At 71.1% G+C, this 56,440-nt stretch carries 54 protein-coding genes, 2 tRNA genes and 1 pseudogene (2 of these 57 running past the window's edge); 10 read left to right on the top strand and 47 right to left on the bottom strand.

The window, feature by feature from the left end:
* The 3 genes from QIY60_RS24525 to pyrR form a co-directional block, all read right to left on the bottom strand.
* Positions 1-1,052 carry the 5' portion of a dihydroorotase gene (locus tag QIY60_RS24525; RefSeq protein WP_283144352.1) on the bottom strand. 235 nt of this gene lie to the left of the window's left edge, so 1,052 of the gene's 1,287 nt are visible here — the first part of the coding sequence; its start codon is at positions 1,050-1,052; its stop codon lies off the left edge, out of view.
* A 2-nt stretch (positions 1,053-1,054) separates the two neighbouring features.
* Positions 1,055-2,041, bottom strand: a complete 987-nt coding sequence (locus QIY60_RS24520; protein ID WP_283144351.1) for an aspartate carbamoyltransferase catalytic subunit — start codon at positions 2,039-2,041, stop codon at positions 1,055-1,057.
* A 94-nt stretch (positions 2,042-2,135) separates the two neighbouring features.
* A complete protein-coding gene (gene pyrR, locus QIY60_RS24515) occupies positions 2,136-2,711 on the bottom strand; it encodes a bifunctional pyr operon transcriptional regulator/uracil phosphoribosyltransferase PyrR (RefSeq protein WP_067155754.1) in 576 nt (191 codons plus the stop codon).
* 228 nt (positions 2,712-2,939) lie between these two features.
* Here pyrR and bldD point away from each other — a divergent pair, with 228 nt between their 5' ends.
* Positions 2,940-3,440, top strand: coding sequence for a transcriptional regulator BldD (gene bldD, locus QIY60_RS24510; protein WP_067155757.1), 501 nt, complete (start codon positions 2,940-2,942; stop codon positions 3,438-3,440).
* 183 nt (positions 3,441-3,623) lie between these two features.
* Here the strand turns inward: bldD and nusB are convergent, their stop codons facing one another.
* The 14 genes from nusB to QIY60_RS24440 form a co-directional block, all read right to left on the bottom strand.
* Positions 3,624-4,055: a transcription antitermination factor NusB gene (gene nusB, locus QIY60_RS24505; protein WP_283144350.1), complete on the bottom strand. Its 432-nt coding sequence runs from the start codon at positions 4,053-4,055 to the stop codon at positions 3,624-3,626.
* Between the two features lie 2 nt (positions 4,056-4,057).
* Entirely contained in the window at positions 4,058-4,624 is a 567-nt protein-coding gene (efp, locus tag QIY60_RS24500; protein ID WP_067155763.1) for an elongation factor P, read from the bottom strand.
* A gap of 58 nt (positions 4,625-4,682) precedes the next feature.
* Positions 4,683-5,789, bottom strand: a complete 1,107-nt coding sequence (locus tag QIY60_RS24495; protein WP_283144349.1) for an aminopeptidase P family protein — start codon at positions 5,787-5,789, stop codon at positions 4,683-4,685.
* Between the two features lie 250 nt (positions 5,790-6,039).
* Positions 6,040-6,942, bottom strand: coding sequence for a Pro-rich N-terminal domain-containing protein (locus QIY60_RS24490; RefSeq protein ID WP_283144348.1), 903 nt, complete (start codon positions 6,940-6,942; stop codon positions 6,040-6,042).
* A 128-nt stretch (positions 6,943-7,070) separates the two neighbouring features.
* Positions 7,071-7,511, bottom strand: a complete 441-nt coding sequence (gene aroQ / locus QIY60_RS24485) for a type II 3-dehydroquinate dehydratase (protein WP_283144347.1) — start codon at positions 7,509-7,511, stop codon at positions 7,071-7,073.
* On the bottom strand, positions 7,508-8,602 hold the full coding sequence (gene aroB / locus QIY60_RS24480; RefSeq protein WP_283144346.1) for a 3-dehydroquinate synthase: 1,095 nt from the start codon (positions 8,600-8,602) through the stop codon (positions 7,508-7,510). Before aroB ends, aroQ begins: the two co-directional genes overlap by 4 nt.
* Positions 8,599-9,117 carry a shikimate kinase gene (locus tag QIY60_RS24475; RefSeq protein ID WP_283144345.1) on the bottom strand — a complete coding sequence of 173 codons (519 nt, stop codon included), beginning with the start codon at positions 9,115-9,117 and terminating at the stop codon, positions 8,599-8,601. The genes aroB and QIY60_RS24475 overlap by 4 nt, the downstream gene beginning before the upstream one ends.
* On the bottom strand, positions 9,114-10,298 hold the full coding sequence (gene aroC / locus QIY60_RS24470; RefSeq protein WP_283144344.1) for a chorismate synthase: 1,185 nt from the start codon (positions 10,296-10,298) through the stop codon (positions 9,114-9,116). Before aroC ends, QIY60_RS24475 begins: the two co-directional genes overlap by 4 nt.
* Before the next feature lie 237 nt (positions 10,299-10,535).
* Positions 10,536-11,372 (bottom strand): shikimate dehydrogenase, encoded by an 837-nt coding sequence (locus QIY60_RS24465; protein ID WP_283146056.1) that lies wholly within the window; start codon positions 11,370-11,372, stop codon positions 10,536-10,538.
* 5 nt (positions 11,373-11,377) lie between these two features.
* Complete coding sequence (mltG, locus tag QIY60_RS24460; protein ID WP_283144343.1) at positions 11,378-13,090, bottom strand: endolytic transglycosylase MltG; 1,713 nt, start codon at positions 13,088-13,090, stop codon at positions 11,378-11,380.
* A gap of 101 nt (positions 13,091-13,191) precedes the next feature.
* The gene (gene ruvX, locus QIY60_RS24455; protein WP_283144342.1) at positions 13,192-13,656 is read right to left on the bottom strand and encodes a Holliday junction resolvase RuvX; all 465 of its coding nucleotides are present in this window, start codon (positions 13,654-13,656) and stop codon (positions 13,192-13,194) included.
* Positions 13,656-16,325: an alanine--tRNA ligase gene (gene alaS, locus QIY60_RS24450; RefSeq protein ID WP_283144341.1), complete on the bottom strand. Its 2,670-nt coding sequence runs from the start codon at positions 16,323-16,325 to the stop codon at positions 13,656-13,658. Before alaS ends, ruvX begins: the two co-directional genes overlap by 1 nt.
* Positions 16,325-16,666, bottom strand: coding sequence for a DUF6167 family protein (locus tag QIY60_RS24445; RefSeq protein WP_283144340.1), 342 nt, complete (start codon positions 16,664-16,666; stop codon positions 16,325-16,327). The genes alaS and QIY60_RS24445 overlap by 1 nt, the downstream gene beginning before the upstream one ends.
* Before the next feature lie 7 nt (positions 16,667-16,673).
* Positions 16,674-17,096, bottom strand: a complete 423-nt coding sequence (locus QIY60_RS24440) for a DUF948 domain-containing protein (RefSeq protein ID WP_079125788.1) — start codon at positions 17,094-17,096, stop codon at positions 16,674-16,676.
* A gap of 161 nt (positions 17,097-17,257) precedes the next feature.
* On the opposite strand from QIY60_RS24440, the pseudogene QIY60_RS24435 reads away from it, so the two are divergent.
* Positions 17,258-19,407, top strand: a pseudogene (locus tag QIY60_RS24435) (regulator); the annotation flags it as partial.
* A gap of 24 nt (positions 19,408-19,431) precedes the next feature.
* Here QIY60_RS24435 and rpsD read toward each other — a convergent pair.
* On the bottom strand, positions 19,432-20,046 hold the full coding sequence (gene rpsD / locus QIY60_RS24430; RefSeq protein ID WP_101392271.1) for a 30S ribosomal protein S4: 615 nt from the start codon (positions 20,044-20,046) through the stop codon (positions 19,432-19,434).
* 243 nt (positions 20,047-20,289) lie between these two features.
* On the opposite strand from rpsD, the gene QIY60_RS24425 reads away from it, so the two are divergent.
* A complete protein-coding gene (locus tag QIY60_RS24425; RefSeq protein WP_283144338.1) occupies positions 20,290-20,988 on the top strand; it encodes a DUF2470 domain-containing protein in 699 nt (232 codons plus the stop codon).
* Positions 20,989-21,035: 47 nt separating this feature from the next.
* Here QIY60_RS24425 and QIY60_RS24420 read toward each other — a convergent pair whose 3' ends face one another.
* The 4 genes from QIY60_RS24420 to QIY60_RS24405 all read right to left on the bottom strand — a co-directional run bounded on the left by QIY60_RS24420 (position 21,036) and on the right by QIY60_RS24405 (position 25,266).
* Positions 21,036-22,388 carry a replication-associated recombination protein A gene (locus QIY60_RS24420; protein ID WP_283144337.1) on the bottom strand — a complete coding sequence of 451 codons (1,353 nt, stop codon included), beginning with the start codon at positions 22,386-22,388 and terminating at the stop codon, positions 21,036-21,038.
* Positions 22,389-22,453: 65 nt separating this feature from the next.
* Positions 22,454-23,086, bottom strand: a complete 633-nt coding sequence (locus tag QIY60_RS24415) for a vitamin K epoxide reductase family protein (protein WP_283144336.1) — start codon at positions 23,084-23,086, stop codon at positions 22,454-22,456.
* Between the two features lie 192 nt (positions 23,087-23,278).
* Positions 23,279-24,541, bottom strand: a complete 1,263-nt coding sequence (gene hisS / locus QIY60_RS24410; RefSeq protein WP_283144335.1) for a histidine--tRNA ligase — start codon at positions 24,539-24,541, stop codon at positions 23,279-23,281.
* A 14-nt stretch (positions 24,542-24,555) separates the two neighbouring features.
* The gene (locus QIY60_RS24405; RefSeq protein ID WP_283144334.1) at positions 24,556-25,266 is read right to left on the bottom strand and encodes an MBL fold metallo-hydrolase; all 711 of its coding nucleotides are present in this window, start codon (positions 25,264-25,266) and stop codon (positions 24,556-24,558) included.
* A gap of 149 nt (positions 25,267-25,415) precedes the next feature.
* Here QIY60_RS24405 and QIY60_RS24400 point away from each other — a divergent pair, with 149 nt between their 5' ends.
* Complete coding sequence (locus QIY60_RS24400; protein WP_283144333.1) at positions 25,416-26,204, top strand: peptidylprolyl isomerase; 789 nt, start codon at positions 25,416-25,418, stop codon at positions 26,202-26,204.
* 175 nt (positions 26,205-26,379) lie between these two features.
* On the top strand, positions 26,380-27,609 hold the full coding sequence (locus QIY60_RS24395; protein ID WP_283144332.1) for a DUF349 domain-containing protein: 1,230 nt from the start codon (positions 26,380-26,382) through the stop codon (positions 27,607-27,609).
* A gap of 79 nt (positions 27,610-27,688) precedes the next feature.
* Here the strand turns inward: QIY60_RS24395 and QIY60_RS24390 are convergent, their stop codons facing one another.
* The 15 genes from QIY60_RS24390 to pgsA form a co-directional block, all read right to left on the bottom strand.
* Positions 27,689-30,169 (bottom strand): bifunctional (p)ppGpp synthetase/guanosine-3',5'-bis(diphosphate) 3'-pyrophosphohydrolase, encoded by a 2,481-nt coding sequence (locus tag QIY60_RS24390; protein WP_283144331.1) that lies wholly within the window; start codon positions 30,167-30,169, stop codon positions 27,689-27,691.
* A gap of 195 nt (positions 30,170-30,364) precedes the next feature.
* Positions 30,365-30,907, bottom strand: coding sequence for an adenine phosphoribosyltransferase (locus QIY60_RS24385; RefSeq protein WP_283144330.1), 543 nt, complete (start codon positions 30,905-30,907; stop codon positions 30,365-30,367).
* Positions 30,904-32,013 carry a protein translocase subunit SecF gene (gene secF, locus QIY60_RS24380; RefSeq protein WP_283144329.1) on the bottom strand — a complete coding sequence of 370 codons (1,110 nt, stop codon included), beginning with the start codon at positions 32,011-32,013 and terminating at the stop codon, positions 30,904-30,906. Before secF ends, QIY60_RS24385 begins: the two co-directional genes overlap by 4 nt.
* A 1-nt stretch (position 32,014) precedes the next feature.
* Entirely contained in the window at positions 32,015-33,772 is a 1,758-nt protein-coding gene (secD, locus tag QIY60_RS24375) for a protein translocase subunit SecD (RefSeq protein WP_283144328.1), read from the bottom strand.
* 144 nt (positions 33,773-33,916) lie between these two features.
* A complete protein-coding gene (yajC, locus tag QIY60_RS24370) occupies positions 33,917-34,378 on the bottom strand; it encodes a preprotein translocase subunit YajC (RefSeq protein WP_283144327.1) in 462 nt (153 codons plus the stop codon).
* A 169-nt stretch (positions 34,379-34,547) separates the two neighbouring features.
* Positions 34,548-35,627, bottom strand: a complete 1,080-nt coding sequence (ruvB, locus tag QIY60_RS24365) for a Holliday junction branch migration DNA helicase RuvB (protein ID WP_283146055.1) — start codon at positions 35,625-35,627, stop codon at positions 34,548-34,550.
* A 25-nt stretch (positions 35,628-35,652) separates the two neighbouring features.
* Positions 35,653-36,258, bottom strand: a complete 606-nt coding sequence (gene ruvA, locus QIY60_RS24360) for a Holliday junction branch migration protein RuvA (protein WP_283144326.1) — start codon at positions 36,256-36,258, stop codon at positions 35,653-35,655.
* Positions 36,255-36,800, bottom strand: a complete 546-nt coding sequence (ruvC, locus tag QIY60_RS24355; protein WP_283144325.1) for a crossover junction endodeoxyribonuclease RuvC — start codon at positions 36,798-36,800, stop codon at positions 36,255-36,257. The genes ruvA and ruvC overlap by 4 nt, the downstream gene beginning before the upstream one ends.
* 119 nt (positions 36,801-36,919) lie before the next feature.
* Positions 36,920-37,672, bottom strand: a complete 753-nt coding sequence (locus tag QIY60_RS24350) for a YebC/PmpR family DNA-binding transcriptional regulator (RefSeq protein ID WP_101387404.1) — start codon at positions 37,670-37,672, stop codon at positions 36,920-36,922.
* 62 nt (positions 37,673-37,734) lie between these two features.
* Positions 37,735-38,322 carry a pyridoxal 5'-phosphate synthase glutaminase subunit PdxT gene (gene pdxT, locus QIY60_RS24345; RefSeq protein ID WP_283144324.1) on the bottom strand — a complete coding sequence of 196 codons (588 nt, stop codon included), beginning with the start codon at positions 38,320-38,322 and terminating at the stop codon, positions 37,735-37,737.
* A gap of 19 nt (positions 38,323-38,341) precedes the next feature.
* On the bottom strand, positions 38,342-39,256 hold the full coding sequence (gene pdxS / locus QIY60_RS24340) for a pyridoxal 5'-phosphate synthase lyase subunit PdxS (protein ID WP_283144323.1): 915 nt from the start codon (positions 39,254-39,256) through the stop codon (positions 38,342-38,344).
* Positions 39,257-39,394: 138 nt separating this feature from the next.
* Positions 39,395-39,946, bottom strand: coding sequence for a hypothetical protein (locus tag QIY60_RS24335; protein ID WP_283144322.1), 552 nt, complete (start codon positions 39,944-39,946; stop codon positions 39,395-39,397).
* A gap of 338 nt (positions 39,947-40,284) precedes the next feature.
* Positions 40,285-41,445 (bottom strand): glycosyltransferase family 4 protein, encoded by a 1,161-nt coding sequence (locus QIY60_RS24330; protein WP_283144321.1) that lies wholly within the window; start codon positions 41,443-41,445, stop codon positions 40,285-40,287.
* Positions 41,442-42,338: a phosphatidylinositol mannoside acyltransferase gene (locus QIY60_RS24325; protein WP_283144320.1), complete on the bottom strand. Its 897-nt coding sequence runs from the start codon at positions 42,336-42,338 to the stop codon at positions 41,442-41,444. The genes QIY60_RS24330 and QIY60_RS24325 overlap by 4 nt, the downstream gene beginning before the upstream one ends.
* Positions 42,335-42,994: a phosphatidylinositol phosphate synthase gene (gene pgsA, locus QIY60_RS24320; protein ID WP_283144319.1), complete on the bottom strand. Its 660-nt coding sequence runs from the start codon at positions 42,992-42,994 to the stop codon at positions 42,335-42,337. Before pgsA ends, QIY60_RS24325 begins: the two co-directional genes overlap by 4 nt.
* A gap of 283 nt (positions 42,995-43,277) precedes the next feature.
* On the opposite strand from pgsA, the gene QIY60_RS24315 reads away from it, so the two are divergent.
* Both QIY60_RS24315 and QIY60_RS24310 read left to right on the top strand, forming a co-directional pair.
* The gene (locus QIY60_RS24315; protein WP_283144318.1) at positions 43,278-45,476 is read left to right on the top strand and encodes an elongation factor G-like protein EF-G2; all 2,199 of its coding nucleotides are present in this window, start codon (positions 43,278-43,280) and stop codon (positions 45,474-45,476) included.
* A 184-nt stretch (positions 45,477-45,660) separates the two neighbouring features.
* Positions 45,661-47,316 carry a hypothetical protein gene (locus QIY60_RS24310; protein WP_283144317.1) on the top strand — a complete coding sequence of 552 codons (1,656 nt, stop codon included), beginning with the start codon at positions 45,661-45,663 and terminating at the stop codon, positions 47,314-47,316.
* Positions 47,317-47,319: 3 nt separating this feature from the next.
* Here the strand turns inward: QIY60_RS24310 and QIY60_RS24305 are convergent, their stop codons facing one another.
* From QIY60_RS24305 to QIY60_RS24290, 4 genes are all read right to left on the bottom strand, one after another.
* Positions 47,320-47,883, bottom strand: a complete 564-nt coding sequence (locus QIY60_RS24305; protein WP_283144316.1) for an HIT domain-containing protein — start codon at positions 47,881-47,883, stop codon at positions 47,320-47,322.
* A gap of 144 nt (positions 47,884-48,027) precedes the next feature.
* Positions 48,028-50,004: a threonine--tRNA ligase gene (thrS, locus tag QIY60_RS24300; protein WP_283144315.1), complete on the bottom strand. Its 1,977-nt coding sequence runs from the start codon at positions 50,002-50,004 to the stop codon at positions 48,028-48,030.
* 129 nt (positions 50,005-50,133) lie between these two features.
* Complete coding sequence (locus QIY60_RS24295) at positions 50,134-51,330, bottom strand: hypothetical protein (RefSeq protein WP_283144314.1); 1,197 nt, start codon at positions 51,328-51,330, stop codon at positions 50,134-50,136.
* Positions 51,330-51,896, bottom strand: coding sequence for a DUF4365 domain-containing protein (locus QIY60_RS24290; RefSeq protein ID WP_283144313.1), 567 nt, complete (start codon positions 51,894-51,896; stop codon positions 51,330-51,332). Before QIY60_RS24290 ends, QIY60_RS24295 begins: the two co-directional genes overlap by 1 nt.
* 140 nt (positions 51,897-52,036) lie before the next feature.
* Between QIY60_RS24290 and QIY60_RS24285 the strand changes: the two genes are divergently transcribed.
* On the top strand, positions 52,037-52,762 hold the full coding sequence (locus QIY60_RS24285; protein ID WP_283144312.1) for a 3'-5' exonuclease: 726 nt from the start codon (positions 52,037-52,039) through the stop codon (positions 52,760-52,762).
* Between the two features lie 78 nt (positions 52,763-52,840).
* Here the strand turns inward: QIY60_RS24285 and QIY60_RS24280 are convergent.
* From QIY60_RS24280 to QIY60_RS24265, 4 genes are all read right to left on the bottom strand, one after another.
* Positions 52,841-52,912: transfer RNA gene (locus QIY60_RS24280), tRNA-Val, on the bottom strand.
* A 39-nt stretch (positions 52,913-52,951) separates the two neighbouring features.
* The gene (locus QIY60_RS24275; RefSeq protein ID WP_283144311.1) at positions 52,952-53,413 is read right to left on the bottom strand and encodes an SRPBCC family protein; all 462 of its coding nucleotides are present in this window, start codon (positions 53,411-53,413) and stop codon (positions 52,952-52,954) included.
* Positions 53,414-53,519: 106 nt separating this feature from the next.
* A tRNA-Val gene (locus tag QIY60_RS24270) sits at positions 53,520-53,591 on the bottom strand.
* A 64-nt stretch (positions 53,592-53,655) separates the two neighbouring features.
* Positions 53,656-54,066 (bottom strand): TIGR02611 family protein, encoded by a 411-nt coding sequence (locus QIY60_RS24265; RefSeq protein ID WP_283144310.1) that lies wholly within the window; start codon positions 54,064-54,066, stop codon positions 53,656-53,658.
* Positions 54,067-54,256: 190 nt separating this feature from the next.
* On the opposite strand from QIY60_RS24265, the gene QIY60_RS24260 reads away from it, so the two are divergent.
* Both QIY60_RS24260 and QIY60_RS24255 read left to right on the top strand, forming a co-directional pair.
* Positions 54,257-54,670, top strand: coding sequence for an SsgA family sporulation/cell division regulator (locus QIY60_RS24260; RefSeq protein WP_003987206.1), 414 nt, complete (start codon positions 54,257-54,259; stop codon positions 54,668-54,670).
* A gap of 208 nt (positions 54,671-54,878) precedes the next feature.
* Positions 54,879-55,436 carry a CGNR zinc finger domain-containing protein gene (locus QIY60_RS24255; RefSeq protein WP_283144309.1) on the top strand — a complete coding sequence of 186 codons (558 nt, stop codon included), beginning with the start codon at positions 54,879-54,881 and terminating at the stop codon, positions 55,434-55,436.
* A 29-nt stretch (positions 55,437-55,465) separates the two neighbouring features.
* On the opposite strand, the gene QIY60_RS24250 is transcribed toward QIY60_RS24255, so the two are convergent.
* Both QIY60_RS24250 and QIY60_RS24245 read right to left on the bottom strand, forming a co-directional pair.
* The gene (locus QIY60_RS24250) at positions 55,466-55,645 is read right to left on the bottom strand and encodes a hypothetical protein (protein WP_283144308.1); all 180 of its coding nucleotides are present in this window, start codon (positions 55,643-55,645) and stop codon (positions 55,466-55,468) included.
* 380 nt (positions 55,646-56,025) lie between these two features.
* On the bottom strand, positions 56,026-56,440 hold the 3' portion of the coding sequence (locus tag QIY60_RS24245; protein WP_283144307.1) for a hypothetical protein. The gene runs 32 nt beyond the window's last position; only the last 415 of its 447 coding nucleotides appear in the window; its start codon lies off the right edge, out of view; the stop codon is at positions 56,026-56,028.

The raw sequence follows: 56,440 nt of genomic DNA, 5'->3' as shown, positions 1-56,440 counted from the left end.
CGGTCGGCGACGTCGGCCCAGTTCATCAGGCCAGAGTCGACCATCGTGTGCTGGACGACGGAGAGCGCGGTCTCCAGGCCCACCATGCCCATGGCGGCCGCGGCCCACTCGCAGTCCTTGTCCTCGTGCGGGTGCGGGGCGTGGTCGGTGGCGACGATGTCGATCGTGCCGTCCGCGAGCGCCTCGCGCAGCGCCATCACGTCGGCCTCGGTGCGCAGCGGCGGGTTCACCTTGTAGACCGGGTTGTACGAGCGGACCAGCTCGTCGGTGAGGAGCAGGTGGTGCGGGGTGACCTCGGCGGTGACGTCGATGCCGCGCGACTTGGCCCAGCGGACGATCTCGACCGAGCCGGCCGTGGAGAGGTGGCAGATGTGCACCCGGGAGCCGACGTGCTCGGCGAGCAGCACGTCGCGCGCGATGATCGACTCCTCCGCGACGGCCGGCCAGCCGCCGAGGCCGAGCTCGGCGGAGACGACGCCCTCGTTCATCTGGGCGCCCTCGGTCAGGCGCGGCTCCTGGGCGTGCTGGGCGACGACGCCGCCGAAGGCCTTCACGTACTCCAGGGCGCGGCGCATGATCACGGCGTCGTCGACGCACTTGCCGTCGTCGGAGAAGACGGTGACGCCCGCGGCCGAGTCGTGCATCGCGCCGAGCTCGGCGAGCTGCTTGCCCTCCAGGCCGACGGTGACGGCGCCGATGGGCTGCACGTCGCAGTAGCCGTGCTCGCGGCCCAGGCGCCAGACCTGCTCGACGACGCCGGCGGTGTCGGCGACCGGGAAGGTGTTGGCCATGGCGAACACCGAGGTGTAGCCGCCGCGCGCGGCGGCCCGGGTGCCGGTCAGGACGGTCTCGGAGTCCTCGCGGCCCGGCTCGCGCAGATGGGTGTGGAGGTCGACCAGGCCGGGGAGCAGGATCTGGCCCGCCGCGTCGATCACCTGGGCGCCCTCGTCGGAGAGCCCGGTGCCGACGGCCGCGACCGTCTCGCCGTCGATCAGGACGTCCTGGACCTCGCCGCCCAGCACCTTCGCACCACGGATGAGGATCTTGCTCATGATTACTTGGTCTCCGAATCGACGGGGCGGGCGTGGCTGACGGCGGGCTCGTTGCCGCCCAGAAGCAGGTAGAGGACCGCCATCCGGGTGTGGACGCCGTTGGCGACCTGCTCGATGACGGTGCAGCGGTCGGAGTCGGCGACCTCGGCGGTGATCTCCATGCCCCGGACCATCGGGCCGGGGTGCATCACGATGCCGTGCTCGGGCATCCTCGCCATCCGCTCGCCGTCCAGGCCGTACCGCCGCGAGTACTCGCGCTCGGTCGGGAAGAAGGCGGCGTTCATCCGCTCGCGCTGCACACGCAGCATCATCACCGCATCGGACTTCGGCAGCACGCTGTCCAGGTCGTACGAGACCTCGCAGGTCCAGTGGTCGACGCCGACCGGCAGCAGGGTGGGCGGGGCCACCAGGGTGACCTCGGCGCCCAGGGTGTGCAGCAGGTCCACGTTGGAGCGGGCGACCCGGCTGTGCAGCACGTCGCCGACGATGGTGATGCGCTTGCCGGCCAGGTCCTGGCCGAGCCCGGCGTCCCGGCCGACCAGGCGGCGGCGCATGGTGAACGCGTCCAGCAGGGCCTGGGTGGGGTGCTGGTGGGTGCCGTCGCCGGCGTTGATGACGGCCGCGTCGATCCAGTCGGAGGTGGCGAGCCGGTAGGGGGCGCCGGAGGCGCCGTGCCGGATGACGACGGCGTCCACGCCCATGGCTTCGAGGGTCTGGGCGGTGTCCTTCAGGGACTCGCCCTTGGAGACGCTCGACCCCTTGGCGGTGAAGTTGATGACGTCGGCCGACAGGCGCTTCTCGGCGGCCTCGAAGGAGATCCGGGTGCGGGTCGAGTCCTCGAAGAAGAGGTTGACGACGGTACGGCCGCGCAGGGTGGGCAGCTTCTTGATCGGCCGGTCGGCGACCCGGGCCATCTCTTCGGCGGTGTCGAGGATGAGCACGGCGTCGTCGCGGGTGAGGTCGGCGGCCGAGATGAGGTGACGCTTCATCTGGTTTCTTCTCCAGGAGGGTGGAGTTTCGGGCGTGCGGGCGCGCAGAAGTACCGCACGGGCCGGTGCGACCCGTGCTCCATGCGGAGGTGGCTTACTGCTCGCCGTCCTGGGCGGTCCGCTTGGCACCGAGCAGCACGGCGTCGCGGCCGTCCTCCTCGGCGAGCAGGACCTTGACCGTCTCCCGCAGCGACGTCGGGAGGTTCTTGCCGACGTAGTCGGCGCGGATCGGGAGTTCGCGGTGGCCCCGGTCGACGAGGACCGCGAGCTGCACGGCGCGCGGGCGGCCGAGGTCGTTCAGCGCGTCGAGCGCGGCGCGGATGGTGCGGCCGGAGAAGAGCACGTCGTCGACGAGGACGACCAGCTTGCCGTCCAGGCCGTCACCGGGGATCTCGGTGCGGGCCAGCGCGCGCGGCGGGTGCATGCGCAGGTCGTCGCGGTACATGGTGATGTCGAGGGAGCCGACCGGGATCTTGCCCGCGGTGATCTCTTCGAGCTTGTCGGCCAGCCTGCGGGCGAGGAAGACGCCACGGGTGGGAATGCCGAGCAGCACCACGTCGTCGGCACCCTTGGCGCGTTCGACGATCTCGTGGGCGATGCGGGTCAGTACCCGCGCGATGTCGGGGCCCTCGAGAACCGGGCGGGCCGCATCGGGCTGTTGCGTGTCCATACGAAACGGACCTCCTTCTCCGCCTCACGGGACGGACCTTAAAGGACGTCGGAATTACTCCGTCCACGGTACCAGGGCCTTTGCCCGTCTTCACACGGGGTCGTCACCCGTCTGGGGTGGGGGTATGGACCATTCGGCTTGACGCGGGCAAGTAACGCTGCGTAACCTCACAGTGAGTTACCAGCCACGCGGCGGAGCCGCACGTTGTCACAGCGTCCGGGGAGCTATATGTCCAGCGAATACGCAAAACAGCTCGGGGCCAAGCTCCGCGCCATCCGCACCCAGCAGGGTCTGTCCCTCCATGGTGTGGAGGAGAAGTCCCAGGGCCGCTGGAAGGCCGTCGTGGTCGGGTCGTACGAGCGCGGCGACCGCGCCGTGACCGTACAGCGCCTTGCCGAGCTCGCGGACTTCTACGGGGTCCCGGTGCAGGAGCTGCTGCCCGGCACCACGCCCGGCGGTGCCGCCGAGCCGCCGCCGAAGCTCGTGCTCGACCTCGAGCGCCTCGCGCACGTCCCGCCGGAGAAGGCGGGCCCCCTGCAGAGGTACGCGGCGACGATCCAGTCGCAGCGCGGCGACTACAACGGCAAGGTGCTGTCGATCCGTCAGGACGACCTGCGCACCCTCGCCGTGATCTACGACCAGTCGCCCTCGGTCCTCACCGAGCAGCTGATCAGCTGGGGCGTCCTTGACGCGGACGCGCGCCGCGCGGTCGCCCACGAGGACAACTGACGCCTCCGGCGCTTCAGCAGAAACGTGCCGCCGGGCCGGCCGGGACCTTCGGGTCCCGGCCGGCCCGGCGGCTTTCTGCGCGCCCCGGAGGGCCGGGCAGGCATCCGGGTCCCGGACATGGCGAAGGGGCCCGCTGTACGCACGTACAGCGGGCCCCTTCGTATGCCTGGTGCCTGGCCTGGACTAGGCGTCCCGGCGAAGGCTCGGCTTGAGGTCCTTGAAACGGGCGAGCAGCCCGTTCACGAAGGCCGGGGAGTCGTCCGTGGAGAACTCCTTCGCCAGCTGCACCGCCTCGTCGATGACGACGGCGTCCGGCGTCCCGTCCTCCCAGACGAGCTCGTACGTCCCGAGCCGCAGGATGTTGCGGTCGACGACCGGCATCCGGTCGAGCGTCCAGTCGACGGAGTACGTGGAGATGAGGTCGTCGATGCGCGCCTCGTACTGCGCGTACCCCTCGACGAGCTGCATCGTGTATTCGGCGACCGGCGGCTGACGGTCGTCGGACCGCGAGTGGCGCACCCAGTCCGCGAGGACCGTCTGCACGGACTCACCGCGCTGGTCGGCCTCGAAGAGGATCTGGAAGGCGCGCTTGCGCGCCTTGTTCCGGGCAGCCACGGTTAGCTGTTCACCCGGCCGAGGTAGTCGCTGGTACGGGTGTCGACCTTGACCTTCTCACCGGTGGTGATGAAGAGCGGGACCTGGATCTGGTAGCCGGTCTCCAGGATGGCGGGCTTGGTGCCACCGGTGGAGCGGTCGCCCTGGACACCCGGCTCGGTCTCCTGGATGACGAGCTCGACGGCGGCCGGCAGCTCCACGTAGAGCACCTCGCCCTCGTGCTGCGCCACGGAGGCGGTGAAGCCCTCGATCAGGAAGTTGGCGGCGTCGCCGACGGACTTGCGGTCGACCATCAGCTGGTCGTAGGTGTCCATGTCCATGAAGACGAAGTACTCGCCGTCCATGTACGAGAACTGCATGTCGCGGCGGTCGATGGTGGCGGTCTCGACCTTCGTACCGGCGTTGAACGTCTTGTCGACGACCTTGCCGGAGAGCACGTGCTTGAGCTTGGTGCGCACGAAGGCCGGGCCCTTGCCGGGCTTGACGTGCTGGAACTCGACGACGGACCAGAGCTGGCCCCCGTCGAGCTTGAGCACCATGCCGTTCTTGAGGTCGTTCGTGGAAGCCACGGTTGCGGAATCTCCTGGACTGAAGCTGGTGGGACCGAGGGTGCGCGGCACAGCGGAGCTAGAGCGCGAGCAGTTCCTTGGTCGTAATGGTGAGTAGCTCTGGCCCACCGTCCGCCTCGGGGCGGACGACGAGCGTGTCATCGATTCGGACACCACCCCGGCCCGGGAGGTGGACCCCCGGTTCGACGGTGACCGGCACGCAAGCGTCCAGTTTACCCATGGCTCCAGGTGCGAGCTGCGGGTCCTCGCTGATTTCGAGGCCGACGCCGTGTCCGGTGCACGCTCCCAGGCCCTCCGGGTGGCCCGCGGCGTCCAGCACCTGGCGTGCCGCGCGGTCCACCGCGCGGTACTCGGCGCCCGGCGCCAGCGCCTCCCGGCCGGCCCGCTGAGCGGCGAAGACGACGTCGTACAGCTCGATCTGCCAGTCGGCGGGAGTCGTCCCGATGACGAACGTACGGCCGATCTCACAGCGGTAGCCGCGGTAGGTCGCGCCCAGGCAGACCGAGAGGAAATCACCTTCCTCGACCCGCCGGTCCGAGGGCCGGTGACCGCCGAGGCCGGAGTGGGGGCCGGTGCCGACGGAGGTGGTGAAGGCGGGGCCGTCGGCGCCGTGGTCGACGAGGCGGCGCTCCAGCTCCAGGGCGAGGTGGCGCTCGGTGCGGCCGACGAGGATCGACTCCAGGAGCTCACCGAGCGCCTGGTCGGCGATCTCGGCCGCGATGCGCAGGCACGCGATCTCCTCCTCGTCCTTGACCAGCCGCTTCTGCTCGACCGCTCCCCCGAGGTCGCCGAGGAGCAGCCGGGGCGCGACCGAGCCGAGCGCGCGGTGGCGGGCGACGGTGAGGTCGTGCTCCTCCACGCTCAGCGAGTCGGCGCCACTGGCCTGGGCGAGGTCGGCCGCGGCGACCGCCGGGTCGCCCGAGGGCGTGGGCAGCACGGTGACCCGCAGCTGCTCGTCCAGCCGCCCCTCGACGAGGTCGCCGGTGGGCGTACGGGGGCAGAGCAGGACGTCCTCGGCCGGGCCGAGCAGCAGTACGGCGCCGGGCGGGGCGCCGCCCGCGAGATAGCGGACGTTGGCGGGGCGGGAGACCAGGGCCGCGGCGCTGCCCGTGGCGGCGCAGCGGTCCTTGAGCCAGCCGCGGCGGGTCGCGTACACCTCTGACATGCGTCGAGCGTATTTGGGGGGCGGGGGGTTGGCCGTCTCTGCGCGTCCGACCGGGGGTCGTCCCGGTGGCCGATGCGTCCTCAGTGGCCGGACCGGCTTTGGGCTTCGCCCCGGTTGTTTTTCTGCTGCGGGCCGGTGGGGGCTTGTCGCGCAGTTCCCCGCGCCCCTGAAGGGGCGCCCCCCCCGCTCGCTGGTGTCGCGCCCACGCGGCGGGGCCGCAAATGTCACAGCCCCGCGCCCCTGAGGGGGCTCACCAGCTCGGCGGGCTCGCGATCGCCCTCGCCAAGACGTCGTCCAGTAGGCGGGCCGTCGTGGGGACGTCGTATGGGGAGTTGTCGATGATGGGGAGGCCCGAGCCGTACCAACCCGCCATGCGGCCGTGGATGCCTGCCACCTCCTCGTCCGAGAGGCGGCGGTTGCCGGAGCGTTCGGCGTTGCGCTCCAGGACGACGTCCAGGCCCGGGAGGAGGACGACCGGGAGGAGGCCCGGGCCCACGTGGCGCTTCCAGCCGCCCAGGCCGACCACCGGGCGGTCCGGGAAGACCGCGTCGTCGAGGATGCAGGAGATGCCGTTCGCCAGGAAGTTGCGCGCGGCGAAACCGCAGGTGCGGCGGGCCAGGCGGTACTGCGCCTCGGAGTGGTCGTTCCAGCCCGACTGCGGGTCGGCGAAGCCCGCGCAGACCCATTCGCGCACGTCGTCGAGGCTGATGTGGGCGGTGGGGACGCGGCGGTGCTGGGCCCAGTAGCGGGCGACCGTCGTCTTGCCCGCGCCCGCCGGGCCTATGAGCAGCACGGCGAGCGTGGTGACCCCGGTGCCCTCCGGGGCATGCGGCAGCGGCACGGGGCCGCCCGGGGGCAGCTGGACGTGCCCCGTGGTGTCCCGGGACGGCGGGGCGTGCCAGCCCGGGGCCGCGGGCGGTGGGGGCGGCGGGCCGGGGACGGGGGGCAGCTGGGCGCCGTGGGCGAGGGTCTGGTGGGCACCCGGCGCCACGGGAGCGGCCTGGGCCGCGGGCTGGTGGGCACCCGGTGCCGCGGGGCCGCCCTGGGCCACGGGGCGGGCCACGGGCTGGTGGGCGGCGAAAGCCCAGTCGGGCCCCGCTCCGTGCCCCGGCGCGTGGGGCGGCGGAAGCGGCGCTCCCGCTTCGTGCTGCATCCGGTGCCACTCCGTCTCGTACAAGGCAACTGGCGCTGGTCCGACGCCCGTCGGAGGCGTCCGGTCCAGAACCGTACCTTCCCCGGCCGTCGCAGTGTGAACGGCCGGGGTGCGGCGAAGGTGCCCGGTCAGCCGCCGATCTCGTCGGCGAGCGCGCGCAGCGCCAGGCGGTACGAGCCGATGCCGAAGCCCGCGACGGTGCCGCTCGCCACGGCCGCCACCACGGAGGTGTGGCGGAACTCCTCACGGGTGTACGGGTTCGAGATGTGCACCTCGATGAGCGGGGCGGTGCGCTGGGCGGCCGCGTCCCGCATTCCGTACGAATAGTGGGTGAACGCGCCCGGGTTGAGAACGACCGGAATCTTTCCGTCGGCCGCCTCGTGCAGCCAGCGGATCATGTCGCCCTCGTCGTTGGTCTCGCGGACCTCCACGTCGAAGCCGAGCTCCTTGCCGAGGGTCCGGCAGACCTCGACGAGACCGGCGTACGTCGTCGCCCCGTAGACGTCCGGCTCGCGCGAGCCCAGGCGGCCCAGGTTGGGGCCGTTGAGCACCAGGACGCGACGGCTCACGACGACACCTCGCCGTACGCCGCGAGCAGCACCGCCGGGTCCGGGCCCTCCAGGACCGTCGGCTTGGCGAGCCCGTCCAGGACGATGAAGCGCAGCAGGTTGCCCCGCGACTTCTTGTCCAGCTTCATGTTCTCGACCAGCTTGGGCCACTGATCGCCGCGGTAGGTGAGCGGCAGGCCCACCGACTCCAGGATGGAGCGGTGCCGGTCGGCCGTGGCGTCGTCGAGGCGCCCGGCGAGGCGCCCGAGCTCGGCCGCGAAGACCATGCCGACGGAGACGGCGGCGCCGTGGCGCCACTTGTAGCGCTCGTTCTTCTCGATGGCGTGCGCGAGGGTGTGCCCGTAGTTCAGGATCTCGCGCAGGCCCGACTCCTTGAGGTCGCTGGAGACGACCTCCGCCTTCACCCGGATCGCCCGCTCGATCAGCTCGGCCGTGTGCGGGCCCTCGGGGGTGCGGGCGCCCGCCGGGTCGGCCTCGATCAGGTCGAGGATGACCGGGTCGGAGATGAAGCCGGCCTTGATGACCTCGGCCATGCCGGAGACGAAGTCGTGGACCGGCAGCGAGTCCAGCGCCGCGAGGTCGCACAGGACGCCCACGGGCGGGTGGAACGCGCCCACCAGGTTCTTGCCCTCGGCGGTGTTGATGCCGGTCTTGCCGCCCACGGCCGCGTCGACCATGCCGAGCACGGTGGTCGGGACCGAGATCCAGCGCACCCCGCGCAGCCAGGTCGCCGCGACGAAGCCCGCGAGGTCGGTGGTGGCGCCGCCGCCCACGCCGACGACGGCGTCGGTCCGGGTGAAGCCGGACTGGCCGAGCGCCTTCCAGCAGTACGCGGCGACCTCGTAGGTCTTCGCCTCCTCGGCGTTGGGCACCTGGATGGCGATGGCCTCGTAGCCCTGCGCGGCCAGGTCCTCGCGGATGGCGTCGCCGGTGCCGGCCAGCGCCTCCGGGTGGATGACGGCGACCTTGCGGGCCTTCGTGCCGATCAGGCCGGGCAGTTCGGCGAGGAGGTTGCGGCCGACGAGCACTTCGTACGGGTCCGTCCCGGCGGCGCCGCCGACGTGGATCCGGGTGGGTGCCTGCTCGCTCATGCGGATTTCAGCTCCAGTGCGTCGAGGACCGCCTGGGCGACCTCTTCGGGGGTACGGCCGTCGGTCTCGACGACGACCCGGGCTACTTCGGTGTACAGATGGCGCCGGGCTTCCATCAGTTCGCGCCACTGGCGGCGCGGGTTGACGGCGAGGAGCGGGCGGGCGGTGTTGAGGCCGACCCGCTTCACCGCCTCCTCGACGTCCATGGACAGATAGACGACCGGCAGGCCGGACAGCAGCGCGCGCGTGGACGCGTCGAGGACGGCGCCGCCGCCGAGGGCGAGCACACCGGTGTGCTCGGCGACCGCGGCGCGCACCGCCTCCCGCTCCAGCTCGCGGAAGTGCGGCTCTCCCTCGTCGACGAAGATGTCGGCGATCTCCCGGCCCTGGGCGGCCACGATGTCGGCGTCGGAGTCCCGGTAGGGCGCGCCGAGCCGCTCGGCCAGCAGCGCGCCCACGGTGGACTTTCCGGAGCCCATCGGGCCGATCAGGACGACCAGCGGACCGGTGGTCACCGGATCTGCAGGTTGTCGAGGTAGGACTGGACGTTGCGGCGGGTCTCGGGGACCGAGTCGCCGCCGAACTTCTCCGCCACCGCGTCCGCGAGGACCAGCGCGACCATGGCCTCGGCCACGATCCCGGCGGCGGGCACGGCACACACGTCCGAGCGCTGGTGGTGGGCCTTGGCGGCCTCGCCCGTCACCACGTCGATGGTGGCCAGAGCGCGCGGCACGGTCGCGATCGGCTTCATCGCCGCCCGTACGCGCAGCAGCTCACCGGTGGTCAGACCGCCCTCGGTGCCGCCCGCGTGACCGGAGGTGCGCTTGACGCCGTCGGCGGTCTTCACGATCTCGTCGTGCGCCTTCGAGCCCGGCACCCGGGCCAGGTCGAAGCCGTCGCCGACCTCGACGCCCTTGATCGCCTGGATGCCCATCAGGGCGGCGGCGAGGCGGGCGTCCAGGCGCCGGTCCCAGTGGACGTGCGAGCCCAGACCGACGGGCACGCCGTACGCCAGGACCTCGACCACGCCGCCGAGCGTGTCGCCGTCCTTGTGGGCCTGGTCGATCTCCGCGACCATCGCCTTCGACGCGTCCGCGTCCAGGCAGCGCACCGGGTCGGCGTCGAGCTTCTCGACGTCGGCCGGGGTCGGGTAGACGCCGTACGGCGCCTTGGCCGAGGCCAGCTCGACCACGTGCGAGACGACCTCGATGCCCGCCGTCTCCTTCAGGTACGAGCGGGCCACCGCGCCGAGGGCCACGCGGGCGGCCGTCTCACGGGCGCTGGCGCGCTCCAGGATCGGCCGGGCCTCGTCGAAGCCGTACTTCTGCATGCCCGCGAGGTCGGCGTGCCCGGGGCGCGGGCGCGTCAGCGGCGCGTTGCGGGCCAGGTCGGCCAGGATCTCGGGGTCCACGGGGTCGGCCGACATGACCTGTTCCCACTTGGGCCACTCGGTGTTGCCGACCATGATCGCGATGGGCGAGCCCATCGACAGGCCGTGCCGGACGCCGCCGAGGAAGGTGACCTCGTCGCGCTCGAACTTCATCCGGGCGCCGCGTCCATAGCCGAGGCGCCGGCGGGCCAGGTGGTCCGCCACCATCTCCGTGGTGATCGGCACGCCGGCGGGAAGGCCCTCCAGCGTCGCCACCAGTGCGGGTCCGTGGGACTCCCCCGCGGTCAGCCAGCGCAACCTGCTCAACGGTGCTCCTCTTGCTCTCGCGCCTTGGAACTGCGACGGCGCGGCCGGGTGCGCGGCCCTGGCCCGCCTCCCCTGATCCTCCCATGTCCGGTGCGCCGGCCTGGCCGACGGTCCAGCAAGCGGACGCTTCTTCGTCAGGTGCGGGAGCATTGTGGCCGGTCGCGCAGTTCCCCGCGCCCCTGAAGGGGCGCCACCTCAGCCGGTACGAAAAAGCCTCAGCCGTACGAGCAGAAAACCTCAGCGGGACGCCAGTGCCTTCTCGCCCGCCTTGCGCATGACCGCCAGGGGAGCCTTCTCCACGCCCGTCATCTGTTCCACCTGGAGCACTGCCTGGTGTACCAGGAGGTCCAGGCCGCCCACGACCGGGCCCCCGTTCGCGGACCAGGCTGCGGCCAGGGGGGTCGGCCACGGGTCGTACAGGACGTCGAAGAGGGTGCCGGGGCGCTCGGGGACGGCCGTCGCGAGCGCGTCGGTGGTGCCTGCCGGGGTGGTGGCGATGACAAGCGGCGCCTCGAAGGCCCCGGCCGCGTCCGCCCAGTCGGCGGTGCGCACGGCGACCCCGAGCCGCTCGCCCCAGCCCCGCATCTCCTCGGCCCGGGCGGCGCTGCGCACGTACGCGGTGACCTCACCCGTACAGATGCGGGCGAGGGCGGCCAGCGCGGAGGACGCGGTGGCGCCCGCGCCGAGCACGGCGGCGGACGGCACGCGCTCCACGCCGCGCTCGCGCAGCGCGGCGATCATGCCGGGGATGTCGGTGTTGTCGCCGTAGCGGCGCCCGTCGGCGGTGAGGACGACCGTGTTGACCGCCTCCACCGAGGCGGCGGTGTCGCTGATGCCGTCCAGCAGCGGGATGACCGCCCGCTTCAGCGGCATCGTCAGCGAGAGCCCCGCCCAGGACCGGTCGAGCCCGCCGATGAAGCCGGGCAGCGCGTCCTCGTCCACCTCGAACCGGTCGTACGACCAGTGGGTGAGGCCGAGTTCCCGGTAGGCGGCGCGGTGCAGCACCGGGGAGAGCGAGTGGGCGATGGGCGATCCCAGTACGGCCGCCCGTCGCGCACCGCTCTCCTGGCTCACGGAGCTCACTGGCCGGATTTCTCCTTCTCGTACTTCTTGCGGTTCTGCTCGTGCTCTTCGTTGGTGACCGCGAACAGGGTCTCGTTCTCGGTGACGGAGACGAAGTAGTACCACGGGCCCGGCGTCGGGTTGAGCGCCGAGTGCAGCGCGGACTCACCGGGGTTGCCGATCGGACCGGGCGGCAGACCGTGGATGTAGTACGTGTTGTACGGGTGCTTGAAGTGGCGCAGGTCCTTGACCGCACCCGTGTCCAGGGTCGACTCGCTCTTGGCGTAGTTGACCGTGGAGTCGAAGTCGAGCAGGCCGTAGGTCTCGGTGTTGTTGGGCTTGAGGCGGTTGTAGACGACCCGCGCGACCTTGTCGAAGTCGTGCTTGTACTTGCCCTCCGCCTGGACGAGGCTCGCGACCGTGAGGACCTGGAGGGGCGACTTCAGGCCGAGCTTGGACGCCATGCCCTTCAGGTCGGCCTTGCCGTACTCCTGGTTGGCGCGGGAGACCATCTTGCGCAGCACGTCCTCGGGCTTGGCGCCCTTGGCGACCGGGTAGCTGGCCGGGTAGAGGAAGCCCTCCAGCGGGTCCGCGATCTCCTTGTTGTCGTTCGCCCAGTCGGGCAGGCCGAGGTTCTTCGCCTGGGCCTTCGCGACGTCCTTGGTCGTGCCCGGCTTGAGTTCGAGGCGCTTGTCGATCTGCTCGTAGACCCAGGCGTTCCGCTTGCCCTCGGGAATGATGAAGTTGCTGCGGCTGGCCGGGTTGAGCATGGCCGCGACCGCGTTCGCCGCCGACATTCCCTTGTTGAGCGTGTAGACGCCCGCCTGGAGGGTCTTGCCCTTGGGGTTGTCGTTCTGCGCGGAGACGAACGCGCCCTGGCTCTTGACCACTCCGGCCTTGGCCAGAATGCTGCCGATCTCGTAGCCGCCGGCGCCCTGCGGAATCTCCACCTGGACCGGGGTGCTGCCGGTGCCGACGTAGTCGGGAGCCGCGCCGAACTTCTTCTGCCAGAACTGGTAGCCGAAATAGCCGGCGCCGCCCACGCCGAGCGAGAAGACCACGACGAGCACCAGGCAGGCGCGTCCGCTCTTGCCCTTCTTCTTCCCCTTGCCGCCCCGGCGGTCGCGGCCACCGCCACCGCGCCGGGAGCCGCGCGGCTCGTCCTCGTCGGAGTCGGGTTCGTCGCCGCCGTCGCTGAAGAAGGGGTGGGTCTCCTTCTCCAGCTCCTCCTCGGGGGCCCACTCCGGCGCCTGCTCGGGCACCGCGCGCCGCTGCCCCGGGGGCTGCGGCGGCGGATACGCCTCGGGCGTGCCGTAGTGGTCCTGCGTCTCGGTGCCGTAGCCCGGGAAGCCCTCGGGCTGCTGGCCCGCGTAGGGCATGGCGGCCTGCTGGCCGGTGGTGTCCCAGCCCGCGTTGTACTGGGCCTGCTGCTGTACGTACTGCTCCTGCGGGTAGCCCTGCTGGGGCTGCTCACCGTAGTGCTGCTGCCCGTACGGGTCCTGCGGCTGCTGGGCGTACTGCTGCTGGTTCTGATGCTGAGGATGCTGCTGGTTTTGCTGGTACTGCTGGTGCTGCGGGTTCTGCTGCTGGGCGTACTGCTGATGCGGCTGCTGCTCGCCGTACTGGGCCTGACCGGGCGCGGCCTGCTGCGCTCCCCACCCCTGGTCCCCGTAGAGGGGATCCTCGGGATGCCACGGTTCGGAGCCTGCGCCCCGGCCATACTCAGTCATCGGTCCCCTAGAGCCGCGAGGCATCCGGACGGTCCGCCTCTTTTGCTGTGCGGCGGCTGTTCGAATGCCACCGCATCGCGCGGAACGTTACCGTATCGCGATCAGATAACCACTTCGACGCCCTCGCCCGGCGGGCGTCCCGACACCCGTTCGGCCTCCAGCGCGTTCTGCAGAATGACCACTGCTGCGGCCTGGTCGATGAACGACCTGCCCTTCTTCGCCTTCACACCGGAAGCGCGCAGTCCCTGGGTGGCTGTGACCGTTGTCATCCGCTCGTCGACCAGCCGGACCGGGATCGGGGCGATCCCCTTCGCCAGTTCCCCGGCGAACTTGCGGACCTTGACGGCCGCCGGGCCCTCGCCCCCGCTGAGGGAGCGAGGCAGTCCCACGACGACCTCGATGGGCTCGTACTCCTCGACGAGTCGGCGCAACCGCCGGTGGGCGGCCGGGACGTCACGTCCCGGCACGGTCTCCACCGGCGTGGCGAGGACCCCGTCGGGGTCGCACGAGGCGACCCCGATCCGGGCGTCCCCGACGTCGATCGCGAGACGGCGTCCGCGTCGCATCAGGCGGTCTCGCCGACCTGGCGCTCGACGGCGTCGATGGCGTCGCCGATCGCGTCCGGGTTCTGGCCGCCGCCCTGGGCGACGTCCGGCTTGCCACCACCGCCGCCGCCGAGGGTCTTGGCGGCGGTACGGACCAGCTCACCGGCCTTGAGACCGCGCTCGCGGGCGGCCTCGTTGGTGGCGATGACCGTGACCGGGCGGCCGTTGGCCGTGGTGAAGAGCGCCACGACGACCGGACGGTCGGAGGAGATGCGGCCGCGTACGTCGAGGACGAGCTTGCGCAGGTCGTCGGCGGAGGTGCCGTCCGGCACCTGGCCGGTGACCAGGGCGACGCCCCGGACGTCCTTGGCGCCCTCGGCGAGCCCGGCGGCGGCCTGGAGCACCTTCTCGGCGCGGAACTTCTCGATCTCCTTCTCGGCGTCCTTCAGCTTGCCGAGCATGGTGGAGATCTTCTCCGGCAGCTCCTCGGGGCGGCCCTTGACCAGCTCCTGGAGCTGGGCGACGACCGTGTGCTCACGGGCGAGGAAGTTGTACGCGTCCACGCCGACCAAGGCCTCGATGCGGCGCACGCCGGAGCCGATGGACGACTCGCCGAGCAGCTTCACCAGGCCCAGCTGGGCGGTGTTGTGGACGTGGGTGCCGCCGCAGAGCTCCTTGGAGAAGTCCCCGATGGTGACCACGCGGACGCGCTCGCCGTACTTCTCGCCGAACTCGGCGATGGCGCCCTGCTTCTTGGCCTCGTCGATCGACATGACCTCGGCCTGGACGTCCAGTTCGCGCGAGAGGACCTCGTTGATCTTCTGCTCGACGTCGGTGAGGACCGTGCCGGGAACGGCGGCGGGCGAGCCGAAGTCGAAGCGGAAGCGGCCCGGCGAGTTCTCCGAACCGGCCTGGGCGGCCGTCGGGCCGAGCGCGTCGCGCAGGGCCTGGTGGGTCAGGTGCGTGGCGCTGTGGGCGCGGGCGATGGCGCGGCGGCGCTTGATGTCGATGGTGGCGTAGGCCGAGGCACCGACGGTGACCTCGCCGACCTGGACGACGCCCTTGTGGACGTGGACGCCGGGGACCGGCTTCTGCACGTCGCGGATCTCGATGACCGCGCCGGTGTCGAGCCGGATGCGGCCCTGGTCGGCGAGCTGGCCGCCGCCCTCGGCGTAGAACGGGGTGCGGTCGAGGACGACCTCGACCTCGTCGCCCTCGGAGGCGGCGGGCGAGGGCACGCCGTCGACGAGGAGGCCGACGACGGTCGACTCGTTCTCGGTGAGCGTGTAGCCGGTGAAGTCGGTCTCGCCGGAGTTGTCGGCCACCTCGCGGTAGGCGGACAGGTCGGCGTGGCCGGTCTTCTTGGCCTTGGCGTCGGCCTTGGCCCGCTCCCGCTGCTCCTTCATCAGACGGCGGAAGCCGTCCTCGTCCACGGAGAGGCCCTGCTCGGCGGCCATCTCCAGGGTGAGGTCGATCGGGAAGCCCCAGGTGTCGTGGAGCAGGAAGGCCTTCTCGCCGGCCAGGACCGTGCCGCCGGAGGCCTTGGTCTCGGTGACGGCGGTGTCCAGGATGTTGGTGCCGCCCTTGAGGGCCTTGAGGAAGGCGGCCTCTTCGGCGAGCGCGACCGTCTCGATGCGCTTGCGGTCGGTGATCAGCTCCGGGTACTGCTGGCCCATCGTCTTGATGACGACGTCGACGAGGTCGGCGACGACCGGGCCGGTGGCGCCCATCAGGCGCATGTTGCGGATGGCGCGGCGCATGATGCGGCGCAGCACATAGCCGCGGCCCTCGTTACCGGGGGTCACACCGTCGCCGATGAGCATCACGGACGTACGGATGTGGTCGGCCACCACACGCATGGAGACGTCGGTGTCGTGCTTGTCGCCGTAGCGCACACCGGTCAGCTCGGTGGCCTGGTCCATGACGACGCGCAGGGTGTCGGTCTCGTACATGTTCTGCACGCCCTGCAGGATCATGGCGAGACGCTCAAGACCCAGACCGGTGTCGATGTTCTTCGACGGCAGGTCGCCGAGGATCGGGAAGTCCTCCTTGCCCTCGCCGGCGCCCCGCTCGTACTGCATGAAGACGAGGTTCCAGATCTCCACGTACCGCTCGTCGTTGACGGCCGGGCCGCCCTCGACGCCGAACTCGGGGCCGCGGTCGTAGTTGATCTCGGAGCAGGGGCCGCAGGGGCCGGGGACGCCCATGGACCAGAAGTTGTCCTTCTTGCCCAGGCGCTGGATGCGCTCGGCCGGGACGCCGATCTTCTCGCGCCAGATCTGCTCGGCCTCGTCGTCGTCGAGGTAGACCGTGATCCAGAGCTTCTCGGGCTCGAGGCCGAAGCCGCCGTCCGCCACGGAGCTGGTCAGCAGCTCCCAGGCGTACTTGATGGCGCCTTCCTTGAAGTAGTCGCCGAACGAGAAGTTGCCGCACATCTGGAAGAACGTGCCGTGCCGGGTGGTCTTGCCGACCTCTTCGATGTCCGGCGTGCGCACGCACTTCTGCACACTGGTGGCGCGCGGGGCGGGCGGCTTGGTCTCGCCCAGGAAGTACGGCTTGAACGGCACCATGCCCGCGTTGACCAGGAGCAGAGTCGGGTCGTCCGCGATGAGCGACGCCGAAGGGACGACGGTGTGACCGCGCTCCTCGAAGAAGCTCAGCCAGCGGCGGCGGATTTCAGCCGACTCCATCAGTGGTCCTCATTCCGGTTGTACGAGATCTTCTTGTAGGAGATCTTCGGGTTCTGCTGGTTGGGTTGGTCGATGGCCGCGAGGCGGCGCTGCGCCGGGAGTTCCCGCACGTTGGAGGCGTTCAGCCCCAGCGCGTCGTTGAGTTCGGACTCGCGCTGGACCATTTGGGCCTTCACGTCGAGCGCGAAGTCCTTGAGCCGGTGGCCCGCCTCGACCGCCTTGTCGGCGGTGCGCGCGGCCAGCGACTCCGGGGTGAGCTGCCTCAGCTTCCGGTTGACCTTGGTGGTGGCCCACACACCGGCTGCGGCGCCCGCGGTGAACCAGAACGTACGGCGGAACATCGCAGCGTCAGCCCTTTCGCTTGCTCCGCCGCGCGGACGGCAGAGTCCGCCCGACGATCACCGTACGAGGCGGCTCGGCGGGCCCGGTTTTCCGTCCGATGGCCCGGCGCACCCCGTACCCGAAGGCCGCGACCTTCACCAGCGGGCCGCCGAAGGTCGAAGCGACCGTGGTGGAGAGCGCCGAGGCGTTGGAGGTGACCTCCTGGACGTCCGAGGCGATCGCGTCGACCCGGTCCAGCTGGGTCTGCGCCGAGCGCACCGCCGTCGAGGCGTCCGCGAGGAGCGGGACGGCCTGTTCGGTCACGTCCGCCACCAGCTTGGTCGTCGCCTTCAGCGTCTGGGCCAGCCTCACGAGGACTACGGCGAGGAAGGACACCAGGATCGCCCAGAAGACGGCCACCAGGATCCCGGCCACCTCTCCACCGGACACTTCGCACCGCTCCCTGCGCATCGACCGTCGGACAAGAAAAAGTTGTCCCCCGACCCTATCGCGCCGAGGGTCTTGCCCCCTACCGCATTAGGAGCCCGCGCGAGCGGAGTCGCGCAAGCCGCTTGTACGCACCGCTTACGTCTGAGTACTCTGCGTGTCCCATGCGCTCCCATCTGCCCTCAGAGCTGAACAGCTTCGTCGGGCGAGAACGTGAACTGGCCGCGCTGCACGGGCTGCTGGCCGAGGCGCGGCTGACCACCGTGGTCGGGGTCGGCGGCGTCGGGAAGACCCGGCTCGCCCTGCGCGCCGCGTCGGCCACGGCGGTGCAGGAACGCTTCTGCGATGGCGTCCGGCCCGCGGACCTCTCCACGGTCACCGACCCGGGGCTGCTCGACCACGCGGTCCTCGACGCGCTCGGGCTCACCGACCACACCAGCCGCCCGCCCCGCCGCATCCTCCTGGACCACCTCGCCGACCGCAGCCTGCTGCTGGTCCTGGACGGCTACGAGCAACTCGTGGACGCCTGCGCGGAGCTGGTGTGCGAGCTGCTGCGGCGCTGCCCCGGGCTGCGGGTGCTCGCCGCCGGGCGGCTGCCGCTGCGCCTGGCCGGCGAGCGGCTGCTCGCGCTCGCGCCGATGGACGACGAGGACGCGGTGGCGCTCTTCGCCGACCGGGCCGCCGCCGGACGCGGCGGCTTCGCGCCCACCGACGAGCGGGCGGCGGCCGTCCTGGAGCTGTGCCGAAGGCTCGACGGGATCCCGCTCGCCCTGGAGCTGGCGGCAGGGCGGCTCGGCGCGCTCTCGGTGGAGCAGGTGCTGCGCCGCCTCGACGACCGCTTCCGGCTGCTGACCGGCGGCGGGCGCGGGGGGCTCGCGCGCCACCAGACGCTGCGCACGACGATCGGCTGGAGCCACGAGCTGTGCACCCCGGCCCAGCGGCTGCTGTGGGCGCGGCTCTCGGTGTTCGCCGGGCAGTTCGACCTGGAGGCCGTCGAGTACGTCTGCGTCGGCCCGGACCTGCCGCCCGAGTCCGTCCTGGACGTGGTGCAGGAGCTCCTGGACCACTCGCTCGTGGTACGCGAGGACGGCCCGGCGGGCGTGCGCTACCGGATGCTCGACACCGTACGGGAGTACGGCGCCGACTGGCTGGCGGCGGCCGGCGACGCGGAGCGGCTGCGCCGGCGCCACCGCGACTGGTACCTGGGGCTCGCCACCTGGTGCGAGCTGGACTGGTTCAGTCCGCGCCAGGCCGAGGTGGCGGTGCGGGTGGAGGCCGAACTGCCCAATCTGCGCGCGGCGATGGACCACTCGCTGGACCGCGGGCAGGACACGCACCTGGCCCAGTACCTGGCGGGCACGCTCTGGTTCTGCTGGGTGGGCTGCGGGCGGCTCGCCGAGGGCGCGCACTGGCTGGGCCAGGTCCTGGAGGCCGAGGGCGGCGACCACGACGGCGCCCGGCTCAAGGCGCTGTGGGTGCTCGGCTACGTCTCGGTGCTGCGGGGCGAGACCACGGCGGCGATCGCGGCCCTGCACGAGTGCCGCGAGGAGGCCGAGCGCACCGGTGACGCGGTGGCGCTGGCGTACGCGGTGCACCGGACGGGCTGTCTGGCGCTGGTCTCGGACGACATGCCGAGGGCCGAGGAGCTGCTGCGCGCGGCCCTCGCCCAGTACGAGGAGATCGGCGAGCTCAACAGCAATGTGCTGATGGCGCGGATCGAGCTGGCGATGGCGGTGGCCTTCGGCGGCCACCTCGAAGAGGCCGTCGTGATGTGCGAGCAGGTGGTGGAGGTCTGCGCGGACCACGGCGAGCGCTGGGCCCGGGCGTACGCGCTGTACGTCCTCGGGTACGCGGCCTGGCACGCCAAGGACCTGGGCCGGGCACGGACGCTGCTCGCCGAGTGCCTGGTGATCGACCACGCCTTCCACGACCTGCTGGGCACGGTGCTCGCGCTGGAGCTGCTGGCGCTGGTCGCGGTGGACGGCGGCGATCCGGCGGAGGCGGCGGTGCTGCAGGGGGCGGCCGAGGGGATCTGGCCGTCGGTGGGTCTGCCGCTGTTCGGCTCGGCGTGCTTCAACGCGGCGCACGTGCTGTGCGAGCAGCGGGCCCGGGAGCGGCTGGGCGACCCGGCGTACGGGACGTTCCGGGCCCGGGGCCGCGGGCTCGGCCTGGACGCGGCGGTGGCCCGGGCGCTGGCGGGCCCCGGCGACACGGCCCCCGAGGTGCCCGGGGCCCGTGACGTACCGGCCCCGGAAACGCGAGGGCCCGCCGCCTCCCGCTCCGTGCGGAGCGAGGGGACGGCGGGCCGGAGCGCGGAGCGCTGACTACTGCGCCTGGATCAGCGGGCGTAGTACTCGACGACGAGCTGCTCGTCGCAGATGACCGGGATTTCCTTGCGGTTCGGGTCACGGTCCAGGCGGAAGGCCAGGGCCTTCAGGTTCACCTGGAGGTAGCGCGGGGTCTCGCCCTCGCCGGCGTAGCCACCCTCGCGGGCAACCTGGAAGGGGTGCTTCTCGCGGCTGCGCTCGCGGACGGTGATGACGTCGTCCGGACGGACACGGAACGACGGCTTGTCGACCTTGCCACCGTTGACCTCGATGTGGCCGTGGACGACCATCTGGCGGGCCTGGTAGATGGTGCGGGCGATGCCCGAACGCAGGACCAGGGCGTCGAGGCGGCGCTCGAGCTCGACGACCAGCGCCTCGCCCGTCTTGCCCTCGGCCTTCTTGGCGCGGTCGTAGGCACGCGCCATCTGACGCTCAGAGATGTCGTACTGGGCGCGCAGACGCTGCTTCTCGAGCAGACGGACCTTGTAGTCCGAGTTCTGCTTGCGGCCACGGCCGTGCTCGCCCGGCGGGTACGGACGGGCCTCGAAGTACTTGACGGCCTTCGGCGTCAGCGCGATACCGAGCGCACGGGACTTCTTGACCTTGGGACGCGACTGGTTAGGCACGTTCTCCAAACCTCCATGGTTGGGTTAGGTTAGGCTCACCTTACTCAAGGAGATCGTATGTCTCGTCCGGGGAACACCAGTCACATCACGGACAGCACGAAGAAGGCCGACCCTCAAGAAGGGGGCGGCTCCACCAGCCCTCAGAACGGGGCCGGTACCGGTGCGCAGCATGCCACCGGTCACGTGACGGAGGTCCGATCAGATCGTGGTCAGCCGCGTCCCAGCGGACTTGAGATCGCCCGGATGCCGTCAGCAGCCGAGCGCACACGAACTCTCGTACATAGTACCTGCTCGTCGGCGCTGCTCATCACCGGCCTTGAGGGCGCCCGTCCGGAGCAGCTGGAGCCCCGGCTGCGGAACGTGGGCCCCGAGGGCGATCTCTTCCTGCTCTTCCCCGCCGACTCGCCCGTCGTACGGGCCGCGACCCACGCCCAGGACGACGAGCTGTCGGCCGTCCTGGAGATCACCGATGTGGCGCCGGTCTCCGTCCCCCACCGCATCCGGGGCCGCGCCTGGATCACCGGCTGGCTCACCCGCGTCCCCGGCCTGGCCCCGCCCGGCAGCATGACGCTGCGCCTGGAGGTCAACGAGGCGTACGTGGACGACCTGTGGGGCGCGAGCGCCGTGGAGCCCGAGGCGTTCGCGGCCGCCCTGCCCGATCCGCTGGTCCGGGACGAGACGGAGCTGCTCCAGCATCTGCACGCCCACCACGGGGAGCAGGTGCGGTCGCTGTGCGGGCTGGTGGGGCGCGAGGGGCGCGACGGGGACCGGGGAATGAAATCGGTCACGCCGCTCGCGCTCGACCGGTTCGGCCTGCGGGTCCGCTTCCAGGACACCGCCGGGCACTGCTTCGACGCGCGCTTCGAGTTCCCGGAGCCGGTGACCGGCCTCGGCCCGCTGCGCCGGGCCATGCGACGGCTCTTCGAAGCGGCGACGGACTGAGGGACTCGGTGGTACGGGGGCGGCCGGGTTGCCGGGGGTGAGGGACGCTACTCCCCCCGGCCCAGCCTCTCGCGGACCTTCTCCACCACGTCCGCGTACCGCGCCTCCGCGCCGTAGCGCGTCGGCTCGTAGTAGCGCTTGCCGGCCACCGCGTCCGGCGCGTACTGCTGGGCCGCGATCGCGCCCGGCACATCGTGCGGATACACATACCCCTGGGCGTGGCCGAGCTTGGCCGCGCCCTTGTAGTGGCCGTCGCGCAGATGCGGCGGGACGGGCCCGGCCAGACCCTTCCGTACGTCCTCCATCGCGGCGAAGATCGCGGTCGTCGCCGCGTTCGACTTGGGGGCGAGCGCCAGGGCGATGGTGGCGTGGCTGAGTGTGAGGGCCGCCTCGGGGAAGCCGATCATGGCGACGGCCTGGGCAGCCGCGACGGCCGTCGGCAGCGCCGTCGGGTCCGCGAGGCCGATGTCCTCGCTCGCGGAGATCATCAGGCGGCGGGCGATGAACCGCGGGTCCTCGCCCGCCTCGATCATCCGGGCCAGATAGTGCAGCGCCGCGTCCACGTCCGAGCCGCGGATGGACTTGATCAGGGCGCTCGCCACGTCGTAGTGCTGGTCGCCGTCCTTGTCGTACTTCACCGCCGCCCGGTCGACCGTCTCCTCGACCGTCTGGAGCGTGACCTCGCGCTCCTCCTTGGCCAGGGCCGAGCCCGCCGCCGCCTCCAGGGCGGTCAGGGCGCGCCGGGCGTCGCCGCCCGCGATCCGCAGCAGATGCGCCTCGGCGTCCTCGGCCAGCGTCACCGCCCCGCCGAGCCCGCGCTCCTCCTCGACCGCCCGGCGCAGCAGCGCGCGCAGGTCGTCGTCGGTGAGCGGCTCCAAGGTCAGCAGCAGGGAGCGGGAGAGCAGCGGGGAGATCACCGAGAAGTACGGGTTCTCCGTCGTCGCCGCGATCAGCGTCACCCAGCGGTTCTCCACCGCCGGGAGCAGCGAGTCCTGCTGGGCCTTGGAGAAGCGGTGGATCTCGTCGAGGAAGAGGACGGTCTCCTTGCCGAAGCCGCCGATGGCCCGGCGGGCCCCGTCGATCACGGCCCGGACTTCCTTGACGCCCGCGGTGATCGCGGAGAGCTCGACGAAGCGCTTGTTGGTCGCCTTCGACACCACGTACGCGAGCGTCGTCTTGCCGGTGCCGGGCGGGCCCCACAGGATCACGGAAGAGGGCCCGGCGGGGCCGCCGCTCCCCTCGCCCACCAGGCGCCGCAGCGGCGAGCCGGGCTTGAGCAGGTGCTGCTGCCCCACCACTTCGTCGAGGGTGCGCGGGCGCATCCGGACGGCCAGAGGGCTGCCCGCCGGGTCTTTCTCCTGGCGGTCCTCTGCGGCTGCGGTGAACAGGTCGGGCTCCACATCAAGAACCCTATGTCACCCCACTGACAACGCCCCCGGGCCCGGTGTCAGGGCCCCGGCGCCGGTCAGCTCGTCCAGAAGTCCCACCAGCGCGTCAGGACCAGCATCCCGATGATCCCGACGTGCACCACGGGCAGGACCCAGGTGAACTCCGACAGGAACGACTTCAGCCAGCCCGGCGCCGGCAGCAGGCCGCGGCGGATGTTGTGCGAGGTCAGGTACCAGAACATGAAGATCGTGGCGACCCACGCGAGGCTGCACCACAGGCAGAGCGCGTTGATCCGGTACAGCGACTGGAACTGCAGCCAGGTGCAGAACCCGACGCCGAAGAGCGTGCCCGCGTTGAAGGTCAGCCAGTACCAGCGCCTGAAGCGCGCGCCCGCCAGCAGGCTCATGCCGACCGCGATCACGATCCCGTACGCCACCAGACCCAGCATCGGGTTCGGGAAGCCGAACGCCGACGCCTGGTCGCTCTTCATGATGTTGCCGCAGGAGACCACCGGGTTGAGGCTGCAGCCCGGCGTGAAGTTCGGGTCCTCGAGCAGCTTGAACTTGTCGATGGTGATGACCCAGGCCGCGAGCAGTCCGGCGGCCCCCGTGATCACCAGGAGCCACGCGAACGCGCGGCTGCCGCCGACGGTGCCCTTGGTGCTCACCTGCTCCTGGCCGGAGGAGACGTCGTCAACTGTTGTGGTCATATCGCCGTTCCGTCATTCCGTGGCTGCTGGGCAGGGGCCATTGTGCCGCAATCGGTGGCCCGGCCACCGTTCGATGGAGATAAGGACGGCGGCAACGCCGCGCCGAGTCCGGCCCGCGAGGACCGGACTTGGCACTTCGGCCTCGGCGTCATCCATCAGGACGACGCCGTACGTACCGAGTTGACCCGGCCGTCAGACCAGGCGCGCGCGCACGGCCTCGACGACCTCCGCGACGGGGACCGCCACCTGGTCGCCGGACTCCATGTCCTTCAGCTGGACCACGCCCTCGGCCAGGTCCCGCTCGCCCGCGACGATGGTGAGGCGGGCGCCGGAGCGGTTGGCGTTCTTCATGGCGCCCTTGAGGCCCTTGCCGCCGTAGCTGAAGTCCGTCGCGACCCCGCCCCGGCGCAGCTCGGTGACCACGCGGAACAGCACCCGGCGCGCCTCCTCGCCGAGCGGCACCGCGAACACGCTGGTCGCGGCCGGGATGTCGAGGGTGACGCCCTCGGCCTCCAGCGCCAGGACCGTACGGTCGACGCCCAGCGCCCAGCCCACCGACGGCAGCGCGGGGCCGCCGATCATCTCGGAGAGGCCGTCGTAGCGGCCGCCGCCGCCGACCGCGGACTGCGAGCCCAGGCCGTCGTGGACGAACTCGAAGGTCGTGCGCGTGTAGTAGTCGAGGCCGCGCACCAGCTTCGGGTCGTCCTCGTACTCCACGCCCTCGGCGTTCAGGAGCTCGCGCACCTCCTCGTGGTACGCCTTGCACGCGTCGCACAGGTAGTCGCGCAGCAGAGGGGCACCCACCAGCTGCTTCTGGACCGCGTCCCGCTTGTCGTCGAGCACCCGCAGCGGGTTGATCTCGGCCCGGCGCAGGGTGTCCTCGTCGAGGTCGAGGCCGCGCAGGAAGTCCTGGAGCGCGGCCCGGTAGACCGGACGGCACTCCTGGTCGCCCAGCGAGTTCAGCAGGATGCGGAAGTTGCGCAGCCCCAGCGAGCGGTACGCGTCGTTCGCCAGGATGATCAGCTCGGCGTCGAGCGCCGGGTCCTCCGCGCCGATCGCCTCGGCGCCGACCTGCGAGAAGTGCCTGTAGCGGCCCTTCTGGGGGCGCTCGTAGCGGTAGTACGAGCCCGAGTACCAGAGCTTGACGGGCAGGTTTCCGGCCTTGTGGAGATTGGCCTCCAGGGCCGCGCGCAGCACGGACGCGGTGCCCTCGGGGCGTAGCGCGAGCCGGTCGCCGCCCTTGGTCTCGAAGGCGTACATCTCCTTGGTCACGATGTCGGTGGACTCACCGACACCGCGCGCGAAGAGCTCGACGTTCTCGAAGCCCGGGGTCTCCACGTAGCCGTAGCCGGAGTTGCGCAGCGGGGCCGCGATCGCCTCGCGGACGGCGAGGTAGGTGGCGCTGTTCGGCGGCAGCAGGTCGTAGGTGCCCTTGGGGGCCTGGAAGGTACTCATGGGGAAGCTTCTCGTCACATTCCTCGTCGGGGAGAGGCGATGCCCTCTCCCGGGCCGGCGGCCACCTGCCGCAGATACGGGTTGGTGGCGCGCTCCTGGCCGATGGTGGTCTGGGAGCCGTGGCCGGACAGCACCACGGTCGAGTCGTCGAGCGGCAGGCACACGCGGCCCAGCGACTCGAGGAGCTCGGCGTGGCTGCCGCCGGGCAGGTCGGTGCGTCCGACGGAGCCGGCGAAGAGCAGGTCGCCCGAGAACAGGATCGGAGGGATGTCCTCCGCCTCGGGCAGCCCGAACGTCACCGACCCCTTGGTATGGCCGGGCGCGTGCGACACGGTGAGCTCCATGCCAGCCAGCTCCAGCGCCGCGCCGTCCGTCAGCTCCTTGACGTCGTCCGGTTCGCCGATGGTCAGCTCGCCCATGATCTGCGCGCCGAAGGAGCGGCCGAGCGCCTTCTCCGGGTCGCTCATCATGTACCGGTCCGAGGGGTGGATCCAGGCGGGCACGTCGTGGGCCCCGCACACCGGGACGACCGAGGCGCAGTGGTCGATGTGGCCGTGGGTGAGGACGACGGCGACGGGCTTGAGCCGATGCTTCCTGAGCGCGTCCTCGACTCCCTGGGCGGCCTGGTGGCCCGGGTCGATGATCACGCACTCCTCGCCTGCGGCGGGGGCGACCAGATAGCAGTTGGTGCCCCAGGCCCCGGCGGGGAACCCGGCAATGAGCACGATCGTCCTCAATTTCTCGTACGACGGGTGATTGCGGCTGTTCAGAGCCTACCGGCGCTGCTCCTGTCACAGCGAACCCATATACGGTACGGGCACAGTCCGCGCGTACACGCGTCCGTACTCCACTACACCGCACAAGGAGACCACCGGTGGTCAGCAGCGATCAGCGCCGGCGCCAGCTCGCCCGGGAGAAGTTCGAGCGTCAGCAGCGCCGCCGTGAGGAGGCCCGCCGCAAGTCCAAGCTCCGCAACACCGTCATCGCGGCCGCCCTCGCGGTGGTCGTCGTGGGGGGCGGGGCGGCCTTCGCCACGGGAGCCTTCGACGGCGACGACAAGAAGAAGTCGGACTCGGCCGCGCCGTCCGACACCCCGACGCCCTCGGCCAGCAAGGACTCCGCGCCGGAGCCGAAGATGGCGATCGACCAGAAGGCCTCGTACACGATGTCGCTGAAGACCAGCGCCGGTGACATCGCGTTCAAGATGGCGGCGGCGAAGACCCCGCACACGGTCAACTCGTTCAAGTCCCTCGCCGACAAGGGCTACTTCACCAACACGAAGTGTCACCGCCTGACCACGCAGGGCATCTTCGTGCTCCAGTGCGGCGACCCCAAGGGCGACGGCACGGGCGGTCCCGGCTACACGATCCCCGACGAGAATCTGACGGGCCTTGGCAAGGCGGGCGCGGACGGCACCGTGACGTACCCGGCGGGCACCGTCGCCATGGCCAACACCAGCCAGCCGCACACCGGCGGCAGCCAGTTCTTCCTGGTCTACAAGGACAGCAAACTGCCGCCCAGCTACACGCCGTTCGGCACGATGGACGCCGCGACGCTCAAGGTGGTGCAGGACGTGGCGAAGGCGGGCGTGGCCGGCGGCGCCGGGGACGGCGCGCCGAAGACGGCCGTCACCATCACGAAGGCCGCCGTCAACAAGGACTGACCCGCGGAATTCGGCCGCGCTGAGTGCGGACAGCCGGGCGGCCGGTCGCCTAGATTGGCGTTGTGCAGCGCGGTGAAATTCGCGTTGTGGAGGGCGGGCGAGGCCCGTCCCGGAAACTGTGGACGATGCCACGAGGGCCGAACCCCTCGCGCAGGCATCATGTGGAGGAGGCGCTGTGAGCAGCGACCCGTGGGGCCGCGTCGACGAGACGGGCACCGTGTATGTGCGTACAGCCGAGGGCGAAGTAGTCGTCGGATCGTGGCAGGCGGGGACTCCCGAGGAGGCCCTGGCCTACTTCGAGCGCAAATACGAGGGCCTGGTTGTCGAGATCGGCCTCCTCGAACGACGGGTGAAGACCACCGACCTGTCGGCGAAGGACGCCCAGACCGCGATCGACCACCTGCGCACCCAGGTGGACGAGCACCACGCGGTGGGCGACCTCGAAGCGCTGCGGAAGCGGCTCGACAAGCTCGTCGAGACCGTCGAGTCGCGGCGCGAGGAGCGCAAGGTCCAGAAGGCCAAGCAGACCGACGAGGCCAAGCACGCCAAGGAGGCGCTGGTCGTCGAGGCCGAGGAGCTGGCGCAGAGCGAGCAGTGGCGCTCGGCCGGCGAGCGGCTGCGGGCTCTCGTGGACACCTGGAAGGGCCTGCCGCGGCTCGACCGGAAGTCCGACGACGAGCTGTGGCACCGCTTCTCGCACGCGCGCTCGGCGTTCTCCAAGCGCCGCAAGGCGCACTTCGCGTCGCTCGACGCGCAGCGCGAGGAGGCCCGCAAGGCCAAGGAGAAGCTGGTCGTCGAGGCCGAGTCGCTGTCCTCGTCCACGGACTGGGGCACCACCGCCGCCCGCTACCGCGAGCTGATGGCGGACTGGAAGGCGGCGGGCCGCGCCCAGCGCGAGGCCGAGGACGAGCTGTGGAACCGCTTCCGCGGCGCCCAGGACGTCTTCTTCGCCGCGCGCAGCGAGGTCTTCGCGGAGCGTGACGCCGAGCAGACCGAGAACCTGAAGCTCAAGGAGGAGCTGGCCGTCGAGGCCGAGAAGCTCGTCCCGGTGACCGATCTGAAGGCGGCCCGCGCCACCTTCCGCGGCATCAACGAGCGCTGGGAGGCCATCGGCCACGTGCCGCGCGACGCCCGCCCGAAGGTCGAGGGCCGGATGCACGCCGTGGAGCGGGCCCTGCAGGAGGCCGAGGAGTCGGAGTGGCGCCGCACCAACCCGGAGGCACGCGCGCGTGCCGCGGGTCTGACGGGCCAGCTCCAGGCCGCCGTCGACAAGCTGCGCGGCCAGATCGACGCGGCGCGCGCGGCGGGCAACAACGCCAAGGCCGACAAGCTCGCCAAGGAGCTCGAAGGCCGCCAGGCGCTCCTCGACCAGGCCCTGAAGGGGCTTGAGGAGTTCGGCGGCTGACACACCCGCCGTCGCCACAGCGAGAGGGCCTCCCGTACGTCACGTACGGGAGGCCCTCTCGTGTGTGCGGCCCGTGCGGCTAGGGCCTGCGCGCCGAGGTCACCCGGTAGACGTCGTACACGCCCTCCACTCCCCTGACCGCCTTCAGGACGTGGCCCAGGTGCTTGGGGTCGCCCATTTCGAAGGTGAAGCGGGACGTGGCCACCCGGTCGCGGGACGTCTGGACGGCCGCCGAGAGGATGTTGACGTGCTGGTCGGACAGGACGCGGGTGACGTCCGAGAGGAGCCGGGAGCGGTCGAGTGCCTCCACCTGGATGGCGACCAGGAAGACCGACGACTGGGTGGGCGCCCACTCGACTTCGAGGATCCGCTCCGGCTGCTGCGAGAGCGAGTCGACGTTGACGCAGTCCGCGCGGTGCACCGAGACGCCGCTGCCGCGCGTCACGAAGCCGATGATCGGGTCGCCGGGGACCGGCGTACAGCAGCGGGCCAGCTTGACCCACACGTCCTCGACGCCCTTGACCACCACGCCCGGGTCGGCGTTGGCGCGGCGCTTGCTGCGGCCGCGCGAGGGCGGCGCCGACTCGGCGATGTCCTCGTTGGCCGCCTCCTCGCCGCCGAGCGCCTGCACCAGCTTCTGCACGACGCCCTGCGCGGCCACATGGCCCTCGCCGATCGCCGCGTAGAGGGAGGAGATGTCGGGGTAGCGCATCTCGTGGGCGAGGGTGACCAGGGAGTCGCCCGTCAGGATGCGCTGGATCGGCAGGTTCTGCTTGCGCATGGCGCGCGCGATGGCGTCCTTGCCCTGCTCGATCGCCTCGTCGCGGCGCTCCTTGGAGAACCAGCCGCGGATCTTGTTGCGGGCGCGGGGCGACTTGACGAAGCCCAGCCAGTCGCGCGAGGGTCCGGCGCCGGCCGCCTTGGAGGTGAAGACCTCCACCAAGTCGCCGTTGTCCAGGGTCGATTCGAGCGGCACGAGCCGTCCGTTGACCCGTGCGCCTATCGTGCGGTGGCCGACCTCCGTGTGGACCGCGTACGCGAAGTCCACCGGGGTCGCACCCGCCGGGAGCGCTATGACGTCGCCCTTGGGGGTGAAGACGAAGACCTCGTTGCGGGACAGGTCGAAGCGCAGGGACTCCAGGAACTCGCTGGGGTCCTCGGTCTCCTTCTGCCAGTCGAGCAGCTGGCGCAGCCACGCCATGTCGTTGATGTGGTCGTCCTTGCCGGCCTTCTTCGGTACGTCGGTGCGCACCTTGGAGGCGCCGGCGACGGCCTCCTGCTTGTACTTCCAGTGCGCGGCGATGCCGTACTCGGCGCGCCGGTGCATGTCGAACGTACGGATCTGCAGCTCGACCGGCTTGCCGTTGGGGCCGATGACCGTCGTGTGCAGCGACTGGTACATGTTGAACTTGGGCATCGCGATGTAGTCCTTGAACCGCCCCGGAACCGGGTTCCAGCGGGCGTGGACCGTGCCGAGCGCCGCGTAGCAGTCGCGGACCGTGTCCACCAGGACGCGGATGCCCACCAGGTCGTAGATCTCCGCGAAGTCACGGCCGCGGACGATCATCTTCTGGTAGACGCTGTAGTAGTGCTTCGGGCGGCCGGTGACCGTGGCCTTGATACGGGCCGCGCGCAGGTCGGACTGGACCTCGTCGGTCACTATGGCCAGGTACTCGTCGCGCTTGGGCGCCCGCTCGGCCACCAGCCGGACGATCTCGTCGTACATCTTGGGGTAGAGGATCGCGAAGGCGAGGTCCTCCAGCTCCCACTTGATGGTGTTCATGCCCAGGCGGTGGGCCAGCGGAGCGTAGATCTCCAGGGTCTCGCGGGCCTTCTTCTCCTGCTTCTCCCGCTTGAGGTAGCGCATGGTGCGCATGTTGTGCAGGCGGTCGGCGAGCTTGATGACCAGGACGCGCGGGTCCTTGGCCATGGCGACGACCATCTTGCGCACGGTCTCGGCCTGCGCGGCGTCGCCGAACTGGACCCGGTCGAGCTTGGTGACGCCGTCGACGAGCAGGGCCACCTGGTCGCCGAAGTCGCGGCGCAGGGTGTCCAGGCCGTACTCGGTGTCCTCGACGGTGTCGTGCAGGAGGCCCGCCATCAGGGTCGCCGGGTCCATGCCCAGCTCGGCGAGGATCGTGGTGACGGCGAGCGGGTGCGTGATGTACGGGTCGCCGCTCTTGCGCTTCTGGCCGCGGTGCCAGCGCTCGGCGACCTGGTAGGCCTTCTCGACCTGGCGCAGGGTCGCGGTCTCGATCTTCGGGTCGTTGCTGCGCACTATCCGCAGCAGCGGTTCCAGGACCGGGTTGTACGCGGAGGAGCGCTGCACACCGAGGCGGGCGAGCCGGGCGCGGACGCGGTTGGAGGAGCCGCCCGAGCGGGCCACCGGGCTCGCGGGGGGCGTGGGCGGCTTGGGGGCCGGGGCCGCGGCGAGGGGCCGCTGGGGCGTGGGGGGCTTGGGCTCCGCCACGGGCTGCCCGGGCGCGGCGGGGGCCGCCGTGGCCTGCTCGGCCTGCTGGTCGGGCCGCTCGGCGGAGAGTGGCTGGGCCTCGTCTGGCAAGGGCGCTCCTCTGGGGGTCCCCCCGGACGGAGTCTGGGGGAGGATCCGGGTCCCCCGGTCAGGCCCGGAAAGCCCATGGTATCGATCCTGGGCGGCCGGTTCGTGTCGGGCGGGTGTGACGGGCTGTACCCGGTAAACGCAAGAGGCGGGCGCCGGATTCCTCCGGTGCCCGCCTCCTGGCGTTCACTGCCCTGGTCAGAGCGTGATGAGAGCCTCCAGCGGGGCCCCGCGCAAGGCGGGTTCCAGCCGGTTCCGCCCGGCCAGGAAGCCGAGCTCCATCAGGACCGCCACTCCGGCCACCTCGGCCCCGGCCCGCCGGATCAGCTCCAGGGAGGCCTCGGCCGTGCCGCCGGTCGCCAGCACGTCGTCGATGACCATGACGCGGTCGCCCGCGGCCAGGTCCTCGGCGTGCACCTCGATCTCCGCCGTGCCGTACTCCAGCTCGTACGCCTGGGAGAGCGTCGCTCCGGGGAGCTTGCCCGCCTTGCGCACGGGGATGAAGCCGATCTGGGCGCGGACCGCGACCGGGGCCGCCAGGATGAAGCCGCGCGCCTCCAGGCCGACGATCTTCGTCGCGCCGTGCCGTACGCACAGCTCGGCGAGGGCGTCGGTCAGGGCCGTGAACGCCTGCGGGTCCGCGAGCAGCGGCGTGATGTCCTTGAACAGCACGCCCGGCTTCGGGTAGTCCGGTACGTCACGGATGCGGCTGAGCAGCAGCTCCTGGGTGGAGACCGTCATCGGCGCTTCCCCCGGTTGTTGCGGGAGGGCTGGCGGCGCTGGCCGACGACCGCACCCGCGGTCTGGGCCGCGCCCTCATCGTCATCGGAGCCGTCCTGCGGCTCGGCGTCCTGCGGCTCGTCCGTCTCGCCCTTGGCAGCGGCGGCGGCCCGCTTGGCGAGCACCCGCTTCTTGAGGGCCTTCATCTGCGGGTCGCGCTCCTTGAGGTCGGCGACCAGCGGGGTGGCGATGAAGATCGAGGAGTACGCACCGGCCGCGAGGCCGACGAACAGCGACAGCGAGATGTCGTTCAGCATGCCGGCGCCGAGGACGCCGCCACCGATGAACAGCAGGCCCGCCACCGGGAGCAGCGCGACGACCGTGGTGTTGATGGAACGCACCAGGGTGCCGTTGAGGCTCTTGTTCGCCATCTCGCTGTAGGTGAACCTGGTCTGCTTGGTGAGGCCCCGCTGGCCCTCCTTGAGACCGTCGAAGACGACGACGGTGTCGTAGAGGGAGTAACCGAGGATCGTGAGCAGACCGATCACGGTGCCCGGGGTGACCTCGAAGCCGACCAGCGCGTAGACACCGACGGTGATCGTGATGTCGTGGATCAGCGCGACCAGGGCCGCGAGCGCCATGCGCCACTCGAAGGCGATCGCCAGATAGATCACCACGAGGATCATGAACACGATCAGACCGGTCCACGCCTTGTTGGCGATCTGGTCGCCCCAGCTGGGACCGACGAGGTCGGCGTTGATGTCCTCGGCCGGGACCTTGAGCTCCTTGGAGAGCTCGGTCTTGATCGAGTCCGACTTCGCGGTGTCGATGCCGCTGATCTGGATGCGCAGGCCCTTGTTGCCGAGCTTCTGGACGATCGCGTCGTGGCCGGAGGCCCGCTCCGCGACCTCCTCCGCCTGGGCGACCGAGGCGCTGGTCTTCGGGGTGGTGAAGACCGCGCCGCCCTCGAACTCGATGCCCATCGTCAGACCCCGCACCGCCAGGCCCACGATGGCCGTGATGGTGATCAGGATCGAGATGCCGTACCAGATCTTCCGCTTGCCGACGAAGTCGTAGCCGACCTCACCGCGGTAGAGCCGGGCGCCGAGATGACCGAGTCGCGACATCTCACGCCTCCTTCGGGTCGGTGGGGGCGGCGGAGGTGCGGCGGGAGCGGCGCAGCGGCGGCTTGGCACCGAGGCGCTGCGGATCCAGACCGGACCACGGGTGGCCGCTGGCGAAGAACTTCTTGCGCGCCAGGAGCGTCATCACCGGCTTGGTGAACAGGAACACCACGACGATGTCGAGCAGGGTGGTCAGACCCAGCGTGAACGCGAAGCCCTGGACCTTGCCGACGGTCACGATGAACAGCACCGCGGCGGCGAGGAACGACACGAAGTCGGAGACCATGATCGTGCGCCGGGCGCGGGGCCAGGCCCGCTCGACGGCCGGGCGCAGCGTGCGGCCCTCGCGGATCTCGTCCCGGATCCGTTCGAAGTACACGATGAACGAGTCCGCGGTGATGCCGATGGCGACGATGGCACCGCAGACCGCGGGCAGGTTCAGCGCGAAGTTGATGGCCGGACCGAGCAGCGCCATGATCACGTACGTGAGGATGGCGGAGACCACGAGGCTCATGATGGCGACCAGCGCCAGACCCCGGTAGTAGAGCACCAGGTAGATGATGACCAGCGCCAGACCGATGGCACCGGCGATCAGACCGGCGTGCAGCTGGTCGGCACCGAGGGCCGCGGTGACGGTGGTGACGCTCTGCTCCTCGAAGGAGAGCGGCAGGGCGCCGTAGGACAGCACGTTCGCCAGGTCGGTGGCGGAGCGCTGGTTGAAGCTGCCGGAGATCTCCGCGCTGCCGCTGAGCGTCTGGGCCACCGACGGGGCGGAGACGACCTGGCCGTCCAGGGCGATGGCGAACTGGTTCTGCGGGGACTGCTGCTTCGACAGCTTGCCGGTGATCGACTGGAACTTCTTCGAGCCCTTGCCCGTGAAGTCCATCTGGACGATCCACATGCCGCGCTGCTGGTCGATGACCGCCTTGGCCTTCTTGACGTCCGTACCCTCGATCTCGGCCGGGCCGAGGATGTACTTGGCGTCACCCGTCTGGCTGCAGGCCGCGATCGTGTCGGTGGCCTTGGAGCCGAAGGCCGCCTTGGCGCGGGACTCCTTGGTGGAGCAGTCGAGCGACTCGAAGTCCTTCTGGAGCTTGGCGACGGCGGCCTGGTCGTTCGCCGACGGGGTGGGCGGCGTCGTGCCCGGCTTCGGGGTGCCCGGCGTCGGCGGCGTGGTCTTCGGGGAAGGCTTGCCGTCCGCCTTCAGCGCGTCGGTGAGGGCGCGGCCCTGCGGCGTCGAGCTCGGCTTGGCCGACGGCGTCGAGGACGGCTTGCTCTTGTCGCCGTTCTTGTCCGCGCCCTTGCTGGCCGAGGGGCTCGGCGTGGTGCTGGGGGCGGGCTTCGTCGGGGTGCCGGCGGCGACCGTCAGGACGGGCCGGAAGTAGAGCTTGGCGGTGGTGCCGACCTGCTGGCGGGCCTGCTCCGAGTTCGTCCCCTTGGGGATGTTGACGATGATGTTGCGATCGCCCTGGGTCTGGACCTCGGCCTCGGAGACACCCAGGCCATTGACACGACGGTTCATGATCGAAACCGCGGTGTCCATATTGGCCTTGTTGATCGCCTTCTCCTGGCCGGGCTCGGCCTTCGCCTTGAGCGTGATGCTCGTACCGCCGGCGAGGTCGATGCCCAGGCGCGGCGTCTTGTGCCCGGAGGCGAACATGCCGCCCGCGAGGGCCACCATGGCGATCAGGAACAGGACCAGGGTGCGCCCCGGCCTGCCCTGGGCCCCAGCTGGCCTTCGGCCCTTCTTCGGTGCTGCCACCTTGTCGTTTCTCCCTGTCCAACCGCCCGCGCCGGGTGTGCGCCTGGGCGGCCACGAAGTGTTGTGGGGACGTCCCCCGTAGAAGTCGTCACCCTCGGCTGGACCGGCGTGCGCGGGTGCGCGCCCAGCGGTCCCCGAGAGTGGTTACTTCGCGTCCGACTCGCCGTCTGCCTTGCCGTCCTTGGGCGCGGCGGCGTCGTCCGCCCCGTCCTTCTTGCCCAGGTCGATCTTGTCCGCCGGGGCGGCCTCCGCCGCGTCGTCGGCGCTCTCGGTCAGCGACGAGGCGTCGTCCGGCACGGCCGGGAGGTCGGACGTCTCGCCCGAGTCGCCGTGCACGATGCGGTTGTACTCCTCGTCGGAGAGGACCGCGCCGATCGCGTTCTTCGCGTAGACGGCGTGGACGCCCGGCGCCACCTCCAGAAGGACCGTGTCGTCGCCGATCTCCTTCACGGTGGCGTACATGCCGCCGATGGTGCGGACGCCGGTGCCGGGCTGCATCTCATCGCGCATGGAGGCTGCCTGCTGCTGCTTCCTCTTCGCCGAGCGGGTCATGAGGAACATGGCCCCGATGAGGACGATGAAGGGGAGAAGGGTCACGAGACTCACGGGACGAACTTCCTTCGCACGACCGCGCAAGGAGTGCGGCCTGATCTGGGGGTGGGTATGCCGACCTGTAAATGTAAGGGCGGCATCGGCGGAGTCTAAGCGAGTCCGCACAGCTGGAACAACGCCCAGCATCCCACCGGGGTTCCTCCCCGTGCACCCACCCGCGCCGTCACGGCCCGAAGAGCCCCTGTTGTCCGCTCCCTGAGACGCCGCCCGGGCCCTGCTGGGGCGGGACCAGGCCCAGGTGCGCCCAGGCGGCGGGGGTGGCGACGCGCCCGCGCGGGGTCCGCGCGAGCAGGCCTTCCCTTACGAGGAAGGGCTCGGCCACCTCCTCGACGGTCTCGCGCTCCTCCCCCACGGCGACCGCCAGCGTGGACAGGCCGACCGGGCCGCCGCCGAACAGTTTCAGCAAGGCCTGCAGCACCGCCCGGTCCAACCGGTCCAGACCGCGGGCGTCCACCTCGTAGACCCGCAGGGCCGCCGCCGCGATCTCGCGGGTGATCACGCCGTCGGCCTTGACCTGCGCGTAGTCCCTGACGCGGCGCAGCAGCCGGTTGGCGATACGGGGCGTGCCGCGCGAGCGGCCGGCGATCTCGGCCGCGCCCGCCAGGTCGATCTCCACGTCGAGGAGGCGGGCCGAGCGGTGGATCACCCGCTCCAGCTCGGCGGGCTCGTAGAACTCCATGTGCCCGGTGAAGCCGAAGCGGTCGCGCAGCGGGGGCGGCAGCAGCCCCGCGCGCGTGGTGGCGCCGACCAGGGTGAACGGGGGCAGCTCCAGCGGGATGGCGGTGGCGCCGGGGCCCTTGCCGACGATGACGTCGACCCGGAAGTCCTCCATCGCCATGTAGAGCATCTCCTCGGCGGGGCGCGACATCCGGTGGATCTCGTCTAGGAAGAGGACTTCACCCTCCTGGAGGGAGGAGAGGATCGCGGCGAGGTCGCCCGCGTGCTGGATCGCCGGGCCGCTGGTGATCCGGATGGGGGCGCCCATCTCGGCCGCGATGATCATCGAGAGCGTGGTCTTGCCGAGGCCGGGGGCGCCCGAGAGCAGCACGTGGTCGGCGGTGGCGCCGCGCGCGCGGGCGGCCCGCAGCACCAGGTCGAGCTGCTCGCGGACCTTCTCCTGGCCGACGAACTCCTCCAGGTCCTTGGGGCGCAGGGCGGCCTCCACGGCCTGGTCCTCGCCGTCGGCCACCGAGTCGACCAGCCTCGGGTCGGTGGCGTCGGCTCCGGTCTCGTCCCAGTTCATCAGTGTGGTTCTCATCTCGGCTCGGTCAGCGGGCGCGGTTGAGGGTCTGCAGCGCGGCCTTCAGGAGCGCTCCGATGTTCGGGTTCTCGGCGGCCTCGGCCTGCGGGGCGACGGCGGCGACCGCCTCGTCGGCCTCCCTGGTCGCGTAGCCGAGGCCGATCAGGGCGGCGTGCAGCTGGTCGCGCCAGCCCGCCGTGACCGGGGCGCCGACGGCCGGGGCGCTGCCGACGGGCGCGCCGAGCCGGTCCTTCAGCTCGATGAGGAGCTTCTGGGCGCCCTTCTTGCCGATGCCGGGGACGGCGGTCAGCGCCTTCTCGTCGCCGGAGGCGAAGGCCCGGCGCAGCGCGTCCGGCGTGTGCACCGACAGGACCGCCTGGGCGAGCCGGGGGCCCACCCCGTTGGCGGTCTGGAGCAGCTCGAAGACCTGCTTCTCGTCGTCGTCCGCGAAGCCGTACAGCGTCAGCGAGTCCTCCCGCACGACCAACGACGTGGCGAGCTTGGCCTGTTGGCCGATGCGGAGACCGGCCAGCGTGTTGGGGGTGCACTGGAGGGCCATGCCGACGCCGCCGACCTCGACCACCGCGGTGTCGGGGGCGAGGGCGGCGACCGGGCCGCTGACGAAGGCGATCATCGCGTGACCTTCTTTACGGAGAGGTGGGCACGGCGGGCCTGCTCGTGCGCCTGTTGCAGGCGGTTGACGGCGGGGGCGCGCCAGATGTGGCAGATGGCGAGGGCCAGCGCGTCCGCCGCGTCGGCCGGTTTGGGCGGGGCGTCGAGCCGGAGGAGCCGGGTCACCATCGCGCCGACCTGGGCCTTGTCGGCCCGGCCGCTGCCGGTGACGGCGGCCTTGACCTCGCTGGGGGTGTGCAGGGCGACCGGGATGCCGCGGCGCGAGGCGCAGAGCATGGCGACAGCGCTGGCCTGGGCGGTGCCCATCACCGTACGCACGTTGTGCTGGCTGAACACCCGCTCCACGGCGACGCATTCGGGCCGGTGTTCGTCCAGCCACGCCTCTATGCCCTGCTCGATGGTGACGAGGCGGTGGCCCAACTCGGCGTCCGAGGGCGTCCGGACGACACCGACGCCGAGCATGGTGAGCGGCCGGCCCGCGACTCCCTCGACGACACCGACGCCACACCGCGTCAGCCCGGGGTCCACTCCGAGTACGCGCACGGCCCCTCCCCTCGGTGATCTTCGACTTCCTGCCAGGCTATCCGCTGCCACTGACAACAGCGGCGGGCCGGTGGGACGTGTCCCATCGGCCCGCCGAAACCGCTCAGCTCGCGGCAGCGTTACGCGTCGACCTTCTCCATGACCTCGTCGGAGACGTCGAAGTTGGCGAAGACGTTCTGCACGTCGTCGCTGTCCTCCAGCGCGTCGATCAGCTTGAAGATCTTGCGCGCGCCCTCCTCGTCCAGCTCGACCTGCATGGTCGGGACGAAGCTGGAGTCGGCCGAGTCGTAGTCGATGCCCGCCTCCTGGAGCGCGGTACGGACCGCGACCAGGTCGGTGGCCTCGCTGATGATCTCGAAGGTGTCGCCGTTGTCGTTGACCTCTTCGGCGCCGGCGTCCAGGACCGCGCCGAGCACGTCGTCCTCGGTGAGCTCCGCCTTGGGCAGGATGATGACGCCCTTGCGGTTGAAGAGGTACGAGACCGAGCCCGGGTCGGCCATGTTGCCGCCGTTGCGGGTCATGGCGACGCGGACGTCCGAGGCGGCACGGTTGCGGTTGTCGGTGAGGCACTCGATGAGCACCGCGACACCGTTCGGGCCGTAGCCCTCGTACATGATCGTCTCGTAGTCGGCGCCGCCCGCCTCGAGGCCGGCACCGCGCTTGAGCGCGGAGTCGATGTTCTTGTTGGGCACCGACTGCTTCTTGGCCTTCTGCACGGCGTCGAAGAGGGTCGGGTTGCCGTCGATGTCCGCGCCGCCGGTGCGGGCCGCGACCTCGATGTTCTTGATCAGCTTCGCGAAGAGTTTGCCGCGCTTGGCGTCGATCACGGCCTTCTTGTGCTTCGTCGTAGCCCATTTAGAGTGGCCGGACATCTGCCTGTCTCCTTCGCGTAACCAATTCTGCGTCGTTCGGCAGAGATCCTACCGGGAGCGGGTCACCGGGCGTCGCGCGCCATGTCCACGAAGAGCGCGTGCATCCGGTGGTCGCCCGTCAGCTCGGGGTGGAACGAGGTCGCGAGGGCGTTGTTCTGGCGCACCGCGACGATGTGGCCGCCGTGCTCGGCGAGCACCTCGGCCTGCGCGCCGACCGACTCCACCCAGGGCGCCCGGATGAAGACGCCCTCGACGGGGCCGACTCCGGTGACCTCCACGGTGGCCTCGAACGACTCGTTCTGCCGTCCGAAGGCGTTGCGGCGCACGATCATGTCGATGCCGCCGATCGTCTCCTGGCCCGAGCGCGGGTCGAGGATCTTGTCGGCGAGCATGATCAGGCCGGCGCAGGTGCCGTAGACGGGCATGCCGTCGGCCACGCGCGCGCGGAGCGGCTCCATCAGCCCGAAGAGGACCGCGAGCTTGGAGATGGTGGTGGACTCGCCGCCGGGGATGACCAGGCCGTCCACCTCGGCGAGCTCCTCGGGGCGCCGGACCGGCCTGGCCACGGCGTCCGCCGCGGCCAGGGCGATCAGGTGCTCCCGTACGTCGCCCTGGAGGGCCAGGACGCCTATGACGGGTGTGTTGCTCATGTCCTTCGGTACCTGTGCCTTACCAGCCGCGGTTGGCGTAGCGCTCGGCCTCGGGGAGGGTGTCGCAGTTGATGCCGACCATGGCCTCGCCCAGGTTGCGGGAGGCGTCCGCGATGATCTTCGGGTCGTCGTAGAAGGTGGTGGCCTTCACGATGGCGGCGGCGCGCTTGGCCGGGTCGCCCGACTTGAAGATGCCGGAGCCGACGAAGACGCCCTCGGCGCCGAGCTGGCGCATCAGCGCGGCGTCGGCCGGGGTGGCGACGCCACCGGCGGAGAACAGCACCACCGGGAGCTTGCCGAGCTCGGCGACCTCCTTGACCAGCTCGTACGGGGCGCGCAGCTCCTTGGCGGCGGCGAACAGCTCGTTGTTGTCGAAGCCGCGCAGCTTGGCGATCTCGTTCTTGATCTGGCGCAGGTGGCGGACGGCCTCGACGACGTTGCCGGTGCCGGCCTCGCCCTTGGAGCGGATCATGGCCGCGCCCTCGGCGATGCGGCGCAGGGCCTCGCCCAGGTTGGTGGCGCCGCAGACGAACGGCGTGGTGAAGGCCCACTTGTCGGAGTGGTTGACCTCGTCGGCCGGGGTGAGGACCTCGGACTCGTCGATGTAGTCGACACCGAGGGACTGCAGGACCTGGGCCTCGACGAAGTGGCCGATGCGGGACTTGGCCATGACCGGGATGGAGACGGCCTCGATGATCTCTTCGATCATGTTGGGGTCGGACATCCGGGCGACGCCGCCGTCCTTGCGGATGTCGGCCGGGACCCGCTCCAGGGCCATGACCGCCACGGCGCCCGCGTCCTCGGCGATCTTCGCCTGCTCGGCGTTGACCACGTCCATGATCACACCGCCCTTGAGCTGCTCGGCCATGCCGCGCTTCACGCGCGCGGTGCCGGTCTCGGGGTTGTGGGCGCTGGTGGGGAGGGTGCTGGACACGGGACCTCGCTGGAGTGAAGAAGGGGTTCTCTACTGCCTCAGAGAGTCGCTCCCCGGACCAGTCCACAGCAAGGGCCAATGTGGAGGCGGTGGATCGTTTTGGCTGACGGGAGCCCTAGTGGGGCGATCCGTCCGTGGTTACGGCTGTGAGCCCGGGCGGTCCGCCAGCGCGGCCGGGGGCTCGTCGTCCATCTCGAAGGCGAGGGGGAACGGGGCGTGCCCGGCCAGCCGGAACCAGCGGACCTTGCGGTGCCTGCGCAGGGCGCGGGCGGCGCGTACGGCGTCGTTGTGGAAGCGGCGGGCCATCGGGACGCGGCGTACGGCCTGGGCCAGCTCCTCCGCCGCGTCCACGCCGCCGGGGGCCTCGCGGACCGCGTCCACCTGGGCCGGCTCGCCGAAGACGGCCCGGAGCGCCTGACTGAGCTCGCTCTCGGCGACCTCCCGGTGCTCTTCCTCGGCCTGGCGCGCCGCGTGCGCCGCCTCGTACAGCACGATGGACGCGGCGGGGTCCAGGACGCCGGAGGTGGCCAGTTCCTGGGTGACCGAGGCGCGGCGCAGCAGCTGGGCGTCGAGGGCGGCGCGGGCGGCGTCGATGCGGGTGTGCAGGCGGTCGAGGCGGCCGGCGGTCCAGCTGAGGTAGAGGCCGGTCGCTACGAGGGCGACGGCGATCCAGATGAGGGTTACGGTCACGGGCGGCAAGGCTACCGGGCCCTCCGGGGGTGGGCGGCGGGGCAGAGGTGGTTCTCCCGGGGGCTACGTCCCCCCGGACCCGTTGCGGGGCCTGCGGCCCCTGCACCCCGGACGCCGTTCGTCTACAGGCCGCCTGTGGTCGGTCGCGCAGTTCCCCGCGCCCCTAGAAGCGCCCCTGCGGGGCGCCCCCGAGGATGCCGCACAGCGGCATTTAAGGGGCGCGGGGAACTGCGCGAGCAACCCACCACGGTCCGCAGACGAACACCGGGCCGATAAGGGGCGCGGGGAACTGCGCGACCAGCCCCCACTCACCCGCAGGCGAACGGAGGTCCGGGCCCTCAGTCCCTCGCCAAGCCGAACCTCGCCCGGAACCCGGGCCGTTCGTCCGTGGCCACCGACGCCGCGCCGTCCGTCACCGTCTCGTAGACCGCGAGGATGTCCGCCCCCACCGTCGACCAGTCGAAGCGGCGTACGTGGGCGGAGCCACGGGCGCTGAGTTCGGCTCGGCGGGCCGGGTCGGACAGGAGGGACAGCGCGGCCCGCGCCAGCGCGTCCGCGTCCTCGTTGGCGAAGAGCTCGCCCGCACCACCCTGGTCCAGGACCTGCGCGAACGCGTCCAGGTCGCTCGCCAGGACCGCCGCCCCGGCCGACAGCGCCTCGACCAGGATGATGCCGAAGCTCTCGCCGCCGGTGTTGGGCGCCACGTACACGTCGACGCTGCTCAGGAAGCGCGCCTTGTCCTCGTCGCTCACCATGCCCAGGAATTCCACCCGGGAGCGCAGCTCCGGCGGGAGGGACGCCACGGCCTCCTGCTCGTCGCCCCTGCCCGCCACCAGCAGGCGGGTCTGCGGGCGTTCCGCCAGGATCCTCGGCAGCGCCCTCATCAGGACCGGCAGGCCCTTCCTCGGCTCGTCGATGCGCCCTATGAAGCCGAGCGTGTCGCCCTGCCACTCCGGCCGCGGCTCGGCCTTGGCGAAGAAGTCGACGTCGACGCCGTTGGGGATCACTACCGCGTCGCCGCCGAGGTGCTCGACCAGCGTGCGCCGCGCGTACTCGCTCACCGCGATCCGCGCGCTGATCTTCTCCAGGGCGGGCTGCAGGATCGGGTACGCCGCGATCATCGCCCGCGAGCGCGGGTTGGAGGTGTGGAAGGTCGCCACGATCGGCCCCTGCGCCGCCCAGCAGCTCAGCAGGCCAAGGGAGGGTGAGGCGGGCTCGTGGATGTGGATCACGTCGAACGTGCCCTCGTGCAGCCACCGCCGCACCCGGGCCGCCGAGAGGAAGCCGAAGTTGAGACGGGCGACGGAACCGTTGTAGGGCACCGGGACCGCCCGGCCCGCCGAGACCACGTACGGCGGCAGCGGCGTCTCGTCGTCGGCGGGGGCGAGCACGGAGACCTCGTGGCCGCGCCGGATCAGATGCTCGGCCAGGTCCCTGATGTGGAACTGGACGCCGCCCGGTACGTCCCAGGAGTACGGGCAGACGATGCCGATCCTCACGCCGGGCGCTCCTCAAGGTCGGCGAGCCACAGTCGCTGCAGCATGTGCCAGTCCTCCGGGTGTTCGGCGATTCCGGTGGCGAAGGCGTCCGCCAGCGCCTGGGTCATCACGGAGGTCTTCTCCGCGCGCGTACCCGTCTCGGGCACCTCGATCGGCGGGTGCACCCTGCCCTGCATGACGGGCGACCCGTCGTACCAGAGGGTCACGGGCAGCAGCAGCGCGCCCGTCTGCTGGGCCAGCAGGGCGGGACCGGCGGGCATCCGCGCGGTGTCCCCGAAGAACTTCACCTCGACGCCGGAGGCCGACAGATCACGGTCGGCGACCAGGCAGACCAGACCGCCGTCGCGCAGCCGGCGGGCCAGCGTGCCGAAGGCCGAGCCGCCGGTGTGCGGCAGGACCTCCATGCCCAGGCTCTCGCGGTAGGCCACGAACCGGTCGTACAGCGTCTCGGGCTTGAGCCGCTCGGCGACCGTGGTGAACGGGGTGTCCAGCTTGGTGGTGACCCAGGCGCCCGCCAGGTCGTAGTTGCCCATGTGCGGCAGCGCGAGGACCACGCCCCGGCCGGAGGCGAGGCCGTCCACCAGGTAGTGCACGTCCTGCGGCTCGAAACCGGTCTTCATCCGGTCCTTGCTCCAGGCAGGCAGCCGGAACGACTCCATCCAGTACCGCATGTACGAGCGCATTCCGGCCTGGGACAGCTCGGCCAGGCGCTGCGGGGAGGCATCGGGCACCACGCGCGCGAGGTTGGACTCCAGGCGCAGCACGCTCTTGCCGCGCCGCTTCCACACCGTGTCCGCGATCCGCCGGCCCAGGCCCGTGGCCATCGGCTCGGGGAGCTTCTTGACGGTGGCCCAGCCCAGTCCGTACAGCGTGTCCGTCAGCCGTTCCCTCATGAGGCCGCCTCGCTGGTCGCGGCGGCGGCATCGGCCTCCGCGGCCTCGCGGCGCACCGTCACCACCCGCTGGACCAGCGTGATCAGGCTGCCCACGGCCACGATCCACAGCGCGATCGGCAGCAGGATCTGGATGCCCGGCACGCCGAACTTGTGCAGCCCCGCGAAACCGGCCGCGACCAGCGAGATCACCAGGCGCTCGGCCCGCTCGATCAGGCCGTTGACGGCGACCGGCAGCCCGATCGACTCGCCGCGCGCCTTGGTGTACGACACGACCTGGCCGCTGGCCAGGCAGAAGATCGAGACCGCGCACAGGACGTTGTCGTCCCCGCCGCCCGCGTACCAGAGGGCGAAGCCGCCGAAGATCGCGCCGTCCGCGACGCGGTCGAGCGTCGAGTCGAGGAACGCGCCCCAGCGGCTGGAGATCCCCGCCTGACGGGCCATGTTGCCGTCGACCAGGTCGGAGAAGACGAACGAGGTGATGACGATCGTGCCCCAGAAGAACTCGCCCCGGGGGAAGAAGACCAGCGCACCCGCCATCACTCCGGCCGTGCCGAGCAGCGTCACGGCATCCGGGCTCACCCCCCGGCGGAGCAGAAACGCGGCGAACGGCGTGAGGACACGCGTGAAGAATGCACGCGCGTACTTGTTCAGCATGGCCTTCCCGACGGTCGGTGTGGCCGCGCGGCCCTGCTGGCCACCGGCTGGCCCATCGTAGCCAGGCCCGGAGGCCTCCACCGCCGCGCACCCTTCCCCGCCCGCGTTCCCGTACGACGTATGGACGCACAGTGACCGGAGTGGAACGCTGGAAAGACCGCGGGCACGCGAAGCCGCCTGGGCCGGGGTGCTCCCCGGCCGGGGGCCGGGGGAGGATTCCGCGCGGCCGCGCCCTTTCACCACCTCACCGTGCAAGAAACGGAAGCGATACGGGAGGAACGGCATGGGCGACAAGGCGAGTGCACATCCCGGAGCCGCCGGCAGGGCAGCTACGGCCGACCACCCCTCATCCGTACGGAACGTGGTGCTGGTCGGCCACAGCGGATCCGGGAAAACGACATTGGTGGAAGCGCTCGCGCTGACGGCGGGAGCCGTCAACCGCGCGGGCCGGGTCGAGGACGGCGGGACCGTCTCCGACTACGACGAGATCGAACACCGGCAGCAGCGCTCGGTCCAGCTGTCGCTGGTCCCCGTGGAGTGGGCCGGCTGCAAGATCAATATCTTGGACACCCCCGGATACGCCGACTTCGTCGGGGAACTCAGGGCCGGTCTGCGAGCGGCGGACGCGGCCCTTTTCGTCGTCTCCGCCTCGGACGGCGTGGACGGCGCGACCCGGATGGTGTGGGACGAGTGCGCGGCCGTGGGCATGCCACGGGCCATCGTGGTCACCCACCTGGAGGCGGCCCGCGCCGACTTCGCCGAGATGACCCGGGTGTGCGCCGAGGCGTTCGGCGGCGACGACCCCGACGCCGTACTGCCGCTCTACCTGCCGCTGCACGGACCCGAGGGACCGGACGGGCACGCGCCCGTCACCGGCCTGATCGGGCTCCTGTCGCAGCGCGTCTTCGACTACGCGTCCGGCGAACGCAAGGAGGCCGAGCCAGGACCCGAGCAGCTCCCGCTCGTCGAGGAGGCCCGCAACCGGCTCATCGAGGGGATCATCGCCGAGAGCGAGGACGAGACCCTCATGGACCGCTACCTCGGCGGCGCGGAGATCGACGTCAAGACGCTCGTCGACGACCTGGAGCGGGCCGTCGCGCGCGGCACCTTCCACCCGGTCCTGGCGGCCGCCCCGGCCGCCGAGGGCGCCCGCCAGGGCATCGGCACCGTCGAGCTCCTGGAACTGATCACGGGCGGCTTCCCGACCCCCCTGGAGCGCACCGCGCCCGACGTGACGACCCCGCAGGGCTCCGCGCGCCCCACCCCGGTCTGCGCCCCCGACGGCCCGCTCGTCGCCGAAGTGATCAAGACCTCGTCCGACCCGTACGTGGGCCGGGTCAGCCTGGTCCGCGTCTTCTCCGGCACCCTGCACCCCGACGAGACCGTCCACGTCTCCGGCCACGGCATGACCGACCGGGGCCACGAGGACCACGATGTCGACGAGCGGATCGGCGCGCTCTCCTCGCCCTTCGGCAAACAGCAGCGCACCCTGGGCTCCTGCATCGCGGGCGACATCGCCTGTGTGGCCAAGCTGACCCGCGCCGAGACCGGGGACACCCTCTCCGGCAAGGACGACCCGCTGCTCATGGCGCCCTGGGACATGCCCGACCCCCTGCTCCCGCTGGCCATCCAGGCCCACAGCAAGGCCGACGAGGACAAGCTCTCGCAGGGCCTCTCCCGGCTCGTCGCCGAGGACCCGACCATGCGCCTGGAGCAGAACCCGCACACCCACCAGCTGGTCCTGTGGTGCCTGGGCGAGGCCCACAAGGACGTGGCCCTGGAGCGGCTGCGCAGCCGCTACGGCGTCCAGGTCGACGTCGTCCCGCACAAGGTGTCGCTGCGCGAGACCTTCGGCGACACCGCCACCGGGCGCGGCCGCCACGTCAAGCAGTCCGGCGGCCACGGCCAGTACGCGATCTGCGAGATCGAGGTGGAGCCGCTGCCCGCCGGATCCGGCATCGAGTTCGTCGACAAGGTGGTGGGCGGCGCCGTGCCGCGCCAGTTCATCCCCTCCGTCGAGAAGGGCGTACGCGCCCAGGCCGCCAAGGGCGTCGCCGCGGGCTACCCGCTCGTCGACGTCCGGATCACGCTCCTGGACGGCAAGGCCCACTCGGTGGACTCCTCGGACGCCGCCTTCCAGACCGCCGGGGCCCTCGCCCTGCGGGAGGCCGCCGCCGACACCCGCATCCACCTCCTGGAACCCGTCGCCGAGCTCCAGGTGCTGGTCCCCGACGACTACGTGGGCCCGGTCATGAGCGATCTGTCCGGCCGCCGGGGCCGCGTCGTCGGGACCGAGCAGGCGGGCCCGGGGCGCACCCTCGTACGGGCCGAGGTGCCCGAGATCGAGATCGGGCGGTACGCGGTGGACCTGCGCTCCGTCTCGCACGGCACCGGCCGGTTCGACCGCAGCTACGCCCGGCACGAGCCGATGCCGCCGCAACTGGCCGACAAGATCCGGGAATCGCTGGAAAAGACCGCTTAGGTACGGTAATTGACGGATCGTCGGAAACGCCGCCCGCTCAACCCCCTTGCGGCGGGCGGCGTTCCGATGCGCCGTGTACCACGGGCACCGACCCCGATACGCTGTGTCCCTGCTCAGCAGGTGTGCGGGGAACGGCAGTCGGGAAGAGGCCGCAGAGCGACAGTGTGCGGCGATGGGGGCGGCAGTGGCGGACGAACCATTCGACTTCTCACCCGGGGCCCAGGTCCCGCTCCAGGGCTCGGCGGGCCAGACCGCCGCGACCCAGGCACTGGCCTCGGCCGCCTACCGGGACAGCCCGGTCGCCGACATACTCAAGGCCAACAACGAGTGGCACGAGTCGGCCGTCACCAAACCCCGGCTCTCCCTCTTCGAACCCAACCTCGGCGAGGCCTTCTCCCGCGCCGTGCAGTCCCGCATGCTCGGCGCCACCCGCAAGGCGCTCATCCAGTCCTTCGGCACCGAACCGCAGACCGTCGTCGAGCACTGCCTCGCCGCGATCCGCATCCGCAAGGAGCGCGACACCAGGCTCACCCTGGTCACCGCCGTCTTCGGCGTGCTCTTCCTGCCCGGACTGCTGCTGTGGCTCGGCCTGTTCCAACTGCGCCGCACCCTCGCCGGCGCCAAGGACCGCCGCGTCGGGGCCCTCGGCAACCTGCTGCTCGTCGCGTTCGCCGTGCTCGCCGTGATCGCCCTGGTCAAGCTGCCCTTCGGCGGCTTCCTCGCGATCTATCTGCGGGCCATGCTGGTGATGCCCGTCCTCGGCTGGTTCTGGGCCAAGCAGATCTGCGAGTCCACCGCCAAGGACCTGCGCGCCCGCTGGAACGGCCTTCTCTCCGGCGGCGGAGTCGGCGCCAAGATCCCCGAGGCCGTACCGAAGAACCCGCACGAGACCGCCGCCGAGCAACTGCGCCAGAACCTCGCCAAACTCACCGCCGAGCAGCACAGCAACGCCGTCTTCTACGCCGGCCCCAAGGGCATACTCGGCATGGGCACCCGCTGGGGCAGCTGGCAGCTCGCCGAGGAGCTCGTCTCCAAGGACCCCGGCAAGGAGATCCACGGCTTCCGCAGCTGGGACGTCATAAGGTCCATCCAGGACCGCCTCCAGCTGCTCGAACGCGGCCCCCTGCACACCGGCGGCTTCCCCAGGCCCTCGGTCAACAACTGGGTCGTCTCCCCCGTCGGCGAGAACGCCAAGGAAGTCGCCCGGCCCACCGGCCAGGACGTCGACAACTTCCAGGTGCGCCAGCACGAGGTCCAGCGCATCTGCAACGAGCAGCAGTTCTCCAGCGGCAACCGCCACTACCTGGGCGTGCAGTTCACCCTCTGGGACGGCCAGCTGGTGATCACCATGATGATCACCGTGACCGTGCTCCACGAGACCCTGCGCATCGAGGTCACCGGACACGCCCTCGGCCCGGTGCACGCCCTGTTCACCACCAAGCCGAGCCCCAAGACCAAGTCGGTCGACAAGACCTTCAAGTTCTGGGAGAAGAAGGAGATACAGCTCCCGCTGGTCGAGCCGCGCGAGGTCGTCCGCCTCGCCGCCCGCGCCCCCCTCACCTGGTACCCGCCGCTCCTGGACTACCTCGGCGGCAAGCTGGTGCTGCCCGAGCCGTTCGGCCTGCGGCACGCCTGGGCCGACAAGCCCTGGCGCCACCGCTTCATGGCCGACGACGCGATGCGCGCGGCCACGCCGGTCCTGCGCGTGGTGCACGCCGCCGCGATGAAGGTGCTGGACGAGAACGGCGTGGACATCGAGCGCTTCAACAACCGCTCGATGATGCTCAGCGGCATGGTGCAGGACCCGGCGCCGCGGAAGGCGGACTGGTACGACGCGTGAACCTCAGCCCCTGGGCGGCCAGGCCTCCGCGAGCATCTTGCGGGTGTCGCCCAGGAGTTGGGGCAGGATCTTGGTGTGGCCGACGACCGGCATGAAGTTGGTGTCGCCGCCCCAGCGAGGCACGATGTGCTGGTGCAGATGGGCGGCGATACCGGCCCCGGCCACCGTGCCCTGGTTCATGCCGATGTTGAAGCCGTGCGCCCCTGACGCCGTCCGCAGGGCCGTCATCGCCTGCTTGGTGAGCTCCGCGAGCTCCACGGTCTCGGCGGCGTCCAGGTCCGTGTAGTCGGCGACGTGCCGGTAGGGCACGACCATGAGGTGGCCGCCGTTGTACGGGTAGAGGTTGAGCACCGCGTACACGTGCTCGCCGCGGGCCACGATCAGCCCGTCCTCGTCGGATTTGGCCGGGATGGAGCAGAAGGGACAGCCGTCGCCCGCACCCGGGCCGGTCGGCTTGTTCTCACCCTGGATGTAGGCCATCCGGTGGGGCGTCCACAGGCGCTGGAAGGCGTCCTGGACACCCACCCCGATCTGCTGTTCCGGCTCACTCGTCATGCTGTGCAGCATATGACTTCACGTGCGGGGACGAGGAGCGGCCCCCGGGAAGCGATCACTTCCCGGGGGCCTGACCCCGCGTGCGTGGGGAGCATGGCACCTTGTCCTTGTGCTGCTTCCGCATCTTCGGATCACCCCCGTCGGCACGGGGAACGGTCACAGCTGGACGCGGCGCTCCACAACGTCAACGAGCTTGGCGATCGCTTCGTCACGGGCGATCCCGTTCTCCTGCGACCCGTCGCGGTATCGGAAGGACACCGTGCCCGCCTGCATGTCCTCGTCACCGACAATGACCATGAACGGCACCTTCTGCTTCTGCGCGGTGCGGATCTTCTTCTGCATCCGGTCCGAAGACGCGTCCACGTCGACCCGCAGGCCCTTCTTCCTCGCCTCGGCGGCGAACTCCTGCAGGTACTCGACGTGCGCGTCGCCGATCGGGATGCCGACCGCCTGGACCGGGGCCAGCCACGGCGGCATGGCGCCCGCGTAGTGCTCCAGGAGCACCGCGAAGAACCGCTCGATGGAGCCGAACAGCGCACGGTGGATCATGACGGGGCGCTGCTTGGTGCCGTCCGGACCCGTGTACTCCAGGTCGAAGCGCTCCGGCAGGTTGAAGTCGAGCTGCACGGTCGACATCTGCCAGGTACGGCCGATGGCGTCCTTGCACTGCACCGAGATCTTCGGGCCGTAGAACGCGGCGCCGCCCGGGTCCGGGACCAGCGGGAGGCCCTGCTTCTCGGCCACCTGCCGCAGGGTCTCGGTGGCCTCCTCCCAGATCTCGTCCGAGCCGACGAACTTCTCCGGGTCCTTGGTGGAGAGCTCCAGGTAGAAGTCGGTCAGACCGTAGTCGCGCAGCAGGTTGAGGACGAAGGTGAGGGTGCGGTCCAGCTCCTCCGCCATCTGCTCCTTGGTGCAGTAGATGTGCGCGTCGTCCTGCGTGAAGCCACGGGCACGGGTCAGCCCGTGCACGACGCCCGACTTCTCGTACCGGTACACGGTGCCGAACTCGAACAGGCGCAGCGGCAGCTCACGGTAGGAGCGCCCGCGCGCGTCGAAGATCAGGTTGTGCATCGGGCAGTTCATGGGCTTGAGGTAGTAGTCCACGCCCTCGTCGAGCTGCATGGGCGGGTACATGCCGTCGGCGTACCAGTCCAGGTGGCCCGAGGTCTCGAAGAGCTTCCCCTTGGTGGCGTGCGGGGTGTAGACGAACTCGTAGCCCTCCTCCTCGTGGCGGCGGCGCGAGTAGTCCTCCATGACCCGGCGGATGATGCCGCCCTTGGGGTGGAAGACGGCCAGACCGGAGCCGATCTGGTCCGGGATCGAGAACAGGTCCAGCTCGTTGCCCAGCTTGCGGTGGTCGCGCTTCTCGGCCTCGGCGAGGAAGTCGAGGTGCGCCTTCAGCTCGTCCTTGGACGGCCAGGCGGTCCCGTAGATGCGCTGGAGCATCGGGTTCTTCTCGCTGCCCCGCCAGTACGCGGCGGCGTTCCGCATCAGCTTGAACGCCGGGATGTTCCGGGTGGTCGGCAGGTGCGGACCCCGGCAGAGGTCCTTCCAGCACAGCTCGCCCGTCTTGGCGTCCAGGTTGTCGTAGATGGTCAGCTCGCCGCCGCCCACCTCGACGTCCGCGCCGTCGTCGCTCGACGCGGAGCCCTTGATGCCGATGAGCTCCAGCTTGTACGGCTCGTTCGCGAGCTCCTCGCGGGCGGCCTCGTCGGTGACGACGCGGCGCGAGAAGCGCTGGCCGCGCTTCTGGATCTCCTGCATCTTCTTCTCGATGGCCTTGAGGTCCTCCGGAGTGAAGGGCCTCTCGACGTCGAAGTCGTAGTAGAAGCCGTCCCGGACCGGCGGGCCGATGCCCAGCTTGGCCTCGGGGAAGAGCTCCTGGACGGCCTGGGCCATCACGTGCGCGGTGGAGTGGCGCAGGATGTTGAGGCCGTCCTCGGAGGAGATCTCGACGGGCTCGACCTCCTCGCCGTCCTTCACCTCGTACGCGAGGTCCTTCAGCACGCCGGCCACGCGGGCCGCGACGATGGTGCGCTCACCGGTGAAGAGCTCGGCAGCCGTAGTGCCCGTCGTCACCACGCGCTCTTCCCGCTCGGAATCGCGTTGGATGATCACACGGACGTCTGACACCGGTCTCTCCTGACTGAAGGGGTACGCACGCTCGTAACCGCGTACGCGGGAGAATCCTACCGAGCCCCCGGGTGCGGTCGCGAAACGGTTTGTGCCGCGCCACCCGCACCGCGGCCCGCGCCGTCCCCCTCACTCCTCCCCCGCGCACGCCTCCTCGAAGAAGGCGATGCTTTCTACGGTCCCCTGGATCGACTTCATCAGCCGGTCCCGCTCCGCGTCGTCCACCTGGACCGGCACCACCCCCGTGGCCCCGGCGAGCCGACGGAAGCCGCCCCGGCTCTCCAGACGGCCGACGACCCGGATCGGCAGGCCGACGAGGTGGGCGTGGCCCGCGATCCGGTAGGCCTCCTCGTCGAGCTGCATCCGTACGTACGGGATCTCCGCGCCCGCCAGGACCCGCAGCCGTACCGTCCCCGGGCCGCGCGGGCCCGAGCGCCGCAGCCGGACCACCGCGCCGGTGACCCGGACCGGCAGCGAGGGCTCGTCGTCGAGGTAGCGCGCCCCGGCCTCGCGCAGCGCGGGCAGGTCGCCGGGCGAGAACTCCACCGGTTCGGGGCGCGGCGCGCACCCGGCCGGGACGCCCGCCGCCGGGGCCCACTCCAGGGCGACCCGGACGCCCTCCGAGCCCGACACCAGGGCGATGACGGCCTCGGTGAGCTCGCGGCTGGCGCCCGCCCCGACGGCCGCGTCGAACGCCTCCATGCCGCCGGTGGTGCGGCGGTAGTCGATGGCCTCGCGGACCGCGTACAGCGCCTCGTAGAGCCGGACGACCACCGCGCGGCCGGGCTCCACGGGGACGAACGCGGTGAGCCGCCCGCCCGGCGCCGGGCCGACCAGGACGTCCTCCAGGGCGGTCAGTGCCTGTCTGCGGTGGCGGGCGCCGTAGTACCCGGCGCGGCCGCGCACGGCGAGCGCGCCCGCCAGGAGCATGCGGTGGGCGGCGCTGCGCAGCCGCTCCTGCTCGCTCCAGGGGGCGGCGCCGGAGGGGCCCGGCGGGGTGTCGCGCCACCAGCGGACCTCGTCGCTGGGCACGGCGAGCGAGACCAGCACCTCGCGCGCGGAGGGCGCGGCCGAGCGGGCGAGCGCGGTGAGCGCCTCGCCGATCAGGTCCTCGCTGTCGGGGTACGCGCGGCTCTCCGGCACCAGCAGGCTGGTGCCGGCGGCGGCGCCCCCGGGCGGGGTCCAGCGCGCGTACCGTCCGGCCGCGCTGCCGCGCCGCTGCCAGCCGTGCCGGTGCAGCAGCACGCCGAGCACCGCCGGGTCCACCTGTGCCGGAACCGGCTCCACCGTCTCCGGCCCGCCGAACTCCCCGCTCGACAGACGCATCAGGGCCTCCCTCCCACCCCGACCCGGGTCATGATCTCGCAGAGCGCGCGATCGTCGAAGATCCGCGAGGTCGGTATCCGCACTGTGGTCCTGCGCCGCCCGGTCACCGCGTGGCCGGCCAGGTTGGTCCAGTAGCAGCAGTGCCGCAGCGCGAGCCGGTCGTGGCCCGCGCGCAGCCACTCGTCCCGGCTCCTGGGCACGAGCATCACGACCAGGATCTTGTGCACCGACACGGGTGTGCGGGCCAGCTTCACCAGGTGCTCGTTGTCGAGGGTGAAGGAGAAGGCCGCGCCCGGCGGGTGCGGGGGGATCTGGTACGTGCACTTGAGCTGCACCTTGATCGTGACTTCGTCGTCGACGGTGTGGCCGGGGGCGCTGTGGCTCACGTGCCAGTCGATTCCGTTGTCCGGAAAGGGCTGCGAGAGCGAACACCCGGCGGCGGCCGCCACGGCGTGGAGGTAGCCCACCTGGAGGGTCTCCATGCAGGCGGTGGTGGCGAGTGAGCCGCGCAGTGGTGCGATCCGCTCGGGTAGCAGCCCGTCCGGCTCCGGCTGCGCGATCGCCATGGCCGTCGTACGCCTTCCGTCAACTTGCGGGGCCGTCACCTGTGTTGTTGCCGGAGGGCGTACGCCGCAAACGGCCCGGGTATCACGGAATCGGGCAGGGGACGCACGCCATCTGCCAAGGGCGCAAAGGGAGTTGAACCATGACGTGCTGGTACGAAGGCCCCCTGGCCGCTTTCGACACCGAGACGACGGGCGTGGACGTGGAGCGGGACCGCATAGTGTCGGCCGCCCTGGTGGTCCAGGACGGGCCGGGTTCGCGGCCGCGGGCGACGCGCTGGCTGGTGAACCCGGGCGTATCCGTCCCGGAGGGCGCGACCGCCGTGCACGGGCTCACCGACGAGCACCTCCAGCTGAACGGGCGGTGGCCGGCGCCGGTGATGGAGGAGGTGGCCAGGGCGCTGGCCGAGGAGTGCGCGGCGGGGCGGCCGCTGGTGGTGATGAACGCGCCGTTCGACCTGACGCTGCTGGACCGGGAGTTGAGGCGCCACCGCGCCTCGTCGCTGGCGCGCTATCTGGACGGGGCGCCGCTGCGGGTCCTCGATCCGCGGGTCCTCGACAAGCACCTGGACCGCTACCGCAAGGGCCGCCGCACCCTGACCGATCTGTGCGCGCACTACGGGGTGGAGCTGGACAGCGCGCACGACGCGGCGGCGGACGCGCTGGCGGCCCTTGAGGTCGTACGGGCGGTGGGGCGCCGGTTCGCGGCGCGGCTCGAACGGCTCACCCCGGCGGAGATCCACACCCTGCAGACCGGCTGGCACGCGGCCCAGGCGCGAGGCCTGCAGGCGTGGTTCACGCGCAACGGGACGCCGGAGGCGGTGGACCCGGCGTGGCCGCTGCGGCCCGAGCTGCCCGCGGCGGCGTGAGGGGCGGAGCCTCCCGTACATGACGTCCCGTACATGCGGAAAGGCCGGTCCGTCGATGACGGACCGGCCTTCTCCCGGTGGGCGATACTGGGTTCGAACCAGTGACCTCTTCGGTGTGAACGAAGCGCTCTCCCACTGAGCTAATCGCCCGGGAACGGACTGAACCATACAGGCCCGGACGGCCTGGGTTCAAACTCCGTTCAGGACGGCCGTCAGTCCTCGCCGTCCGGCGCGCATCATCAGGGCGTGGTTGGCGAGGAAGACGGGCCGCCCGGGGACGGCGAGGCGACGCATCAGCGGCTTGCGCACCTCGACCTCCTGCTCGTAGACCGCACGCGTGCCGCCGTCGTACGCGCTCAGCGTCCAGCGGGCCCAGCCGTCCAGGTCGCCGCTCATGGCCACCTCCAGGACGCCGGCCACCTCGTCGCGGCGCCGCTCGCGGGCGGTGACGACCAGGTCGTACGGCAGGACGGAGCGGAACCTGGCGATGCCGGTGCGGTCGTCGACGGCGGTCACCTCGCGGATCTGCGGCCACCAGCGCGGATAGCCCTCGGCGCGCTCCAGGACCGCGTAGACGGCGGCGGGCGGGGCGGGCAGCTGCCAGACGCTGCGGAACCGGTAGTGGCTCCAGCCCGCGGTTCTCGGCTTCATGGTTCAAGTCTGCGCCGGGGAACGGGAAGTGGACCGGGAGGTGACGGGACCTCGGGAACGCCGAAGGCCCGGAGATCGTTGTCGATCTCCGGGCCTTCGGTCCGGGTGGGCGATACTGGGTTCGAACCAGTGACCTCTTCGGTGTGAACGAAGCGCTCTCCCACTGAGCTAATCGCCCGGGCGCACCGCAAACATTACCGCATGTCAGCGGGGCGTTTGACCATGGTGGCCGGTCCCGCCCGTCACTCGTCGATCTTCCACGGCATGACGAGGCCGAACTTCCAGAGGTAGACCGCGGCGAGCGCCGCGACGATCACCAGGCCGATGGCGGTCAGGATGATGTTCCGCCGCCGCACCTTGGGGTCGAGGGCCCGCTGGGCGGCCTCGGTCACCTTGCGCTTGGTCCAGCGCAGCACCAGCTGGGCCCAGACGAACTCGGTCGCCCAGATCGCCATGCCACCGAAGATCACCAGCCAGCCCGGGCCCGGCAGCGGAAGCATGATGACGCCCGCGGCCACGACCGCGAGGCCCACTATGAAGACGCCGACCTGCCAGCTCAGGTGCAGCGGCCTGGACGCCTTGATGAAGGCGGGCGCCCGCGATCCGAGAACCGCCTCCGGCGCACCGGCTTGCTCGTCACTCCCCGTATTCATGCTGTCCAACCTACCCGACCGGGGACCCTCACCAGAATGGCCGCATAACCCAAAGTAATACTCCGCCGTACGAGCTACCTGAACGACCGCAAAACGGCCAGAGGGGTTTACAACGGCACCGTAGGTGGCATGTCGATTTCGCCGACGTGCGAATCCCCGAGCGCACACTGAGCGAAAGGCCCTGGCGCTTATGAACACCACGGTCAGCTGCGAGCTGCACCTGCGCCTCGTTGTGTCGAGCGAGTCCTCACTGCCTGTACCCGCGGGCCTGCGGTATGACACGGCCGATCCCTACGCCGTGCACGCCACCTTCCACACCGGAGCCGAGGAGACCGTCGAGTGGGTGTTCGCCCGCGACCTCCTCGCCGAGGGCCTGCACCGGCCCACCGGTACCGGAGACGTCAGAGTCTGGCCATCGCGCAGTCACGGCCAGGGCGTCGTCTGCATCGCCCTCAGCTCCCCGGAAGGAGAGGCCCTGCTCGAAGCCCCGGCGCGGGCTCTGGAGTCGTTCCTCAAGCGGACGGATGCCGCGGTGCCACCGGGCACCGAGCACCGTCACTTCGATCTGGACACGGAGCTCTCGCACATCCTGGCGGAGAACTGAGCCAGACCGAGAGCCGCACGGCGCCGTCCGACTCGGGGAGACGGCGCCGCGCAGACATCCGCATAGGCACGCCCAGCGCATGAGGCACTCCACCGGAGCCCGTCCCGCGAACACCCTCGCGGGACGGGCTCCGGTGCGCTCGCACCCGAGCCGCTAGAGTCACCGGGCATCGGCGGGCACCGGCCCGCAGCAGGCCAGGGAGCGAATCGTGCTGATCCCTCACGACACCCGGATCGCCCTCGACATGGTGGTCGATCTGGTGAACACCTCGCCGGAGAGCGAGGAGCCCGACCGGCTCGCCGACGTCGAGGCGCTGTACGGCTTCGTACGGGACCACGACGTCAGCGGCGTGGAGAGCCTCACGGCGCGCGACCTCTCCGGCGTACGGACCGTACGGAGCCGTTTCGCGGGTGTTTTCGAGGCGCCGGACGCCCGGGCGGCGGCGGGTCTGGTCAACGAGATCGTGGCGGAGGCGGGCACCACGCCCCAGCTCACCGACCACGACGGCTACGACTGGCACGTGCACTACTTCGCGCCCGGCGCCTCGATCGCGGACCACCTGGCCGCGGACGGCGGGATGGCGCTCGCGTTCATCGTGGTGGCGGGCGAGCAGGAGCGGCTGCGCCGGTGCGAGGCGCCGGACTGCGGGCGCGCCTTCGTGGACCTCTCCCGCAACCGCTCGCGCCGCTACTGCGACAGCCGCACCTGCGGGAACCGGCTGCACGTGGCCGCCTACCGGGCCCGGCGCAAGGAAGCCGCGGGCTGACCCCGCGCGGGGCGCTCCCGTACGGCCGGTCACAGCAGGTACAGGTCGTGCAGGGCCGCCATGAGCAGCAGGCAGCCGATCACTCCGAGGAAGATCATCAGGGGTGGCTGCGACAGGGCGTAGAGGCAGCCGCGCGGCTCGTCGGACGGGGGCGCGGCGTGCGGCTCTTCGGGCGGCGCGGGGACGTGCCCCGGGGAAGTGTCCAGCATCTCGGGGTGATGATGGACCAGCGGCAGCGCCACGGGGCGCCAACACGCCCACCCGCAGCGGGAGTTGCCTCGATGTTGACGGGCGGGCCCGGCACCGGGTGCCGCCCGGCACCGCGCCGGGCGGACGTCCGGTGGGGAATTGGCGACAAGACCGGGAATGAGGTCTGGGAGCGCTCCCGTACGGTGGCCGGAATTCACTCCAACTGGAATTCCGCATAGGGGAATTCACGACCGCCGGAATTCCCCGGTCAGGCCGGTCACGGCAAGTTACGGAGTGTCAGATTCCGACGCTCTTTCAGATTCCGCGCCGGGTTCCGTATCGCGTCCGGTCCCGTACCGGGGTTCCGTATAGCGGGCGTTCGCACCGACGAGGGCCCGGCTCAGATCCCGTGCTTCTTCAGGATCGCCTCGATGTCGCTGAAGTCCTCGGCGCCGCCGGACTTGCCCTTCGCCTTCGGGGCGGACCGGTCGGACCGGCGACCGGCGCCCAGGGAGGGCGCGGAGGCCTTCGGGGCGATCGCCTCTCCCCCGGCCGCCTCGGCTGCCCTGCGCTCCTTGCGGGTGCCGCCCTCGGAGCGCCGCTCCACGAAGCGGGTGGCCGAGAAGAGCAGCCAGGCGATGCCGAGCAGGCCGAAGCCCGCCCAGACGCTCGGCTTGAACACGATGCCGGACACCCATCCCACGACACCGGTCATGACCAGGGCCACGGGGACCAGGGAGTAGGCGGCGATCCGCGTGGCCGACAGGAAGCGCTTGCGGTACGCCGTGACGGCGGCGATGCCCAGTCCGGCCGCG

The sequence above is a fragment of the Streptomyces sp. BPTC-684 genome, from assembly GCF_030028635.1.
In the GTDB taxonomy this organism is placed as follows: domain Bacteria; phylum Actinomycetota; class Actinomycetes; order Streptomycetales; family Streptomycetaceae; genus Streptomyces; species Streptomyces noboritoensis.
Note: the sequence above shows the minus strand (reverse complement) of the source record. Positions and strands in the feature narration are given on the sequence as shown.

Coding starts and splice junctions, on each gene's coding strand:
- QIY60_RS24520 (WP_283144351.1), bottom strand. CDS start 2,041: ATGAAGCGTCACCTCATCTCGGCCGCCGACCTCACCCGCGACGACGCC.
- pyrR (WP_067155754.1), bottom strand. CDS start 2,711: ATGGACACGCAACAGCCCGATGCGGCCCGCCCGGTTCTCGAGGGCCCC.
- bldD (WP_067155757.1), top strand. CDS start 2,940: ATGTCCAGCGAATACGCAAAACAGCTCGGGGCCAAGCTCCGCGCCATC.
- QIY60_RS24495 (WP_283144349.1), bottom strand. CDS start 5,789: ATGTCAGAGGTGTACGCGACCCGCCGCGGCTGGCTCAAGGACCGCTGC.
- QIY60_RS24490 (WP_283144348.1), bottom strand. CDS start 6,942: ATGCAGCACGAAGCGGGAGCGCCGCTTCCGCCGCCCCACGCGCCGGGG.
- aroB (WP_283144346.1), bottom strand. CDS start 8,602: ATGAGCGAGCAGGCACCCACCCGGATCCACGTCGGCGGCGCCGCCGGG.
- mltG (WP_283144343.1), bottom strand. CDS start 13,090: ATGACTGAGTATGGCCGGGGCGCAGGCTCCGAACCGTGGCATCCCGAG.
- ruvX (WP_283144342.1), bottom strand. CDS start 13,656: ATGCGACGCGGACGCCGTCTCGCGATCGACGTCGGGGACGCCCGGATC.
- alaS (WP_283144341.1), bottom strand. CDS start 16,325: ATGGAGTCGGCTGAAATCCGCCGCCGCTGGCTGAGCTTCTTCGAGGAG.
- QIY60_RS24445 (WP_283144340.1), bottom strand. CDS start 16,666: ATGTTCCGCCGTACGTTCTGGTTCACCGCGGGCGCCGCAGCCGGTGTG.
- QIY60_RS24425 (WP_283144338.1), top strand. CDS start 20,290: ATGCCGTCAGCAGCCGAGCGCACACGAACTCTCGTACATAGTACCTGC.
- QIY60_RS24415 (WP_283144336.1), bottom strand. CDS start 23,086: ATGACCACAACAGTTGACGACGTCTCCTCCGGCCAGGAGCAGGTGAGC.
- hisS (WP_283144335.1), bottom strand. CDS start 24,541: ATGAGTACCTTCCAGGCCCCCAAGGGCACCTACGACCTGCTGCCGCCG.
- QIY60_RS24385 (WP_283144330.1), bottom strand. CDS start 30,907: ATGACGGTCTCCACCCAGGAGCTGCTGCTCAGCCGCATCCGTGACGTA.
- secF (WP_283144329.1), bottom strand. CDS start 32,013: ATGTCGCGACTCGGTCATCTCGGCGCCCGGCTCTACCGCGGTGAGGTC.
- ruvB (WP_283146055.1), bottom strand. CDS start 35,627: ATGAACTGGGACGAGACCGGAGCCGACGCCACCGACCCGAGGCTGGTC.
- ruvA (WP_283144326.1), bottom strand. CDS start 36,258: ATGATCGCCTTCGTCAGCGGCCCGGTCGCCGCCCTCGCCCCCGACACC.
- QIY60_RS24350 (WP_101387404.1), bottom strand. CDS start 37,672: ATGTCCGGCCACTCTAAATGGGCTACGACGAAGCACAAGAAGGCCGTG.
- pdxT (WP_283144324.1), bottom strand. CDS start 38,322: ATGAGCAACACACCCGTCATAGGCGTCCTGGCCCTCCAGGGCGACGTA.
- QIY60_RS24325 (WP_283144320.1), bottom strand. CDS start 42,338: ATGAGGGAACGGCTGACGGACACGCTGTACGGACTGGGCTGGGCCACC.
- pgsA (WP_283144319.1), bottom strand. CDS start 42,994: ATGCTGAACAAGTACGCGCGTGCATTCTTCACGCGTGTCCTCACGCCG.
- QIY60_RS24315 (WP_283144318.1), top strand. CDS start 43,278: ATGGGCGACAAGGCGAGTGCACATCCCGGAGCCGCCGGCAGGGCAGCT.
- QIY60_RS24305 (WP_283144316.1), bottom strand. CDS start 47,883: ATGCTGCACAGCATGACGAGTGAGCCGGAACAGCAGATCGGGGTGGGT.
- QIY60_RS24295 (WP_283144314.1), bottom strand. CDS start 51,330: ATGCGTCTGTCGAGCGGGGAGTTCGGCGGGCCGGAGACGGTGGAGCCG.
- QIY60_RS24290 (WP_283144313.1), bottom strand. CDS start 51,896: ATGGCGATCGCGCAGCCGGAGCCGGACGGGCTGCTACCCGAGCGGATC.
- QIY60_RS24285 (WP_283144312.1), top strand. CDS start 52,037: ATGACGTGCTGGTACGAAGGCCCCCTGGCCGCTTTCGACACCGAGACG.
- QIY60_RS24275 (WP_283144311.1), bottom strand. CDS start 53,413: ATGAAGCCGAGAACCGCGGGCTGGAGCCACTACCGGTTCCGCAGCGTC.
- QIY60_RS24265 (WP_283144310.1), bottom strand. CDS start 54,066: ATGAATACGGGGAGTGACGAGCAAGCCGGTGCGCCGGAGGCGGTTCTC.
- QIY60_RS24260 (WP_003987206.1), top strand. CDS start 54,257: ATGAACACCACGGTCAGCTGCGAGCTGCACCTGCGCCTCGTTGTGTCG.
- QIY60_RS24250 (WP_283144308.1), bottom strand. CDS start 55,645: ATGCTGGACACTTCCCCGGGGCACGTCCCCGCGCCGCCCGAAGAGCCG.